General features: G+C 37.8%; 56 protein-coding genes (1 of these 56 running past the window's edge). 1 reads left to right on the forward strand and 55 read right to left on the reverse strand.

The window, feature by feature from the left end:
* The 51 genes from pnp to V7024_RS09665 all read right to left on the reverse strand — a co-directional run.
* On the reverse strand, positions 1-2157 hold a 2157-nt coding region (gene pnp, locus V7024_RS09415), incomplete at its 3' end, for a polyribonucleotide nucleotidyltransferase (protein ID WP_335518746.1).
* A gap of 160 nt (positions 2158-2317) precedes the next feature.
* Positions 2318-2587, reverse strand: a complete 270-nt coding sequence (gene rpsO, locus V7024_RS09420) for a 30S ribosomal protein S15 (RefSeq protein ID WP_020059143.1) — start codon at positions 2585-2587, stop codon at positions 2318-2320.
* A gap of 100 nt (positions 2588-2687) precedes the next feature.
* The gene (gene ribF, locus V7024_RS09425) at positions 2688-3659 is read right to left on the reverse strand and encodes a bifunctional riboflavin kinase/FAD synthetase (protein ID WP_335518749.1); all 972 of its coding nucleotides are present in this window, start codon (positions 3657-3659) and stop codon (positions 2688-2690) included.
* 43 nt (positions 3660-3702) lie between these two features.
* Positions 3703-4626: a tRNA pseudouridine(55) synthase TruB gene (gene truB / locus V7024_RS09430; protein WP_335518753.1), complete on the reverse strand. Its 924-nt coding sequence runs from the start codon at positions 4624-4626 to the stop codon at positions 3703-3705.
* Between the two features lie 77 nt (positions 4627-4703).
* Positions 4704-5060: a 30S ribosome-binding factor RbfA gene (gene rbfA, locus V7024_RS09435; protein WP_098916200.1), complete on the reverse strand. Its 357-nt coding sequence runs from the start codon at positions 5058-5060 to the stop codon at positions 4704-4706.
* 15 nt (positions 5061-5075) lie between these two features.
* Positions 5076-5357: a DUF503 domain-containing protein gene (locus V7024_RS09440; protein ID WP_335518760.1), complete on the reverse strand. Its 282-nt coding sequence runs from the start codon at positions 5355-5357 to the stop codon at positions 5076-5078.
* Positions 5354-7420, reverse strand: coding sequence for a translation initiation factor IF-2 (gene infB, locus V7024_RS09445; protein WP_335518763.1), 2067 nt, complete (start codon positions 7418-7420; stop codon positions 5354-5356). Before infB ends, V7024_RS09440 begins: the two co-directional genes overlap by 4 nt.
* A 4-nt stretch (positions 7421-7424) precedes the next feature.
* The gene (locus V7024_RS09450; protein ID WP_020059149.1) at positions 7425-7736 is read right to left on the reverse strand and encodes a YlxQ family RNA-binding protein; all 312 of its coding nucleotides are present in this window, start codon (positions 7734-7736) and stop codon (positions 7425-7427) included.
* Positions 7737-8009, reverse strand: coding sequence for an RNase P modulator RnpM (gene rnpM, locus V7024_RS09455; protein ID WP_020059150.1), 273 nt, complete (start codon positions 8007-8009; stop codon positions 7737-7739).
* Between the two features lie 11 nt (positions 8010-8020).
* The gene (gene nusA, locus V7024_RS09460) at positions 8021-9121 is read right to left on the reverse strand and encodes a transcription termination factor NusA (protein WP_335518767.1); all 1101 of its coding nucleotides are present in this window, start codon (positions 9119-9121) and stop codon (positions 8021-8023) included.
* A gap of 17 nt (positions 9122-9138) precedes the next feature.
* Positions 9139-9609, reverse strand: coding sequence for a ribosome maturation factor RimP (gene rimP / locus V7024_RS09465; protein ID WP_335518770.1), 471 nt, complete (start codon positions 9607-9609; stop codon positions 9139-9141).
* Between the two features lie 340 nt (positions 9610-9949).
* Positions 9950-14254 carry a PolC-type DNA polymerase III gene (locus V7024_RS09470; RefSeq protein ID WP_335518773.1) on the reverse strand — a complete coding sequence of 1435 codons (4305 nt, stop codon included), beginning with the start codon at positions 14252-14254 and terminating at the stop codon, positions 9950-9952.
* Positions 14255-14337: 83 nt separating this feature from the next.
* Positions 14338-16035 carry a proline--tRNA ligase gene (locus V7024_RS09475; RefSeq protein WP_335518776.1) on the reverse strand — a complete coding sequence of 566 codons (1698 nt, stop codon included), beginning with the start codon at positions 16033-16035 and terminating at the stop codon, positions 14338-14340.
* A 15-nt stretch (positions 16036-16050) separates the two neighbouring features.
* Positions 16051-17307, reverse strand: a complete 1257-nt coding sequence (gene rseP, locus V7024_RS09480) for an RIP metalloprotease RseP (RefSeq protein ID WP_335518781.1) — start codon at positions 17305-17307, stop codon at positions 16051-16053.
* Between the two features lie 18 nt (positions 17308-17325).
* Positions 17326-18468 carry a 1-deoxy-D-xylulose-5-phosphate reductoisomerase gene (dxr, locus tag V7024_RS09485; protein ID WP_335518784.1) on the reverse strand — a complete coding sequence of 381 codons (1143 nt, stop codon included), beginning with the start codon at positions 18466-18468 and terminating at the stop codon, positions 17326-17328.
* Between the two features lie 20 nt (positions 18469-18488).
* Positions 18489-19280 carry a phosphatidate cytidylyltransferase gene (locus V7024_RS09490; protein WP_016115954.1) on the reverse strand — a complete coding sequence of 264 codons (792 nt, stop codon included), beginning with the start codon at positions 19278-19280 and terminating at the stop codon, positions 18489-18491.
* 17 nt (positions 19281-19297) lie between these two features.
* Complete coding sequence (locus tag V7024_RS09495; protein WP_335518788.1) at positions 19298-20074, reverse strand: isoprenyl transferase; 777 nt, start codon at positions 20072-20074, stop codon at positions 19298-19300.
* A gap of 85 nt (positions 20075-20159) precedes the next feature.
* Positions 20160-20717 carry a ribosome recycling factor gene (gene frr / locus V7024_RS09500; RefSeq protein WP_335518791.1) on the reverse strand — a complete coding sequence of 186 codons (558 nt, stop codon included), beginning with the start codon at positions 20715-20717 and terminating at the stop codon, positions 20160-20162.
* 2 nt (positions 20718-20719) lie between these two features.
* Positions 20720-21442, reverse strand: a complete 723-nt coding sequence (gene pyrH / locus V7024_RS09505; protein ID WP_098916212.1) for a UMP kinase — start codon at positions 21440-21442, stop codon at positions 20720-20722.
* 65 nt (positions 21443-21507) lie between these two features.
* Entirely contained in the window at positions 21508-22395 is an 888-nt protein-coding gene (tsf, locus tag V7024_RS09510) for a translation elongation factor Ts (protein WP_335518794.1), read from the reverse strand.
* 80 nt (positions 22396-22475) lie between these two features.
* Entirely contained in the window at positions 22476-23177 is a 702-nt protein-coding gene (gene rpsB, locus V7024_RS09515) for a 30S ribosomal protein S2 (protein ID WP_335518797.1), read from the reverse strand.
* A 362-nt stretch (positions 23178-23539) separates the two neighbouring features.
* The gene (gene codY, locus V7024_RS09520; protein ID WP_020059163.1) at positions 23540-24319 is read right to left on the reverse strand and encodes a GTP-sensing pleiotropic transcriptional regulator CodY; all 780 of its coding nucleotides are present in this window, start codon (positions 24317-24319) and stop codon (positions 23540-23542) included.
* 76 nt (positions 24320-24395) lie between these two features.
* The gene (gene hslU, locus V7024_RS09525; protein ID WP_335518801.1) at positions 24396-25793 is read right to left on the reverse strand and encodes an HslU--HslV peptidase ATPase subunit; all 1398 of its coding nucleotides are present in this window, start codon (positions 25791-25793) and stop codon (positions 24396-24398) included.
* A 22-nt stretch (positions 25794-25815) separates the two neighbouring features.
* The gene (gene hslV, locus V7024_RS09530) at positions 25816-26358 is read right to left on the reverse strand and encodes an ATP-dependent protease subunit HslV (RefSeq protein WP_098916215.1); all 543 of its coding nucleotides are present in this window, start codon (positions 26356-26358) and stop codon (positions 25816-25818) included.
* Positions 26359-26556: 198 nt separating this feature from the next.
* A complete protein-coding gene (xerC, locus tag V7024_RS09535; protein ID WP_335518805.1) occupies positions 26557-27462 on the reverse strand; it encodes a tyrosine recombinase XerC in 906 nt (301 codons plus the stop codon).
* 65 nt (positions 27463-27527) lie between these two features.
* Positions 27528-28832 carry an FADH(2)-oxidizing methylenetetrahydrofolate--tRNA-(uracil(54)-C(5))-methyltransferase TrmFO gene (gene trmFO, locus V7024_RS09540; protein ID WP_335518808.1) on the reverse strand — a complete coding sequence of 435 codons (1305 nt, stop codon included), beginning with the start codon at positions 28830-28832 and terminating at the stop codon, positions 27528-27530.
* Positions 28833-28883: 51 nt separating this feature from the next.
* On the reverse strand, positions 28884-30962 hold the full coding sequence (gene topA / locus V7024_RS09545) for a type I DNA topoisomerase (protein ID WP_335518811.1): 2079 nt from the start codon (positions 30960-30962) through the stop codon (positions 28884-28886).
* Between the two features lie 381 nt (positions 30963-31343).
* On the reverse strand, positions 31344-32231 hold the full coding sequence (gene dprA, locus V7024_RS09550) for a DNA-processing protein DprA (protein ID WP_335518813.1): 888 nt from the start codon (positions 32229-32231) through the stop codon (positions 31344-31346).
* Between the two features lie 89 nt (positions 32232-32320).
* On the reverse strand, positions 32321-33223 hold the full coding sequence (gene sucD, locus V7024_RS09555; protein ID WP_335518817.1) for a succinate--CoA ligase subunit alpha: 903 nt from the start codon (positions 33221-33223) through the stop codon (positions 32321-32323).
* 20 nt (positions 33224-33243) lie between these two features.
* Positions 33244-34404, reverse strand: coding sequence for an ADP-forming succinate--CoA ligase subunit beta (gene sucC / locus V7024_RS09560; RefSeq protein ID WP_335518820.1), 1161 nt, complete (start codon positions 34402-34404; stop codon positions 33244-33246).
* 197 nt (positions 34405-34601) lie between these two features.
* Positions 34602-35375 (reverse strand): ribonuclease HII, encoded by a 774-nt coding sequence (locus V7024_RS09565; protein ID WP_335518823.1) that lies wholly within the window; start codon positions 35373-35375, stop codon positions 34602-34604.
* Positions 35376-35541: 166 nt separating this feature from the next.
* Entirely contained in the window at positions 35542-36405 is an 864-nt protein-coding gene (gene ylqF / locus V7024_RS09570) for a ribosome biogenesis GTPase YlqF (protein ID WP_335518826.1), read from the reverse strand.
* A gap of 22 nt (positions 36406-36427) precedes the next feature.
* Positions 36428-36979, reverse strand: coding sequence for a signal peptidase I (lepB, locus tag V7024_RS09575; RefSeq protein ID WP_306196087.1), 552 nt, complete (start codon positions 36977-36979; stop codon positions 36428-36430).
* Between the two features lie 99 nt (positions 36980-37078).
* The gene (gene rplS, locus V7024_RS09580) at positions 37079-37423 is read right to left on the reverse strand and encodes a 50S ribosomal protein L19 (protein ID WP_098309676.1); all 345 of its coding nucleotides are present in this window, start codon (positions 37421-37423) and stop codon (positions 37079-37081) included.
* A 141-nt stretch (positions 37424-37564) separates the two neighbouring features.
* Complete coding sequence (trmD, locus tag V7024_RS09585) at positions 37565-38299, reverse strand: tRNA (guanosine(37)-N1)-methyltransferase TrmD (protein ID WP_335518830.1); 735 nt, start codon at positions 38297-38299, stop codon at positions 37565-37567.
* Positions 38299-38814, reverse strand: coding sequence for a ribosome maturation factor RimM (gene rimM / locus V7024_RS09590; RefSeq protein ID WP_335518833.1), 516 nt, complete (start codon positions 38812-38814; stop codon positions 38299-38301). The genes trmD and rimM overlap by 1 nt, the downstream gene beginning before the upstream one ends.
* A gap of 120 nt (positions 38815-38934) precedes the next feature.
* Entirely contained in the window at positions 38935-39162 is a 228-nt protein-coding gene (locus V7024_RS09595; protein WP_335518837.1) for a KH domain-containing protein, read from the reverse strand.
* A gap of 14 nt (positions 39163-39176) precedes the next feature.
* Complete coding sequence (gene rpsP / locus V7024_RS09600; RefSeq protein WP_098916229.1) at positions 39177-39449, reverse strand: 30S ribosomal protein S16; 273 nt, start codon at positions 39447-39449, stop codon at positions 39177-39179.
* Positions 39450-39550: 101 nt separating this feature from the next.
* The gene (gene ffh, locus V7024_RS09605; protein ID WP_335518839.1) at positions 39551-40900 is read right to left on the reverse strand and encodes a signal recognition particle protein; all 1350 of its coding nucleotides are present in this window, start codon (positions 40898-40900) and stop codon (positions 39551-39553) included.
* A 12-nt stretch (positions 40901-40912) separates the two neighbouring features.
* Positions 40913-41245 carry a putative DNA-binding protein gene (locus V7024_RS09610; protein ID WP_251227791.1) on the reverse strand — a complete coding sequence of 111 codons (333 nt, stop codon included), beginning with the start codon at positions 41243-41245 and terminating at the stop codon, positions 40913-40915.
* 291 nt (positions 41246-41536) lie between these two features.
* Positions 41537-42526, reverse strand: a complete 990-nt coding sequence (gene ftsY, locus V7024_RS09615) for a signal recognition particle-docking protein FtsY (protein ID WP_335518846.1) — start codon at positions 42524-42526, stop codon at positions 41537-41539.
* A 15-nt stretch (positions 42527-42541) separates the two neighbouring features.
* Entirely contained in the window at positions 42542-46111 is a 3570-nt protein-coding gene (gene smc, locus V7024_RS09620; protein ID WP_335518849.1) for a chromosome segregation protein SMC, read from the reverse strand.
* 55 nt (positions 46112-46166) lie between these two features.
* Positions 46167-46904 carry a ribonuclease III gene (rnc, locus tag V7024_RS09625; RefSeq protein WP_020059184.1) on the reverse strand — a complete coding sequence of 246 codons (738 nt, stop codon included), beginning with the start codon at positions 46902-46904 and terminating at the stop codon, positions 46167-46169.
* 60 nt (positions 46905-46964) lie between these two features.
* On the reverse strand, positions 46965-47198 hold the full coding sequence (gene acpP / locus V7024_RS09630) for an acyl carrier protein (protein WP_020059185.1): 234 nt from the start codon (positions 47196-47198) through the stop codon (positions 46965-46967).
* Positions 47199-47330: 132 nt separating this feature from the next.
* Complete coding sequence (gene fabG, locus V7024_RS09635) at positions 47331-48074, reverse strand: 3-oxoacyl-[acyl-carrier-protein] reductase (protein ID WP_335518854.1); 744 nt, start codon at positions 48072-48074, stop codon at positions 47331-47333.
* Positions 48074-49018 carry an ACP S-malonyltransferase gene (fabD, locus tag V7024_RS09640; RefSeq protein ID WP_335518856.1) on the reverse strand — a complete coding sequence of 315 codons (945 nt, stop codon included), beginning with the start codon at positions 49016-49018 and terminating at the stop codon, positions 48074-48076. The genes fabG and fabD overlap by 1 nt, the downstream gene beginning before the upstream one ends.
* Positions 49019-49033: 15 nt before the next feature.
* Positions 49034-50026, reverse strand: a complete 993-nt coding sequence (gene plsX / locus V7024_RS09645; RefSeq protein ID WP_335518861.1) for a phosphate acyltransferase PlsX — start codon at positions 50024-50026, stop codon at positions 49034-49036.
* Entirely contained in the window at positions 50023-50613 is a 591-nt protein-coding gene (fapR, locus tag V7024_RS09650; RefSeq protein ID WP_272188169.1) for a transcription factor FapR, read from the reverse strand. Before fapR ends, plsX begins: the two co-directional genes overlap by 4 nt.
* A gap of 87 nt (positions 50614-50700) precedes the next feature.
* Positions 50701-52749 (reverse strand): ATP-dependent DNA helicase RecG, encoded by a 2049-nt coding sequence (gene recG, locus V7024_RS09655; RefSeq protein ID WP_335518868.1) that lies wholly within the window; start codon positions 52747-52749, stop codon positions 50701-50703.
* 523 nt (positions 52750-53272) lie between these two features.
* A complete protein-coding gene (locus tag V7024_RS09660; protein ID WP_335518870.1) occupies positions 53273-54949 on the reverse strand; it encodes a DAK2 domain-containing protein in 1677 nt (558 codons plus the stop codon).
* 22 nt (positions 54950-54971) lie between these two features.
* Complete coding sequence (locus V7024_RS09665; protein WP_000021111.1) at positions 54972-55334, reverse strand: Asp23/Gls24 family envelope stress response protein; 363 nt, start codon at positions 55332-55334, stop codon at positions 54972-54974.
* Positions 55335-55710: 376 nt separating this feature from the next.
* Between V7024_RS09665 and rpmB the strand changes: the two genes are divergently transcribed.
* Positions 55711-55899 carry a 50S ribosomal protein L28 gene (gene rpmB / locus V7024_RS09670; protein ID WP_000124776.1) on the forward strand — a complete coding sequence of 63 codons (189 nt, stop codon included), beginning with the start codon at positions 55711-55713 and terminating at the stop codon, positions 55897-55899.
* A gap of 71 nt (positions 55900-55970) precedes the next feature.
* On the opposite strand, the gene spoVM is transcribed toward rpmB, so the two are convergent.
* The 4 genes from spoVM to rsgA all read right to left on the reverse strand — a co-directional run.
* Positions 55971-56051 carry a stage V sporulation protein SpoVM gene (gene spoVM, locus V7024_RS09675; protein ID WP_020059192.1) on the reverse strand — a complete coding sequence of 27 codons (81 nt, stop codon included), beginning with the start codon at positions 56049-56051 and terminating at the stop codon, positions 55971-55973.
* 64 nt (positions 56052-56115) lie between these two features.
* Positions 56116-56757: a thiamine diphosphokinase gene (locus tag V7024_RS09680; protein WP_335518874.1), complete on the reverse strand. Its 642-nt coding sequence runs from the start codon at positions 56755-56757 to the stop codon at positions 56116-56118.
* Positions 56758-56846: 89 nt separating this feature from the next.
* Entirely contained in the window at positions 56847-57491 is a 645-nt protein-coding gene (gene rpe / locus V7024_RS09685; protein ID WP_335518877.1) for a ribulose-phosphate 3-epimerase, read from the reverse strand.
* A 2-nt stretch (positions 57492-57493) separates the two neighbouring features.
* A protein-coding gene (gene rsgA / locus V7024_RS09690; RefSeq protein WP_335518879.1) for a ribosome small subunit-dependent GTPase A crosses the window boundary here: on the reverse strand, positions 57494-57671 show its end. The gene runs 704 nt beyond the window's last position; only the last 178 of its 882 coding nucleotides appear in the window; the start codon falls outside the window, past its right edge; the stop codon is at positions 57494-57496.

Consider the following 57671-nt stretch of genomic DNA (forward strand, 5'->3'; position numbering starts at 1 on the left):
TCTTGCTCTTGCTCTTGCTCTTGCAGCTTCTATTTCTTGCTCTTGCTCTGCAGCTTCTTTTTCTTGCTCTTCTTTAAGCAATACTTTTCGAGATAAGTTTACACGACCTTGTTTATCGATTTCGATAACTTTTACTGAAATCTCATCACCGATTTTCACAACATCTTCTACTTTCCCTACACGTTCAAGTGCTAATTCAGAAATATGAACAAGACCGTCTTTACCACTGAATAATTCAACGAAAGCACCAAACTTTTCAATTCGTTTTACTTTTCCTAAGTAAATTTCACCTATTTGAACTTCACGAACGATATCTTCGATAATTTTCTTCGCTTTTTCATTCATTTCTTGATTAATAGATGAAATAAAGACTGTGCCATCTTGTTCAATATCAATTTTTACGCCTGTTTCTTCAATAATCTTGTTAATTTGCTTTCCACTTGGTCCAATAACATCACGGATTTTATCCGGATTAATTGTCATTGTCACAATCTTAGGAGCATATTGAGATAACTCCGTACGTGGCTCAGCAATAACAGATAACATATGATCTAAAATGTGCATACGTCCAACTTTTGCTTGTTGCAATGCTTCTTCTAAAATTTCACGTGATAACCCTTCAATTTTAATATCCATTTGAAGTGCCGTTACACCTTTAGCTGTACCTGCTACTTTAAAATCCATATCACCTAAGTGATCTTCCATACCTTGGATATCCGTTAAAATTGTGTAATGGTCACCAGACTTCACAAGTCCCATTGCAATACCAGCAACTGGAGCTTTAAGCGGAACACCTGCATCCATCATCGCTAAAGTGCTACCACAAATACTTGCTTGTGAAGTAGAACCATTTGATTCTAATACTTCTGATACAAGACGTACTGTATACGGGAAGTCCTTTTCAGATGGAATAACTGGCTCAAGGGCACGTTCACCTAATGCACCATGACCGATTTCACGACGACCTGGGCCGCGCATTGGTCTCGTTTCCCCGACACTAAAGGACGGGAAGTTATAATGATGCATGAAGCGTTTTGATTCTTCTACACCAAGACCATCTAAAATTTGTACATCGCCTAATGCTCCTAATGTACAAATACTTAATGCTTGTGTTTGTCCACGTGTAAACAAACCAGAACCATGCGTACGAGATAAAATTCCTACTTCTGATGCTAGAGGACGAATTTCATTACCTTTACGTCCATCTGGGCGAATTTTTTCAACTGTAATAAGACGACGTACTTCTTCTTTTACAATTTTATATAGAATTTCATTTACTTGTCCTAATGTTTCAGCATCAGCTTCTTGCGCCTCATAATGCTGGGTAATACGCTTTTTCACTGCATTAATTGCATCTTCACGTGCATGTTTTTCGTGTACTTGAATTGCTGCATGCATATCTTGCTCTGCCATCTCACGTACAGTTTGATCAAGCTCAGCGTTCACTTCATATAACTGAACTTCCGTTTTTTCTTTTCCAACTGCTTGTACAATTTCTTCTTGGAAAGCAATTAGACGTTTAATTTCTTCATGACCAAACATAATTGCTTCTAACATTGTTTCTTCAGGCACTTGGTCTGCTCCTGCTTCTACCATGTTAATAGCATCTTTTGTTCCAGCAACAACAAGGTGAATATCACTTTGCTCTTGTTGTTCAACTGTTGGATTAATAATAAATTCGCCGTCAATACGACCAACCGTCGCACCAGCAATCGGCCCTTCAAATGGAATATCTGAAATCGATAACGCCAATGAAGAACCAAGCATAGCTGCCATTTCTGAAGAACAATCTTGATCCACACTCATTACAATGCTGACTACTTGTACTTCATTACGGAAACCATCAGCAAAAAGAGGACGAATCGGACGATCAATTAAACGGCTCGCTAAAATTGCTTTCTCACTTGGACGACCTTCACGTTTAATAAAGCCGCCTGGAATTTTCCCTACTGCATATAAACGTTCTTCATAGTTTACTGTTAATGGGAAGAAATCTACATTTTTTGCCTCTTTTGATGCAGTTGCTGTAGATAGAACTGCTGTGTCGCCATATCTTACTAATACTGCTCCATTTGCTTGTTTTGCAAGCTGACTTGTTTCAATCGTTAGCTGGCGACCAGCCCAATCTATCGAGAAGACTTGCTTTTCTTGACTCATTTAAGTACCCCTCTCAATTTAAAATATTCAATTCTTCTATGTAAATGGATAATATATCACAATATTCTTCCTCTAGTATTACCGAAAATTCAGTAAGCTATCAAGAGTAGAAGATATATTTTTACCTAACAAAAAAGCGGGAATATTCCCGCTTCTTTGACTATCGACGTAATCCAAGCTTTGTGATTAGTTCACGGTAGCGAGTGATGTCATTGTTACGAAGGTAAGTAAGTAAGTTACGACGTTTACCAACCATCTTTAAAAGACCGCGACGTGAATGATGATCTTTCTTGTGAGTACGTAAGTGCTCATTTAGAGTGTTAATTTGCTCCGTTAGGACAGCAACTTGAACTTCTGGAGAACCAGTATCAGTCTCATGAGTTCTAAATTGTGCAATGATTTCGTTTTTACGCTCTTGTGTTAAAGCCATCCTATTTCACCTCCTAAATAGTAAATCCCCAGTTACCTAGCAAACGTCGGTGAGTCGTAATGCCAAGCAATGGTTATTGTAAAGTACATAAGATAGAATACTACTTTTCATTAGAAAAAGCAAGTATATTATTTGCACGGCTAAAATAATCTTCTGCCGTTCTCTTATCTTTTGCAATTTGTGCAACTAACTCATCTATTCCGTTAAACTTTTTTTCTTCACGAATGCGTATGTGCCACTCTACAACAACAGCCTCATCATATATATCACGCTGAAATTCAAAAAGATGCACTTCAATAGAAAGCTGCTTTTCATTTTCCTTAAAAGTAGGTTTATATCCAATATTACATACACCTTCATGCCACTCATCATTCACGTTCATTCTAACGGCATATACACCAACAGGCGGCAAAAGATATTCATCATTTAAAGCCACATTTGCTGTTGGAAAGCCAATTTGGCGACCTCGCTTATCTCCATGAACAACTGTACCTTCAACTGTATATGGTCTGCCTAAAATAGCTGGAATTCGTTCCATTTCTCCGTTACGGATATGTTTTCGTAATAATGTGGAACTTACTTTTTCTTCTTGAAATTCTACTTTTTCAATCACGGTTTGTGTAAACTCCCCTCTTGCATGAAATGGTAAAGTTTCCATCGTCCCTTTTCCTAAACGTCCGTACGAATAATCAAAACCAGCTACAACATGTTTTGCATTCAGCCCAATAATATAATCATCTACAAATTGTTGTGGCAGTAAATTTGCAAATGCTTCGTCAAATTTCACAACATATAAAATATCAATTCCTAAACTTGCAATCACTTTTTCTTTACTTCGTAAAGGCGTAATATACTCTACATGCGCTTCCTTTTTCCCTAATACAACAGACGGATGCGGATGAAAAGTCATCACAGCACTTTTAATACCTCGTTCTTCTGCAACCTTTTTCGCAGTACGAATGACACGTTGATGACCTAAATGAATACCATCAAAATAGCCTAATGCCAGCACAGTAGGCTCTATTTCCGTTTTGTTTAATGCATGGGGATGAGTTAAATGAATGAGTTTCACGCTTGAATTCACCTTTTTCTGTAATAATCCTTCCAATTATTCATTATAGCTGTAATTCTTGATTATTCACAAGTACTTTCATCGGTTTCAACATTCCTGAATGTTTTGGGTGATGTTCATAAATCGCTAAGCAGCGTGCCTTTTCATCAAAAACTGTAATAAATGGCGCCGTCACTTGTTCCTTATTCGGTAAAAACATACCATTCTTCACTTTTTCTGCTTGTTCCCTACTTACAACCATTTTTGGAAACTTACATAATGCTTCATCAATCGAAATGAAGATTGATTCCACTGTTCCATTTTGCACGTTTTGTTCAATTTCTTCAAATGATATGCAATCTTCTAATTTAAACTCTCCTGATGCTGTTCTCACAAGATCGGACATATGCGCCGGAAATCCAAGCTTTTCCCCAATCATAACAGCTAATGTTCTTACGTATGTTCCTTTACTACAAGTCACTCGGAAACGGAAGGAAATTGTCTCTCCTTCAAATAATTCACGGTTATCAAGTAAAATGAATTCATGAATCGTAATTGTACGAACCGGACGCTCTACTTCTATTCCCGCCCTTGCATATTCATATAGTTTCTTTCCATTCACTTTTACAGCCGAATACATTGGTGGTACTTGTTCGATTGTTCCTGTTAAGCCAGCTAATACTGATTCTACCTCTTCACGGGTAATAACACGATTGACATCTTGCTTTGCAACAACTTCACCTGAAGCATCTTCTGTAGTCGTCGAAAATCCTAGCGTAACTTCACCTTCGTACGTTTTTGTTTCACTCGTTAAAAATTGCGCAATTTTCGTAGCACGCCCTACACAAATTGGTAATACCCCTGTCACATCCGGGTCTAAAGTTCCTGTATGCCCTATACGTTTCTCTCTTAATATTTTTCTTAATTTAAATACACAATCATGTGATGTCATCCCTTTTGGTTTATGTAATAGTACTACACCTTCCATATATTCACCTCATCGTTATACTTTTGTGTACTAGACTTATTTCAGATTGAAAAAATGGATAGACAAATGTCTATCCATTATTCTTCACGTTTACCTTCTTTATTAATTTCATGTAAAAGTGTATCAATTCGATGACCATATCCAATCGATTCATCAAATTCAAAGGAGATTTCAGGTGTTTTCCGAAGACGAATACGCTGTCCAATTTCGGAACGAATAAAACCTTTTGCCTTCGCTAAGCCTTTTAATGTATTTGCTTTCTGTTCTTCGTCTCCTAAAACAGAAATGTATACTTTGGCAATTTGTAAATCTCCACTTACTTGTACATCTGTTACTGTTACAAATCCAACACGTGGGTCTTTAATTTTACGACTAATAATGTCGCCTAATTCTTTTTTCATTTGTTCGCCCACACGGTTTGCACGTAGTTTCATAACTATTCACCTCATTCAATACCATTCCAATTGTGTTATCGTACGTTCAATTTCAGGAAATGAATCAATGTAGGCAAGTACACGATTCATTTCTTTTTCGCACACAACACGATTGGAGGATACGGAAACAATCGCAATTTCTGTACGTTGCCATACATCTTGATGTCCAACTTCTGAAACAGATACATTGTAACGCTGTTTTACACGAGTTAAAACACGCTGTAAAATTGCTCGTTTCTCTTTTAAAGAATGCACATCATAAACTATACATTCGAATGAGAGTGAAGCGATAATCATCGCTTCACTTCTTCCATAATGTACGCCTCAATGATGTCCCCTTCTTTAAGATCATTATATCTTTCAATTGTGATACCACACTCATAATTTTGTGCAACTTCTTTTACGTCATCTTTGAAACGTTTTAACGTATCAAGCTGTCCTTCGAAAATAACTACGCCATCACGAATGATACGTACGCCGCTATCACGTGTAATTTTACCGTCTGTTACGTAACATCCTGCAATTGTTCCAACTTTCGTTACTTTAAACGTTTGACGAACTTCTGCTTGACCAATTACTTTTTCTACGAATTCAGGATCTAGCATACCTTGCATTGCAGCTTCGATCTCTTCGATTACTTTATAAATAATGCGGTGCAAACGAATATCAACGTTTTCTAATTCAGCTGTCCGCTTCGCATTGACATCAGGACGTACGTTAAATCCAATTACAATTGCATTAGATGCAGAAGCTAAAATAATATCAGATTCTGTAATTGCACCTACGCCAGTATGGATAATTTTCACTTTTACGCCTTCAACATCAATTTTTCGAAGTGATGCTGCCATTGCTTCCACAGAACCTTGTACGTCTGCTTTCACAATCAAGTTAATTTCTTTTACATCGCCTTCTTTAATTTGTTGGAATAAATCTTCAAGGCTTAATTTAGATTTTTCACCACGCTGTGCAACCAATGCTTGTTGTGCACGTGATTCACCGATTTGACGTGCTTTCTTCTCATCAGCAAATGCCATAAAGCGATCTCCTGCTTGTGGTACTTCATTTAAACCTGTAATCTCAACAGGAGTAGACGGACCAGCAACTTTTACACGACGACCAATATCATTTACCATCGCACGAACACGGCCGAATGATGTACCAACAACGATTGGATCTCCTACTCGAAGTGTACCGTTTTGTACAAGTAATGTCGCAATTGTTCCTTTACCTTTATCAAGCTGCGCTTCAATTACTGTACCAGTTGCATAACGATTTGGATTTGCCTTATATTCTTCTACTTCACTTACAAGAAGAATCATTTCTAACAAGTTGTCAATTCCTTCACCTTTAATAGCAGCGATTGGTACGAAAATTGTATCACCGCCCCAAGCTTCTGGAACTAATTCGTACTCAGTTAGCTCTTGCATTACACGGTCTGGATTTGCTGATGGTTTATCCATTTTATTTACAGCAACAATAATTGGTACTCCAGCTGCTTTCGCATGGTTAATCGCTTCAACCGTTTGTGGCATAACACCGTCATCAGCTGCTACAACAAGGATTGTAATATCCGTAACTTGTGCACCACGTGCGCGCATTGTTGTAAACGCCGCGTGACCTGGTGTATCTAAGAATGTAATTTTCTTGTCATTTACTTCAACTTGGTATGCACCAATATGCTGCGTAATTCCGCCAGCTTCACCAGCAGTTACTTTCGAATTACGAATAGAGTCAAGTAACGTTGTTTTACCATGGTCAACGTGTCCCATAATTGTAACAACTGCTGGACGCTCTTTTAAGTTTTCTTCGTTATCTTGTTCGTCCATAAACGTTTCAAATTCTGTTTCACTTACAATTACTTCTTCTTCTACTTCAATACCGTAATCGCTCGCAATTAACGCAATTGTATCTTTCTCTAAATCTTGGTTAATTGTTGCCATGATTCCAAGCATAAAGAGCTTTTTAATAATTTCAGATGGCTCTTTACTTAATTTTTTCGCAAGTTCACCTACTGTAAGCGTGCCAGAGAAAGTGATTTTGTCTGGTGTTTCTACTACTTGCGTTTGTTGTCTTCCAGCAAAGTTTTCTTGACGTTTGTCTTGATTCCCTTTGCCTTTTTTCTTATTCTTATTGCTGTTCTTTTTGCTGCGAACAACTTTTTCTTCTACTTCAAACTCATCTGCAACAGAAGGTTTTTCTGCTCCATCATTATACTGATTATCTAACTTGTTTACTACTTCGTCATCTAACATCGCCATATGATTCGATACCTCAATATTCATTTCTTTTAGTTTTGTAATAATATCCTTACTTGAGATATTGTGTTTTTTTGCATATTCGTATACTCGAATTTTACTCATACCTTCACCCCCGGTAAGTTGTATCGAGCATGCTAAGCAGCTTCTTAGCAAAGCCGTCATCTAACACCGCTACAACGACTCGTTCTTCTCTCCCAATCGCATGCCCTAACTCTTGTCGATTTTCGACCTTTCTCATTGGTACGTTGTAGAACGTTGTTTTGTCCGTAATGCGCTTTGTTGTATTTGCTGACGCATCTTCAGAAAGCAATACGAGCTTTGCTTTACCGCCTCGAACTTCTTTTAAAACAAGCTCTTCACCCGATATAATCTTTCGAGCCCGATTAGCCAGCCCTAAAAACGATTTCCAATTGGACACTTACTTCGACTCCTTCTCAACAAGCTCAATTAGCTCTTCATAAAGAGAGTCATCAATTTTCGCTTTTAGGTGATGTTCCAAGACATTCTTCTTTTTCGCCTGAGAAATGCATTCTTTATCTTTTGACAAATATGCACCGCGTCCTGATTGTTTACCTGTTAAATCAATCGACACGACTCCCTCCTTGGAACGAACAATGCGAATGAGCTCGCGTTTTGATTTCATTTCTTGTGTTACCACACATTTTCGTAACGGAACTTTTCGATTGCTCACGTTCATCACCTCTATTCGATTTCATCTTCAGCAGAATCGAATGCGATCATCATATCTTCTTCTGTTAAAAGTCCTAGTTGTTTCGCATCAGACTCGCTTTTAATATCAATTTTCCAGTTTGTTAATTTCGCTGCAAGTCGTGCGTTTTGACCACGCTTACCAATTGCTAAGGAAAGTTGATGATCTGGAACAATTACAGTAGTTGCTTTGTCTTCTTCGTTCACAAGCACTTTTACAACTTGTGATGGACTCAATGAATTTGCTACATATTCAATTGGATCATTTGACCAGCGAACAATATCAATTTTTTCACCCTTTAGCTCATCTACGATGCGTTGTACACGTTGTCCTTTCGGTCCTACGCAAGAACCTACTGGATCTACATCTACATTTTCAGAGTAAACAGAGATTTTAGAACGATCTCCAGCTTCACGTGCTACAGAACGAATTTCTACAGTTCCATCGTAAATTTCTGGAACTTCAATTTCAAACAGACGCTTTAAAAGGCCTGGATGCGTACGTGACACATAAATTTGCGGACCTTTTGTAGTTTTCTCTACTTTTGTAATGAAAACACGGATGCGATCATGCGGTTTATACTGTTCGTTTGGCATTTGCTCACTTACCGGTAAAAGTGCTTCTACTTTCCCTAAACTTACATAAATAAAGCGAGCATCTTGACGTTGTACAATACCAACCATAATGTCTTCTTCACGGTCGCTAAACTCAGAATAAATCACGCCACGTTCCGCCTCACGTACACGCTGCGTCACAACTTGTTTTGCTGTTTGTGCTGCAATACGTCCGAAATCTTTTGGCGTTACTTCAATCTCTAATACGTCGCCTTCTTGGTAGTTTGGATTAATTTGTCTTGCTTTTTCAACAGAAATTTCAAGACGTGGGTCAAATACATTTTCCACTACATCCTTACGCGCTAATACTTGAATAGTCCCAACTTCAGGATTGAAGCTAACGCGAACATTTTGCGCTTGATTGAAATTTCGTTTATAAGCAGAAATTAAAGCTGCTTCAATAGCATCAATAATAATATCTTTGCTAATACCTTTTTCTTGTTCTAATACGAGCAAAGCATCTAACAACTCAGTGCTCATGAAGATCCCCCTTCTTACTAAAACGTAACTGCAAGTCGCGCATTGGCAACTTTATCCATTGGAATTTGGATTTCTTTTTTACGTGTTTTAATTGTTAATAGTAATGTAATTGTTGTTCCATCATATGCAAGTAGCTTTCCTTCAAACATTTTCTCACCATCGATTGGCTCGTATGTTTTAATTGCAACTTGTTTGTCTACTGCTTGGTGGAAATCTTTTTCTTTCTTTAATGGACGCTCCGCTCCTGGGGAGGATACATCTAAAAAGTAAAGATGAGGAATTGGATCCTCTTTATCTAAAGCTTCACTTAATCGCTCACTTACCGCACCGCATTCCTCAATATCTACTCCTGTATCAGAGTCAATGGATACGCGTAAAAACCAATCTTTTCCTTCTTTCACATACTCTACATCTACAAGCTCAAGGCCAAGCTCTTCGACAATTGGCTGCGCAAGTGCTTCAACAACTTCTGTAACTTTCTTATCCATAAACAGCCTCCTTTCTGCCGCCATGTAACAGTTGAAAGACTTCATCCTGCGTACTTTTAACCAATGCAGTTTGTATATTCTTTCTCGTTAGCTAACAAAAGCCCCTGCTAATAAGCAGGGAATATCTGTCTTAGTATTACCAAATTTAAGAAGTAAAACTTGTAACAAAATATGTATATACGACAGAAGCGTCTACGTAAATTTTAGACGCAGAAACATATATAGTAAAACGAAAGAGTGGGTTTCCCCACTCTTTTTTTCACAAAATATACATGACATGGTTATCTCGCTACCTAGTATAGCATAGCAACCATGGTTTTGCAAAGACTTTTCCTATCCATTAGAACAGTGATAACTGGTTTTGATCTGGTAGTTCTCCTAAACAACCCTGACTATCTAAATACTCAATAATTGTTTTGGAAATCTTACTGCGCTGTTGTAAATCCTCTTTCGATAAAAATTCGCCATTTTCACGTGCTGCTACAATATTTAATGCCGCATTTGTACCAAGACCAGGTATTGCATTAAATGGTGGAATCAATGTATTTCCATCAATAATAAAGTCAGTTGCACTAGAGCGATATAAATCAACCTTTTGGAATGAGTAACCACGTTCACACATTTCCAGTGTCATTTCTAATACTGTTAATAAGCTTTTCTCTTTCGGCGATGCATCTAATCCTTTTTGCGCAATTTCATCAATTTTAACGCGGATAGATGCTGAACCTTTAACCATCGCCTCTAAATCAAAATCATCGGCACGAACTGTGAAATATGCCGCGTAGAATAACAATGCAAAATGTACTTTGAAATACGCAATGCGCACAGCCATGAGCACATATGCTGCCGCATGGGCCTTCGGGAACATGTACTTAATCTTTTTACATGAATCAATATACCATCCCGGCACATTATTATTGCGCATTTCCTCTTCCCACTCTGGAGGTACACCTTTCCCTTTACGTACAGATTCCATAATTTTAAACGCTAAAGATGGTTCTAAACCTTGGTAAATTAAATACACCATAATGTCATCACGACAACCGATTACTTCACTCAGTGTACATGTGCCATCATAAATGAGTTCATTTGCATTTCCAAGCCATACATCTGTACCGTGAGATAGTCCAGAAATTTGGACAAGCTCTGAGAATGTCGTCGGCTTTGTTTCCTCTAACATTTGGCGAACGAATTTTGTACCAAATTCCGGGATACCAAGTGTACCTGTTTTACAGTTAATTTGTTCTTCTGTTACACCAAGTGATTCTGCACCTGAGAAAATTTTCATTACTTCTGGATCATCGGTTGGAATCGTCTTCGGATCAACTCCACTTAAATCTTGAAGCATACGAATCACTGTCGGATCATCGTGTCCAAGTATATCAAGTTTTAATAAGTTATCATGAATAGAATGGAAATCAAAATGTGTAGTTCTCCATTCTGCTTCTAAAGAATCTGCTGGATATTGAATCGGTGTAAAGTCAAAGACATCCATGTAATCCGGCACTACGATAATACCACCTGGATGTTGTCCTGTCGTTCTTTTAACACCAGTACACCCTGATACAAGACGATCTACCTCTGCTCCTCGTATCGTTAAATTATGGTCTGAAGCATAGCCTTTCACATAACCATACGCGGTCTTTTCTGCAACGGTACCTATTGTTCCAGCACGATATACATTCCCTTCACCAAACAGTACTTTCGTATAGTTATGGGCACGAGGCTGGTATTCTCCTGAGAAGTTCAAATCAATATCCGGAACCTTATCTCCTTTAAAACCAAGGAACGTTTCGAACGGAATATCATGACCGTCTTTTTTATATGCAGTTCCGCAATTTGGACAATCTTTATCAGGTAAATCAAATCCAGAACCGACTGAACCATCATTAAAGAACTGCGATTGCTTACAATTTGGACAAACATAATGCGGCGGCAATGGGTTTACCTCTGTAATCTCCATCATTGTCGCAACAAACGATGAACCAACCGATCCACGGGAACCAACAAGATAGCCGTCAACAAGAGATTTCTTTACTAACTTATGTGAAATCAAATAAATAACAGCAAATCCATGTCCAATAATACTTTTCAATTCTTTTTCTAGACGGGCTTCTACAATTTTTGGGAGTTCATCTCCGTAAATACTTCGAGCCATTTCGTAACTCATATCCCGCGTTTCATCATCTGCACCTTCAATTTTTGGAGTATAAAGGTCATCTTTTACAGGCTTTACATCACCAATCATCGATGCAACTTTTTGCGTATTTGTTACAACAATTTCTTTTGCTTTCTCTTCTCCTAAGAAGGAAAAACAGTCTAACATTTCATCTGTTGTTCGGAAATAAACAGGCGGCAATGAATGACGATTTAATGGATTCGCTCCGCCTTGCGAACTCACTAAAATTTTCCGATACATTGCATCTTCTGGATTTAAATAATGAACATTTCCTGTTGCAACAACAGGCTTATCTAACGTTTCACCTAACTTTACTAAGTTAGAAATAATTGTTTTTAATTGACCTTCATCACGAACAAGCTCAAGCTCTACCAAATGTCGTAACACTTCTGGAGGCATTACCTCAATGTAATCATAAAACTGAGCAATTTCCTCTACTTCTTCTGGTGCCTTTTGCATCATCGCTTCAAATACTTCACCTTTATCGCAAGCTGTACCGACTAAAATACCTTCGCGATACTTCTTTAATAAAGAACGTGGGATACGGGGTACACGGTAGAAATATTGAAGATGCGCGTAAGAAACAAGCTTATATAAGTTCTTCAGCCCTTCATCCGACGTTGCAAGCAGTGTCACATGACTTGGACGTCCACGCTTATACGCATCTCCTTGTCCCATACTATCATTTAACTGGTCGTGATATTCAAAGCCTTTTTCGATTACACTTTTTAGCATTTTCACAAGCAAATATCCAGTTGCTTCTGTATCATAAATCGCACGGTGATGTTGTGTTAATTCAATATCAAGCTTTTTACATAACGTATTTAAACGATGGTTTTTCATCTCTGAAAATAAGAAACGCGCCAACTCTAACGTATCGATAACTGGATTTTTCGTTTTTTCTAATCCGCTTTTCTTAAATCCAACATTTAAGAACCCCATATCAAAGCTTGCATTATGGGCTACAAGTGTATGATTCCCAATCCACTGTTCAAACTTTTTAAATACTTCTTCTACTTCCGGTGCATCCGTTAGCATATCATCTGTAATACCCGTTAATTCAATGATTGTTGCTGATAGCGGCTGATGCGGATTTGCAAAGGATTCAAAACGATCGATAATTTCTCCGCCTTTTATTTTCACAGCAGCGAGCTCAATAACCGTATCATATACTGCTGATAACCCTGTTGTCTCAACGTCGAATACAACATATGTTTCATCTGCGAGTAATCGGTGTTCCTCATTATAAGCAATTGGTACCCCGTCATTCACAAGATTCGCTTCTACACCATAAATCACTTTAATTCCCGCTTTTTTTCCAGCAGAATACGCTTCTGGAAAGGATTGTGCAACAGCATGGTCTGTTACAGCTATGGCTTCATGTCCCCATTTTGCCGCTTGACTCACAAGTGTAGATGCAGATGTTACAGCATCCATTTGACTCATCGGCGTATGCATATGCAGCTCTACCCTTTTTTCTCCTTCTGGCGCTTTATCTTTACGAGATGGTCCTGTTATTTCATTAATATCGTTTGCAATCATGACTAAATCTCGAACAAAAGTATCATTTTGAACGGATCCGCGTGCTTTCACCCACATTCCCTTTTTCAATGATTGTAAGAGTGGAATATCTTCTTTATCGCGTGAAAACATTTTAATCATAATGGAATCGGTGTAATCAGTTATCTTTAATGTCAATAACGTACGTCCGCTTCGCAGTTCTTTCGTTTCAACATGAAATACATAACCTTGTACTGTTTTTCTTCGTTCCTCGTCTTGAATTTCACGAAGTGCTGTAATTTCTTCATCAGGCTTAATCAAATATCCAAGAACAATCGGTCCTTCATGCACCATTTCATTTTGTTCTTCCGCCTGACGTTTCGCCATTTCTTCCATCGCTTGCATCACACGCTGACGATCTTCTTCTTGTGTTTGTTCACGAAACTTTTGAACTTCCTCATCATTTTGCTTCACATTTGTTTCAAGCTGAAAACGTGGAAACCCAAATAATTCATATTGATCTCCAATAGGTTTCGCAAGATTTTTCTTTACCGTCTGTGCTTCTAAATCGTTATTTACATCTAATAACAACTTTAAACCATTCGTGTGAGGCGGCTTCGCTTTTAAGTAAGCAAACATTGGAGAAAATGCAATTTTATTTGTACAAATTGGCCAATAAGCTTGGACATCTTCTTCAGTATAATTCTTATTTTCTGTCTCTAACATAAAAGCTGTTTTCGCAATATGTGAAAATGATCGCTGCAACTGCGCTTCCAATAATTCATATACTTGCGCTGGTAAAATACGCGGAACTTGTAAATAAAAACACCAACTCTTATTCCCCTTATCAACAAGTAATTTTTGAATACCACCACCTTGTAAATATTCATTTACAAGATTTTCAGGAATTTGCAATTGTTCAAGCAAAATTCGAAAACGTTCTTGTTGTTCGTTTGTTAACGACATATGCAGCCTCCTTTCATCGTATCAAGAAATCTTTTTGCTCTTCTCATAGCAAGAGAAGGTACCTCATTTTGAGGTACCTCTTCTTATTTTAAAATATTTGCAATGTATGTGTGAAGTTCGTCGACTTTCACTTCTGCAGCTTCATTTGTTGCACGTACTTTTACTTCAACAATACCTTCATCCGCTTTTTTACCAACTGTTACTCGAACTGGAAGACCGAATAAATCTGCATCAGCAAATTTTACACCGGCACGCTCTGTACGGTCATCTAATAACACTTCATATCCTTGCTCTTTTAATGAACTGTAGATATTTCCGCCCACTTCACGCTGTGCATCAGATTTCATATTTACTGGAATCACGTGTACATGGAATGGTGCAACTGCTTTTGGCCATACTAAACCATTCTCATCATTAAATTGCTCAGCAATTGCCGCAACTGTACGAGATACACCAATTCCGTAGCAGCCCATAATGATCGGCTGTGTTTTACCGTTTTCATCTAAGAATGTTGCATTCATTGATTCACTATAACGAGTACCCAGCTTAAATACATGTCCCACTTCAATACCACGAGCAAAACGAATTGTTCCCTCGCCGTCTGGAGAAAGGTCTCCTTCTTGGATAAAACGTAAATCTGTATATTGGCTTACTTTAAAGTCACGTTCTGGATTAACATTCACATAATGGAAACCTTCTTCATTTGCTCCGCAGCATCCATTTACGATAGCTTGCACTGCATGATCAGCAATGATTTCTACTTCTGTTACGCCAATTGGACCTAAAGAACCGACTTCACAGTCTAACAACTCTTTTATTTCTTCATGCGTTGCAAGTTCAACAACAGAAGCACCGTATAAGTTTTTCAACTTCACATCGTTTACTTCATGATCGCCGCGAACGAGCACAACGATAAACTTCTCGTCTACTTTAAAGACCATAGACTTAATACAATTTGTTGCTTCAATATTTAAGAATGCACATACTTCTTCAATTGCTTTTTGATCTGGCGTTGCTACTTTTTCAAGCGCTTTTTCTACTTCACCGCTCTTTTCATAAGAAGCAATAACAGGTGCCATCTCAATATTTGCAGCATAGTCAGATGTATCAGAATATGCGATTGTATCTTCCCCTACATCTGATAATACCATAAATTCATGTGTATCTTTTCCGCCCATCGCTCCAGAATCAGCGATAACAGCACGGAAATTTAAACCGCAACGTGTGAAAATATTAGAGTACGCTTGAAACAGACGGTTATATACTTCGTCTAAACTCTCTTGCGTTGCGTGGAAAGAATATGCATCCTTCATTAAAAATTCTCTTCCGCGCAACAAACCAAAACGAGGTCTTTGCTCATCACGGAATTTTGTTTGAATTTGATAAAGTGTCAAAGGTAATTTCTTATATGACTTAATTTCGTCGCGTACAAGATCAGTAATTACCTCTTCATGCGTTGCTCCTAAAGCAAATTCACGATTATTACGATCATTCATACGCATTAATTCTGAACCATATGAATACCAGCGTCCAGATTCTTGCCATAATTCAGCTGCTTGAAGAGCTGGCATTAACAATTCTACAGCACCAGCTTTCTCCATTTCTTCACGAACAATACGTTCTACTTTATGCAACACTTTCAGACCAAACGGTAAAAAGCTATATATGCCTGAAGCGTTTTGACGCATAAATCCTGCGCGTAATAGAAGCTGATGACTTTTAATTTCCGCATCAGCTGGTACTTCACGCAGTGTAGGACTAAATATCATACTTTGTTTCATTCTATAGCACCTCTTTTATAAGAAAAACTTCCGTATATCATTCCATGTTACCACTAACATCAGTAACATTAATAAAGCAAAACCAATAAAGTGAACCATTCCTTCTTTTTGACGGTCAATCGGCTTCCCGCGGAGCGCTTCAATTAAGAAGAAGAACAGACGCCCTCCATCAAGTGCAGGAACAGGTAATAAATTAAACAAACCAAGATTTATACTTAAAACAGCTGCTAAGCTCATAACACGAATCGTACCATATTCTACAACTTGGTCTGTTAAATTATAAATCCCTACTGGACCAGATAAATCGTTAATAGAAAAATGTCCTGTAACGAGCTGTATAAGTGAGACAAATATGAGCTTTGTCCATCTATATGTTTCTTCAAACCCCGATTTGATTGAACCTAAGACTGATTTCTCAACAGGTGATTGTACACCGAGTCTACCAACTGGAACGTCGCCCTCTTTTTCAGCAGCTGGAGTAACTTGAATTGCTACTTTTTTACTATCACGTGTTACATCCATTGTAATTTCTTTTCCTGGATTTTCACGGACAATACTCGTAATATCTTTCCAACTATTTGTCGGCTTCTTATTTATCGACGTAATGATATCATCTTCGTGTAAGCCTGCTTTCTCTGCCACACTACCAGATACGACTTTTCCAATCATCGGTTTATCTACTGGAATCCCCTGTACAAAACCAATAATTACAAAGATAACAAAAGCCAGCACAAAGTTCATAGCAGGACCAGCAACAATGGCAAGCGCTCGCTGTCCTAGTGTTTTTGAACCAAATTGCCGGTTAAACGGCGCAATTTGTGTCTCTTCTCCTGCGGAAACACAGCGAGCTTTCTCATGTACTCGAAATGTTTGTAACTCTTCCTCGTACTCTTCATATCCAGATATAATCAGCTTATGTTCCAAGTCAGCTTGTTCTACTTCAACGACACGAACATTTGGATATTTTTCACGATTATCCAAAACAATTTTCGTAACCTCTTCTTTTTCATTTAGAACAAGACCCACTTTTGTCCCAGGTTTTAGTTCAACTGTTTCTGGATCCTCTCCAGCCATTCGTACATAGCCGCCAAGCGGAAGTAAACGAATTGTATAAACTGTTTCATTTTTTTCAAACGAGTACAATTTTGGACCAAAACCGATGGCAAATTCACGACACAAAATGCCAGCACGTTTGGCAAAGTACAAATGTCCAAGTTCATGAAAAAATACAAGTGCACCGAAAATTAAAATAAAGGCAATCGCTGTATTCAATTCTCATAACCACCTTTGCTAAATTTGTTCCATCACAAACCGTCTTGTGGCAGCATCAATTTCCTGAATTTCTTCTAAGCTTGGACGCGCAATGACATTGTGATGGTGCATTGCTTTTTCAATGAGTTCTTCCACTGTTAAGAAACCAATTTTCTTTTGTAGAAAGGCTGCTACAGCTACTTCATTTGCTGCATTCATAACAGCTGGCATGCTCCCGCCCATCTTTCCAGCTTCATATGCAAAACGTAGGCAACGGAAACGATCTTGATTCATTTGTTCAAAATGCAGTGTTCCAATTTCCCATAAATTTAACTGTTTTGTATCCGAGAGAGGTAATCGATCTGGATATGTAAGTGCATATTGAATTGGTACACGCATATCTGGTGAGCCGAGCTGTGCCATTACACTACGATCTTCAAATTCAACCATAGAATGAATAATGCTTTCTTTATGTAAAACAACATCAATTTGCTCATAAGGTATGCCGAAAAGCCAATGCGCTTCAATTACTTCCAGCCCCTTATTCATCATTGTAGCAGAATCAATTGTAATTTTCGAACCCATTGACCAGTTTGGATGACGAAGCGCATCTTCCACAGTCACATGATGTAATTCATCTCTCGTTTTATCGCGGAAACTCCCGCCTGAAGCAGTAATAATTAAGCGAGAAATTCGCTTTTCATTTTCTCCATTCAAACATTGAAAAATAGCCGAATGCTCACTATCTACTGGAAGTAACGGCACATTATGTTTGCGTGCAGCTTCCAATACAATATGTCCCGCAGTTACTAATGTTTCTTTGTTTGCAATTCCAATTGTTTTTTTTGCCTCAATTGCACGGAGTGTTGGTAACAACCCTACACTACCTACAACAGCATTTATTACAACTTCTGCACTCGGGTGAAGAGCTACCTCTAATAGTCCTTCGTCACCATATACTACTTTTGTATTTCCAGAAACTGATTGTAACCTTACAACATCTTCCTCTCTTTGTACAGAAACAAGCTGAGGAGAAAATTCTTGAATAACTTTTACTGCGTAGTCAATATTTTTCCCTACAGAAAAAGCAACGAGACGGAATTGGTCTGGGTGCGAGCGTACTACATCTAAAGTTTGCGTCCCTATTGATCCGCTTGCCCCTAATAAACTAATGTTTTTCATGACTCCAACCCCTCGTTTTATTATGAAATGAAATGTAAGAAGTGTAAAATCGGTAATACGAACAACCAACTATCTGTTCGATCTAAGATTCCACCATGTCCAGGTAAAATTGTACCTGAATCTTTCACACCGTAATGGCGTTTAAAAGCAGATTGTACTAAATCACCAAGTTGTCCAAAAATGGAGATTGCAATTGTAACAATTATTAACATCCCAACGTTCCCTTGAACTTGGAAAAACATATTGTATACAAAAGCAACAATAATCCCACAAACAATACCGCCTAGTGAACCTTCTATCGTTTTATTCGGACTAATTTCTGGCCACAATTTTCTTTTTCCGATTGCTTTCCCTATGAAATATGCACCTGAATCAGTTGCCCAAATGACAAATAACGCATAAAACACAAAATGGATTCCCGCTATTCTCGTTTCATTTAAATATAAGAATCCCATTGCAACGTACGTTGTTGCCATAAGTAAAAAAGAAGCATTGTCAAAAGTAAATGTATTCTTTGAAAGGACTGTATATGATAAAAGTAATAAAACAATCACAAATGTGATTTCTAGTTTATCTAATCCAATCCAATTGAACACTCCTGATGCATTACTTGGAACTAAAATACTCCACAATAATAATGCGGCTAAAACTGTTGGTACCGAAATAAGTGTAAGCTTGTTCATACGAATTAATTCATATAATCCTATAGAAGCAAGTGCATACACTAAAACTGTAAAAGGCACGCCACCGTAAATTACGATGGGAATGAACAGCGCGGCAGCAATCACTCCAGTAATAATTCTCTGTTTCACTACCAAACCCTCTCTTTCTACACGCCTCCGAATCTGCGCCCTCTATGTTGAAAGTCTGTAATCGCATTTAGCAAATGTTCCTCGGTAAAATCTGGCCAATACACATCTGTAAACCAAAGCTCCGAATACGCAATTTGCCATAGCATGAAATTACTAATACGTAGCTCCCCACTTGTACGAATAAGCAAGTCTGGGTCAGGTAAAGAGCTTGTCATTAAGTATGAAGAAAGCATTTCTTCATTTACATCTTCTGAACGAACTTTCCCTTCTTCGCTATCTTTCATCATATGTTGCACAGCAGAAATGATTTCATCGCGACTTCCATAGTTTAACGCAAAATTGAGAATTAATCCCGTGTTCTCTTTTGTATCTTCCATGGCTTTTTCCATCGCTCTGCGCGTATGCGTAGGAAGACGATCTTTTTGTCCAATTACTCGAACTTGTACATTTTCTTCAACTAATTCTGGTAAAAATGCACCTAAAAATTCTTCTGGAAGCTTCATTAAATAATCGACTTCCTTTTTCGGTCTTTTCCAATTCTCAGTAGAAAAAGCATAAAGAGTCAGCACTTTCACATCAAGTTTACTAGCAAATTTCGTAATTTTTTTTACTACTTGCATTCCTTCATGATGTCCGGCAATGCGGGGCATTGCTCTTCTCTTTGCCCATCTTCCATTACCATCCATAATGATCGCAATGTGCTCTGGGATATGTCCCTTTTTCACTTTTTCAATGAGATGATCAAACGATGTGACCTTTTTACCTTTAAAAAAAGGAAACTTTTTAAACATCATTCATACCCTCCAACAAGCAGACGTATGCCAAAAAGTGTAAAAAGACCCCCTTAAGAAGAGGGTCATATTTGCGAAGGTATCGCTATTACACTTCCATGATTTCTTTTTCTTTGTTTTTTGCGATTTCGTCAACTTTTTCAATATATTTATCTGTTTCTTTTTGGATATCTTCTGTATATCCTCTTAAGTCGTCTTCTGTAATATCTCCAGCTTTTTCAAGCTTTTTAAGATCATCATTAGCATCACGACGTACGTTACGAACTGCTACTTTTGCTTCTTCAGCATATTTCTTAACAGTTTTTACTAGGTCTCTACGACGTTCTTCTGTTAATGCAGGGAATGCAATACGAATTACTGATCCATCGTTAGAAGGATTTAGACCTAAATCAGCTTTTAAAATTGCTTTTTCAATATCACCGATAGAAGTTTTATCATACGGCTGAATAACAAGCAAACGTGCTTCAGGAACTGTAATGTTCGCTAATTGCACCACAGGTGTTGGTGCACCATAATAATCAACTTGTACTTTATCTAATGCAGAAGCGCTTGCACGACCAGCACGAACTGAAGCTAATTCGCGAGAATAAGCAGCAACTGCTTTTTCCATTTTTTCATTTGTAGCTTTTAATACTTGTTGTCCCATTTTTATTTCCCCCTTACAATTGTTCCAATATTTTCGCCGAGAACGGCACGCTTAATATTTCCTTCTTCCATAATTGAGAATACAATTAGTGGAATGTCATTGTCCATACATAAAGAAGAAGCTGTAGAATCCATTACACCTAAACCTTCTTTTAAGACATCTAAATATGTAAGTGACTCATATTTTGTTGCTGTTTCATCAACAGTTGGATCTGCACTATATACGCCATCTACATTATTTTTTGCCATTAAAATAACATCTGCCTCAATCTCAGCTGCGCGTAATGCCGCTGTTGTATCAGTAGAGAAGTAAGGGTTACCTGTACCTGCTGCAAAAATTACAACACGCTTCTTCTCTAAGTGACGATTTGCTTTACGACGAATGTAAGGTTCTGCTACTTGGCGCATTTCAATAGAAGTTTGCACACGAGTTTGGACTCCTAAATTTTCCAAGCTATCTTGAAGAGCTAAGGAATTCATTACTGTTGCTAACATGCCCATGTAGTCTGCTGTTGCACGATCCATTCCCATCTCGCTCCCGATTTTTCCACGCCAAATGTTACCGCCACCAACAACGACTGCAACTTCTACATCAAGCTCAGCAATTTCTTTTACTTGCTGTGCAACAGATTTTATAACAGATGGGTTAATTCCAAACCCTTTATCCCCAGCTAAAGCTTCACCGCTTAGCTTTAATACAACACGATCATATTTTGGCTTACTCATAATGAACCTCCAGTACTTGCATCTTTATTTTAAAAAAGGGAACACAATGTGTCCCCCAATCTTTATTAGTTGTTACCTTTTACTTGGTTCATTACTTCTTCAGCAAAGTTGTCTTCGCGTTTTTCGATACCTTCACCAACAGCGTAGCGAACGAATCCTTTTAATGTTCCGCCTTTAGACTCAACGAACTGACGAACTTTCATATCAGGGTTTTTAACGAATGCTTGGTCAAGTAAGCAAATCTCTTCGAAGAATTTGCCAAGACGGCCTTCAACCATTTTCGCAACGATTTTTTCTGGCTTTCCTTCGTTTAAAGCTTGTTGTGTTAATACTTGACGCTCATGCTCAACTTCTTCAGCTGTTACAGCATCGCGGTCGATGTATTTAGGATTAACTGCTGCAATGTGCATTGCTACATCTTTAGCAGCTGCTTCATCTGTAGAACCTTCAAGAACTGTTAATACACCAATGCGTCCACCCATGTGTAGGTAAGCACCGAATGCATCTGCATCAGTTTTTGATACGATTTCGAAACGACGAAGTGTAAGTTTTTCACCAATTTTAGCGATTGCTTCGTTGATGTACTCTTCTACTGTTTTGCCGCTTGAAATTGTTTGAGCCATAGCTTCTTCAATGTTAGCAGGTTTATTAGCTAATAAGTGAGCAGCTAATTCTTTAATTAATGTTTGGAAACCTTCGTTTTTCGCAACGAAATCAGTTTCAGAGTTTAATTCTAAGATTAAAGCGTCATTACCGTTTGCTTCGATGTAAGTTAAACCTTCAGCAGCAATGCGATCTGCTTTTTTCGCAGCTTTCGCAATACCTTTCTCACGTAGGAAGTCAACTGCTTTCTCCATGTCACCGTTAGTTTCTGTTAGCGCTTTTTTGCAATCCATCATACCTGCGCCAGTTTTTTCACGAAGTTCTTTTACCATTTGTGCAGTAATTGCCATGCTTTTCATCCTCCTAAAATATGTATATACCTTAAAAAAGGTGATAAAAGGCCTATCCCCTTATCACCTTTCTAAATTTGTTACGCAGTAACAGTTTCTTCACCTTGTTTTGCTTCAAGGATCGCGTCTGCCATTTTAGATGTAAGAAGTTTTACAGCACGAATTGCATCATCGTTTGCTGGGATTACATGATCGATTTCATCTGGATCACAGTTTGTATCAACGATACCGATGATTGGAATGTTTAATTTGCGTGCTTCAGCAACTGCGATACGCTCTTTACGAGGGTCTACTACAAATAATGCATCTGGAAGACCTTTCATATCTTTAATGCCGCCTAAGAATTTTTCAAGACGCTCTAATTCTTTCTTAAGTTGTACAACTTCTTTCTTAGGAAGTACTTCGAAAGTACCATCTTCTTGCATTTTTTCGATGTCTTTAAGGCGTTTAATACGCTTTTGAATTGTTTGGAAGTTTGTTAACGTACCACCTAACCAACGTTGGTTAACGAAGTACATACCAGCGCGAGTTGCTTCTTCTTTAATAGCATCTTGTGCTTGTTTTTTTGTACCTACGAATAATACGTTACCGCCGTTAGCAGCGATGTCTCTCATTACTTTGAATGCTTCTTCAACTTTTTTCACAGTTTTTTGTAAGTCGATGATGTAGATACCGTTACGCTCTGTGAAAATGTAACGTTTCATTTTTGGGTTCCAACGACGAGTTTGATGTCCGAAGTGAACACCAGCTTCAAGCAATTGCTTCATAGAAATTACTGACATAATTTAGTTCCTCCTAAATGGTTTTTGATATCCTCCGTTCACTTCATCTTTAAGCGAAACTACAAACGTAGCACCAACACTTAAATCAATGAACGTGTGTACTTTGTACTGACACCACTGACAACTATATCACAACAAAATATCACAATCAAGTCGAAAATACATACATTGTCAAACTTTCTTTTTCGTTCCTCTATTTTTATTACTGAATGATATACGCACTCTTTACAGTATTACCATTTCTCATTATTTTTAAGCTGTTTCATGATACAGTGAAACTTGCAATAGCAAACTCTTATTTTCTGTTAATAACAAAAAAGAACCCTTCTGCAACATACAGAAGAGTTCTTCATTTATGAAAATTAGTTTGTTTTTAGTTTCGCAAGCTCATGTAAAAACTTGTCATTTAATACTTTGATGTATGTTCCTTTCATACCTAAAGAACGAGATTCAATTACACCAGCACTTTCTAACTTACGAAGTGCGTTTACAATTACAGAACGTGTAATACCTACACGATCAGCAATTTTACTTGCAACAAGTAAACCTTCTGTTCCATTTAACTCTTCGAAAATATGCTCAATTGCTTCTAGTTCACTGTATGATAATGAGCTAATTGCCATTTGTACAACCGCTTTACTACGTGCTTCTTCTTCAATTTCTTCCGCTTTTTCACGTAGAATTTCCATACCTACTACAGTAGAACTATATTCAGCAAGAATTAAATCATCATCTAAAAACTCTTGACCAAGACGTGCTAATACTAATGTACCTAGACGCTCACCACCACCAACGATTGGTACGATAGTTGTTAAACCTTGACCAAATAATTCTCTGTTTTCTACAGGGAACGCTGTATACTCACTGTTTACTTCTAAGTTTGGAGATGTTTCAGTTACATTGAATAAGTTCTTTGTATATTCTTCTGGGAACTGACGCTCAGCAAGCATTTGTTTCATGCGCTCGTTTTCGATTTGTTGGTGAATTGCATATCCTAATAATTTTCCGCGACGACTTACAATAAACACGTTCGCTTCAATTACTTCACACATCGTGTCAGCCATTTCTCTAAAGTTTACTGGTTTTCCTGCTGCGCTCTGTAATAACGCATTTAATTTTCTTGTTTTTGCTAATAATTCCATTTCTAAACTTCCTCCTACATATTATTCACATAGTTTTAATCACTTGGAAACTAGGGCAAGTCACCTGATGATACTATTACAAAATAAACTGGCTCACATCTTTATTTTTAGCAATCGTCGCTAATTTTTCCTCTACATACTGAGGTGTTATCGTTACCTTCTCTAACGTAATTTCAGATGCTTCAAACGATAAATCTTCAAGAAGTTTTTCCATAATGGTATGAAGCCTTCTTGCTCCAATATTATCTGTGTCTTGATTGACTTGATAGGCAATCTCGGCAATCTTACGAATAGCTTCGTCAGAAAATTCAATTTCTATACCTTCAGTTTCCAATAATGCTATATATTGTTTTACTAAAGCATTATCTGGTTCTACAAGAATTTTCACAAAATCGTCCGCTGACAATTTCGTCAACTCTACGCGAATTGGGAATCTTCCTTGCAGTTCCGGAATTAAATCTGACGGCTTTGACATATGAAAAGCGCCCGCTGCAATGAATAAAACATAATCCGTTCTTATCGGTCCATATTTTGTCACAACAGTCGATCCTTCCACAATCGGTAAGATGTCTCGCTGCACGCCTTCACGTGATACATCAACACTATTCGATTGTTTACCAGCAATTTTGTCAATCTCATCAATAAAAATAATCCCAAGCTGTTCAGCACGATAAACGGCTTCTTGTGTAACTTCATCCATATCAATTAAGCGCTGTGCCTCTTCATTTGTCAAGACTTTTCTCGCTTCTTTTACAGAAAGTTTACGTTTTTTTGTTTTTTTCGGCATAAAACTTCCAAGCGCATCTTGAAAATTCATGCCCATCTGTTCCATTCCTGTACCTTGGAGCATATCGAACATAGATGATTGCTGTTCTGTCACTTCAATCGTAATCAATTCATCTTCGAGTAAACCAGTAGCAAGCTGCTTTTCTACTTCTTTTCGTTTTTGCTCCACTTCTCTCTCATCCTGCTTTTCCGTTGTTGGAGCGGTGTTTTGATTTTGATATCCGCCAAACAACATTTCTAACGGATTTTTAAATCCTGATTCTTTTTGTTTATGCGGTACTAAAATTTCAACAATTCGTTGATTAGCTTGCTCTTCCGCTTTGTCTTTAACATGAATCATTTTTTCTTCTTTTACAATTCGAACGGAAGTCTCTACAAGATCACGAACCATAGATTCAACATCACGACCAACATAGCCTACTTCTGTAAATTTTGTTGCCTCTACTTTAATAAAAGGAGCACCAACAAGCTTTGCAATACGACGCGCCACTTCTGTTTTTCCGACCCCTGTCGGTCCAATCATTAAAATATTTTTCGGTGCAATTTCATCGCGAAGTCCTTCTGCCAATTTACTGCGGCGATAACGATTTCTAAGTGCCACTGCAACTGCTTTTTTCGCATCTTTTTGACCAATAATATATTGATCTAATTTTTCTACAATTTGTCGCGGAGTAAAATGTAAATGCATTTAAAATGCCTCCCTTACAGTTCTACAGTTCTTCCACAATAATATTTTCATTTGTATATACACAAATATTGCTAGCGATTTCTAAACTCGCCTTCGCAATTTCTCTTGCTGTGAAATGGGAACCTGCATGTTGTTTTAAAGCGCGTCCTGCTGCAAGCGCGTAATGCCCACCAGAACCAATTGCTAAAATGCCATCATCAGGTTCAATCACTTCACCCGTTCCTGAAACAAGCAACAACGTATTTTTATCCATAACAATTAACATTGCCTCTAGTTGGCGAAGCATCTTATCCCCTCGCCACTGCTTTGCCATTTCTACTGCAGCTCGCTGTAAATTACCATTGTATTCCTCAAGCTTTCCTTCAAACATCTCAAATAGTGTAAAAGCATCAGCTACAGAACCTGCAAAACCAGCTAACACTTTTCCATGAAATAATTTTCGAACTTTACGAGCTGTATGCTTCATAACAACAGCATTTCCAAGCGTAACTTGCCCGTCACCAGCCATTGCACATTCTCCATTATGGTGAATCGCAAATATCGTTGTAGCATGGAAGTTTCCCATAGAAAAAACTCCTTTATTTGTTTTTATCCTGCCGCTAACAGGCATTTAGACTCCAACCTTAAAATTCTGATAAATCAAAAAAGGGACTCGAGAGTTAACTACCCGCAAGAGCTCGATCGGTACAACTAACTATTAGTGATAAGGAAGAAGAATCTCCTCCACTGATAGTAGTTTCACTTTATAACTTTTAAAAGCAATTTATGCGCGAGGATGGTGCATCATGTAAACCGAGCGTAATCTTTCTTTTGAGACGTGCGTATAAATTTGTGTCGCCGATAAATTTTCATGTCCTAATAATTCTTGTATAGCCCTTAAATCCGCCCCTTCATTTAACATATGGGTTGCAAATGTATGTCTTAACATATGCGGACTTATATGCATTGTAAGGGATGTTTTTTTTATTAGTTCATTTAAAATATATCGAACCCCTCGATCAGTTAGCGGTGTGCCTTTCGCATTTAAAAACACCATTTGAGAGTGTTCTTGCGATTTTTTCTCCAATTGTTTTCTCCCATTTTCTATGTAAGTTAGCAAAGCATCTTGTGCATAACTACCGAAGGGAACATAGCGTTGTTTCTTTCCTTTTCCCGTCACCAAAATCGTACCTGTTGAAAAGTCAATATCCGTAAGCTGAAGCTTCACGAATTCGCTTACACGAATACCCGTCGCATACATAAGTTCCAATAAAGCTTGATCTCGTTGCCCTAGTGGTTTAGAAGTATCCGAAACTTCAAACAACTTTTCTAACTCTTCATTGTACAAAAATTTTGGAATTGACCATTCTTTTTTCGGGAGAGCGGCAAGTGCAAATGGATTATCTTCCCGATATCCTTCACGCATCAGGAAGCGATACAGACTTCGCAAACTCGAGATTTTTCGCGCTACAGACTTCCTTGCTAACTTTTCATTATGCAAAGTCGTTAAATATAAACGAACATCAGCATACGTAACATCCTCAAAAGTCAAAATACCTTCTCGCTTCATAAGGCGTACAAAATGTTCTACATCGTTTTGATAACTTGCAATTGTATATTTTGAATAATTTCTTTCAATTTGTAAATATCCGACGAATAATTGTAACATTTTATTCACATCTTCATTCATTCTTTTCACCTCAATAAAGGCTACTAAATCGTATCACAATTTAGTAGCCTTTGCAAGAAATTTGACTAAATATTTACAAAATTTTGAATTGTTTCTAATGCGCGATTCGCATATGCTTCATTACGCTCTTGCTTCTTTTTAATTTTCTTTTCTAGCGGTGCAAATAGCCCGAAATTTGCGTTCATCGGTTGGAAGTTTTTCGCATTCGTCGTTGTAATGTAATTCGCCATACTTCCCATTGCTGTTACTGCTGGTAAAACAACTGGTTCTTCCCCTTTCACAAGCCGAGCTACATTTATACCTGCTAATAAGCCCGAAGCAGCTGATTCTACATATCCCTCTACTCCAGTCATTTGTCCTGCAAAGAATAAATCATCACGATTTTTATATTGGTACGTTGGACGAAGTAATTTCGGTGAATTAATAAATGTATTACGATGCATCACACCATAACGTACGATTTCTGCATTTTCTAGTCCAGGAATCAATTGTAACACTTCTTTTTGCGGCCCCCACTTTAAGTGTGTTTGGAAACCAACAATATTGTATAACGTTCCGGCTGCATCATCTTGACGTAATTGCACAACGGCATACGGTGTTTTCCCTGTTTTTGGATCTTCTAATCCGACTGGTTTCATCGGTCCAAATAGTAATGTTTGTCTACCACGACTTGCCATTACTTCTACCGGCATACACCCTTCAAAGAAAATTTCCTTCTCGAATTCTTTTAATGGCACTGTTTCTGCAGCAATTAACGCATCATAAAAACGGTTAAATTCTTCCTCTGTCATCGGACAGTTTAAATATGCTGCTTCCCCTTTGTCATAACGGGATTTTAAGTATACTTTCTCCATATCAATGCTATCTTTTTCTACGATTGGCGCTGCTGCATCATAGAAGTAAAAATAATCCTCACCTGTTAGCTCTTTCAGTTGCGCTGCTAGACTTGATGAAGTAAGAGGGCCCGTTGCAATTACAGTAGGACCTTCTGGAATTTCTGTACTTTCTTCATTCATTACCGTCACGTTCGGGTGATTTTTCACATATTCCGTTACTTTAGCCGCAAATTCATGACGGTCAACAGCTAGCGCGCCACCTGCTGGCACAGAACATTCGTCTGCCGCGCGAATAATAACAGAATCCATACGACGCATCTCTTCTTTAATTACACCAACCGCGTTTGTTAATGTATTTGCGCGAAGCGAGTTACTGCATACAAGCTCAGCAAATTTATCTGTATGATGAGCTGGTGTTTGTTTTACTGGTCGCATTTCATATAACCTTACTTGAACCCCGCGCTTTGCGATTTGATAAGCCGCTTCACTTCCCGCAAGACCTGCGCCAATTACGTTTACTACTTGTGTTGTCATGTATCTCACCTTTCTTTTTGCATTTCCCGAAAAAAATGTGAGCTGGTAGGCTCACATTTGTTGTTCTTCTTCATAATCACAAGAAATACACTGTACTTGAACGCCTTTTTTCAACTTCTTCTCAACAAGCATACCTTCACACTTTGGACATTTTCGACCAATTGGTTTATCCCAAGAAACAAAGTCACACTCTGGATATGTACCACAGCCGTAAAAAAGACGTTTCTTTTTGTTGCTTCGTCGTTCAATAATTTGTCCTTCGTTACATTTTGGACATGTAACACCGATTTCTTTTACAATCGGTTTTGTATTTCGGCAATCTGGAAAATTAGAACAAGCCATAAACTTTCCGAATTTACCCATTTTAAAGACCATTGGATTACCACACTGTTCACAGTCTTCCCCAGCAGGTTCATCTTTAATTTCTACTTCACGCATTTCTTTCTCCGCTTTCTCTAAACGCGGTTCAAACCCTTTGTAGAAATCATCGACAATTTGTACCCAATTCGCTTTTCCCTCTTCTACTTCATCAAGATTTTGCTCCATATTAGCTGTAAACTCGATGTTAATAACTTCTGGGAAAAACTCTAGAATAAGTTCAATTACAATTTCGCCAAGCTCCGTTGGTACAAATCGCTTATTATCTAACCCTACATATCCACGTTTTTGAATCGTCTCTAGCGTCGGTACATATGTAGACGGTCTACCAATTCCAAGTTCCTCTAACGTTTTTACTAAACGTGCCTCTGTATAACGCGGTGGCGGCTGTGTAAAGTGTTGTTTCGGTTCGACATCTTTAGAAAAGACTGTCTCTCCTATGTCTAGATGCGGTAACATTTTATCCTTCTCTTCTGTCCCGTCATCTTTTGATTCCACGTACACCTTCATAAATCCCGGGAACTTCACGACAGATCCATGCGCACGAAATTGCACAGAATTGTTTATCAGTGTAGCTGTAACGGTATCCATTATAGCAGATGCCATTTGACTTGAAACAAATCGCTCCCAAATCAGTTTATATAAACGATATTGGTCACGGCTCAAATAACTTTTTAGTTCATCTGGCTTACGTAAAACAGATGACGGGCGAATTGCTTCATGCGCATCTTGCGCGTTTGTTTTTTTCGATTCTTTCTTTTTTTGTGCTCCTATGTAGTCTGCACCATATGCTTCTTCAATATAAGAACGAGCTTCTTGCTGTGCCGTTTGTGAAATTCTCGTTGAATCCGTTCTCATATATGTAATTAATCCAACTGTTCCTTGCTTTCCAATATCAATACCTTCATAAAGCTGCTGTGCAAGCATCATCGTTTTCTTCGCTCGCATATTTAACTTTCTTGCAGCTTCTTGTTGCAGAGAAGATGTCGTAAATGGTAATGCCGAATTACGTTTTCGCTCTTTCTTCGTTACATTTTCAACTGAAAAAGCATTTTCTTGCATTTTTTCAATGATTTCATTTACTTGTTGTTCATTTGTTAATTCTACTTTTTGCCCGTTTATTCCATAAAAGGCTGCTTCAAATGTCTCTTTTCCTTTTACAAATTCAGTTTTAATTGTCCAGAATTCTTCTGGTATAAACGCTTTAATTTCCTTTTCGCGTTCTATAATTAAGCGAACTGCAACAGACTGCACACGACCTGCACTTAATCCTTTTTTTACTTTCTTCCATAATAAAGGACTAATATTATAACCAACAAGCCTATCAAGTACACGTCTTGCTTGTTGCGCATCCACTAAATCCATATTAATCGCACGAGGATGTTTAAAGGATTCTTTAATGGCATCTTTGGTAATTTCATTGAATACAACACGGCAATCTGATTCTACATCTACATTTAACGTATTTGCTAAATGCCAAGCAATCGCTTCTCCTTCGCGATCTGGATCGGCTGCGAGATAGACTTTTTTTGCTTTTTTTGCCGCTGTTTTTAAATCTTTTAAAACAGGCCCTTTACCACGAATGGTAATATACTTCGGGGTGAAATTATTTTTTACCTCTATCCCCATTTGGCTTTTAGGTAAATCGCGAACATGGCCCATAGACGCGACTACTTTGTATTTTTTTCCTAAATATTTTTCAATGGTCTTCGCCTTAGAAGGCGACTCCACGATTACAAGGTAATCAGACATGCTAGTGCCTCCTTAAGAGGTGGATTCAAGTTTTCATCTTTATTCACACAAAAGTTCCTTCCTCAAAGTTTCTAAAACCTTTTTGGACGGATTATTGACTAATATTATTGATTTATCTCATTTTTGTCAATCAACAATGAATATAACATACAGTGACTATCTACTATTTGTCAATAATTGTTTAATAAAAAACATGAAATATACTATATAAATTCAAATTTAAAAAAGACATAAAACCCATTCTTTTTTGGCGGGTGAGAGCATCTGGCCATGCATAGAAGCGGTCAGGGCCTTTTTCTGCCACACGCGAAGTGCAAACAAAGGGAGAAAGCGAGTGCATACTCTTTTTTTCTGCATAGCAGTAATCTATATGTCGAAAAATCAAAATGGATTCATATTATAATTTGAAAGTTCTTCTATCACATCTTCGGCACATTGAACTAATTTTGCTCCTTGTTGGATGAGCTGATTCGTTCCAACCGCACTCTCAATATAATTAGGTCCCGGCATAGCAAATACTTCTCTATTTTGTTCTAAGGCGCAATCTGCTGTTATAAGAGAACCACTGCGCGCTTTCGCCTCTACTACGAGAACCCCTTGACAAAGTCCGCTTATAATACGGTTTCGTCTCGGAAAATACCATTTTTGCGGTGCATAATGCGGAGGATACTCCGTTACAAGCAAAATTTTGTTTTTCCATTTTTCACAAAACCATTGATTTTTCTTTGGATACATATATTGTAGACCATGTCCTAATACTGCAATTGTCGCAAAAGACTGCTCTACTGCAATTTCATGCGCAATTGTATCAATTCCATTTGCAAGACCACTCACGATTAGCCAGTCATTGTTCATAAGCGGTTGTAAAATAGATTGTATGCTTCCTTTTCCGTATAAAGACGGATTTCGTGTTCCAACAACAGCTAATTTTTTTGACCATTGCAATAATTCTTTCTTCCCTTTTCCATATAAAACATATGGCGGATCTGGGATTTCTCGCAATAAACTCGGATAATCATCATCCCATATCGTCAAGTAAAAAACGTGTTCATCTTGTAATTGTTGAGTGTAGAAAGAAGGCGATGTTTTTTGAAGATAAGAAACAAGTGCAGAGGCTTTTTGTATAGATAACCCAAGGAATTTTTCAATTTGAGGAACTTGAAAGGAATAAATATTCGTTAACTGAGGATCAATAGCTAATAAGCGCCTCAGTACTTTCCACTGATCTGCCAAGAAGTAGTGAAGATGTAATAATCTTTCACGTTTCATATTCATTCTCCTTACCCATAATTAAGATTATGTTAACTACGAAAGGGATAAAAAACACCTACTTTTACAGAAGGTGTCTTTTAAAATAATTAATAATTTTTACAAGTTTCAAATAAGCCTTTTTCTTTTAAAACAGAAATTAAAGTTTCGCCCATAACAGCTGGTGTTTCAGCAACTTTAATACCGCATGCTTCCATTGTTTTAATCTTTTCAGCAGCTGTACCTTTACCACCAGAAATAATCGCACCAGCATGGCCCATACGTTTTCCTGGAGGTGCTGTTTGACCACCAATAAAGCCGACAACAGGTTTCGTCATGTTCGCTTTTACCCATTCAGCAGCTTCTTCTTCTGCCGTTCCACCAATTTCACCAATCATAATAACAGCATGTGTCTCTTCATCTTCATTGAATGCTTTTAAAGCATCGATGAAGTTTGTGCCATTTACAGGGTCACCACCGATACCAACTGCAGTTGATTGGCCGATTCCTTCTTGTGTTAATTGATGAACTGCTTCATAAGTTAACGTACCTGAACGAGATACGATCCCAACATGACCTTTTTTATGAATGTATCCTGGCATAATACCAATCTTACACTCATCTGGCGTAATAACACCTGGACAGTTTGGTCCAAGAAGACGTGTCTTTTTGCCATGCAAATATTTCTTAACACTTACCATATCTAATACAGGAATACCTTCTGTGATACATACTACTAAATCAAGTTCTGCATCAACAGCTTCCATAATTGCATCCGCAGCAAAAGCAGGTGGAACGTATACAACAGAAGCGTTTGCACCTGTCGCTTTTACAGCGTCTTCTACTGTGTTAAATACTGGTACACCTTCGATTTCAGTACCACCTTTACCAGGTGTTACACCGCCGACAATTTTCGTACCGTATTCAATCATTTGTTTTGTATGGAATAAACCTTGAGAACCTGTAATACCTTGTACAATAACTTTTGTATCTTTATTAACTAATACGCTCATTTTTTCTCCCCCGCTTTCTATTAGCCTACTAGTGAAACAATTTTTTGTGCACCGTCTGCCATAGATTCTGCTGCAACAATATTTAAGCCAGATTCATTTAAAATTTTCTTTCCTAGCTCTACATTTGTACCTTCTAAACGAACAACAAGCGGTAATTCAAGACCTACTTGTTTTGTCGCTTCGATAACACCTTCTGCAATTACATCACATTTCATAATGCCGCCAAAAATGTTAACGAAAATACCTTTTACATTTTTGTCAGAAAGAATGATTTTGAAAGCTTCTGTAACTTTTTCAGCTGTAGCACCGCCACCAACATCTAAGAAGTTAGCTGGGTCACCGTTATAATGTTTAATAATATCCATCGTTGCCATTGCAAGTCCTGCACCATTTACCATACAACCGATGTTTCCATCTAATGAAATATAGTTCAGGTCATATTTAGAAGCTTCAACTTCTTTCGGATCTTCTTCATCAAGATCACGAAGCTCTAAAATATCTTTATGGCGATATAAAGCATTAGAATCGAAGTTTAATTTTGCATCTAACGCCATAACTTTTCCATCACCTGTTGTAACAAGCGGGTTAATTTCTGCGATAGAACAGTCTTTTTCAATAAACGCACGGTATAAGCCCATCATAAACTTTACAGCTTGTCCAACAAGCTCGTTTGGAATATTGATATTAAACGCAATACGACGCGCCTGGAAGCCTTGTAGGCCTACAGCAGGATCAATATATTCTTTAAAGATTTTTTCTGGTGTTCTCTCTGCTACTTCCTCAATTTCTGTTCCGCCTTCTTCAGACGCCATTAACACAACTTGAGAAGTCGCACGATCTAATACAAGACCAATATAATACTCTTTTTTAATATCGCATCCTTCTTCGATAAGTAAGCGCTTTACTTCTTTACCTTCAGGACCTGTTTGATGGGTTACAAGTGTTTTCCCTAGAATTTCTTCTGCATATGTACGAACTTCATCTAAGTTCTTTGCTACTTTTACACCGCCAGCTTTGCCGCGTCCGCCAGCATGAATTTGCGCTTTTACTACACATACGCTTGTTCCTAATTCTTTCGCTGCTTCTACAGCTTCTTCTACTGTAAAGGCAACCTTCCCGTTCGGAACGCTTACCCCATAGTTTCTAAGGACTTCTTTACCTTGATACTCGTGGATATTCATGGTCCCATCCTCCCCTATCTTCCTGTTTTACTCGAAAAGTTTTTTAATGTTTTTAAACACTACATTAGTCATTGTATAAAATGATTGCGATGCTGTCTACAATAAAGTGTCAGAAAACTGAAATCGCTTTATTCTTTTTTGAAAATAATAATGTTAATATACAAAAATAAAAAAATAAGCTGCAAATTCACAACTTATTATTCAATCATATCTTTAATTGGAGCAAACGTTTTTCGGTGCTCATCTAACACACCATAACCTTCAATCGCTTGTAAATGTTGTTTCGTTCCATAACCCATATGTTGCTCAAATCCATACTGTGGATACCGTTTTCCAAGTTCCTTCATCATGCGATCTCTCGTGACTTTCGCAATGATAGATGCAGCTGAAATCGAAATACTTTTCGCATCTCCCTTAATAATAGACGTTTGCGGTGTAGAAGTCGGAAGTTCCATTGCATCAATTAGCAAATGCTCTGGTTTGCATGATAAATTACTTACAGCCTCTAACATCGCTTGTTTCGTCGCTTGATAAATATTTATCTCATCAATAACGTGAGACGGAATAATTCCAATCCCAATTGCGAGCGCCCGCTCTTTAATTCCTTCATAAAACTGCTCACGCTTCGCCTCACTCAGTTTTTTCGAATCATTCAAACCAGGCATATAGAAATCTTCTGGGAGCACAACAGCAGCCGCAACAACAGGTCCTGCTAATGGCCCTCTTCCGACTTCATCAATACCAGCAATAGATTCAATTCCCTTTTGACGAAGGGCATTCTCATATGTTGACATCTCAGCAAATTTTTGTCTTTCTTTTTCTTTATCCTCTTTCTGTTTTTTCCATTTCAAAATAAGTCTCTGCACACCTTTTCGTTCGTCTGCTAATAACATACGAAAACGCTCGTCGTCTTCCTTTTCAATTTCTTGCAATAAAGTTTCGATTTCTTGAATTGTTTGTTTTTTAGACATATGTAGTTCCTCCTACAAGTAAGAAAAGGCGCGCAATAGCGTGCCTTTTCTCCCCCAGTTAATATTAACGAGCCTTATCTTTGCATTCGAAAAAATAAAAGACGCTAGGCTAAAATAACTACCCGTATAATTCATAAAATGAAGTGAACGAAATAGAAGGGGCACTCTATGCTTCTTCCACGATTTCTTCTGGTATTTCAAATGTCATTTTTCCAAGTTTGCCACCGCGAAGCTCACGAAGAACAAGTTCTGATGTTTTATCATAATCAACAAGTCCCCCGCCCATTAAACAGCCTCTATTTTTTCCAATCGCATCAAATAGTTCTACAATATCTTCTGGAATTTCATTTAACTTATAACGATCTTTCAAACGTTCTGGATACTGTTTCTCCATAAAGCGAAGGGCATACACAGCCACATCTTGCAAATTTAAAATAGAATCTTTAATTGCTCCAGTCGTTGCAAGACGAAGTCCAACCATTTCATCCTCAAATTTTGGCCATAAAATACCAGGCGTATCTAATAGTTCCATTTCTTTCCCTACTTTAATCCATTGCTGCGCCGTTGTTACACCTGGACGATCGCCCGTTTTCGCAATATTTTTCTTCACTAATTTATTAATTAATGTCGATTTTCCAACGTTCGGAATACCAACAATTAAAGCACGAATTGCTCTTGGTTTAATACCTTTTGCAATCATTTTATCAAACTTTTCTTTAACAAGCTCTTTACAAGCTGCTGTAATTTCTTTCATACCTTGTCCAGCTTGCGCGTTGATAGAGATTGCTTTATGGCCTTGTTCTCCAAAATAAGCAATCCATTCTTTTGTTACACGATCATCTGCCATATCGGCTTTATTTAAAACAACAAGTCTTGGCTTGTGCGTAATAATTTCATCAATCATTGGATTTCGTGATGATAATGGCAACCTTGCATCAACAAGTTCAATTACCACATCGATTAATTTTAATTTCTCTGTTACTTGGCGCCTTGCTTTAGCCATATGACCAGGAAACCATTGAATTACCATACTTCCACCTTCTTTTCTACATTCATTTTACAATACGTGCATCTTCGAATGGCCAATACAATATATTAGCTTTTCCAATTACTTGGTCTATTGAAATTGTTCCAATTGTACGACTATCCTTACTAAAACGGCGATTATCTCCTAATACAAATAATTCTCCCTTTGGAACTGTTGTCTTCCCTGTAATTTCTTCAAGCTTAAAATCATACGTTAATGGACCATCAGCAAGCTGCTTTTTCTGCTTATCTAAATACGGCTCCTCATACGGTTTTCCGTTAATATAGAGTGTGTCGTTTCGATATTCTATCTGATCACCAGGCAAACCAATGATACGTTTAATGTAATCCTTATCTTCGGTTGCTTGAAACACAATGATATCAAAGCGTTTTGGTTCTCCAATGTGATAACCTATTTTATTGACAATCATACGATCACGATCATGAAGAGTCGGTGACATAGATACACCGTCTACAAGAATCGGCGCAAAGAAAAATTGTCTAATAATCCAAGCTAAGACAACAGCAATCAAAATAGCTTTTGTCCATTCCCAAAGCGTACTTTTTTGTTTCGTCATGCGATTCCCCTCCACGGTTATGTAAGCTGTTTGTATGTAAGTAAAAACACAGCTAGATTGGAAAAAGGGAGCTTGCAAATACAAGCTCCCATACATGTCTTATCGAATTTCTTTAATACGTGCTTTTTTACCGCGAAGGTTACGTAAGTAGTATAACTTAGCACGACGTACTTTACCACGGCGAAGTACTTCGATTTTCGCGATTCTTGGCGTGTGAACTGGGAATGTACGTTCAACACCTACACCGTAAGAAATCTTACGAACTGTGAATGTTTCGCTAATTCCGCCACCACGACGTTTAATTACAACACCTTCAAAAATCTGAATTCTCTCACGAGTACCCTCTACTACTTTTACGTGTACACGTAAAGTATCACCAGGACGGAATGAAGGTAAATCAGTTTTTAATTGATTTTTTGTAATATCTGCGATTAATTGTTGCATATTCAATTCTCTCCTTCCAAACAGATGCTCATACAAAGTCATTTCATAAATTGCAGCGGAACACCGTTGTTAACGGCTACCCTCTATAAGTAGCACAAGTGTTATAATAGCATATTGTTCAGTTTGTTGCAATAGCATTTTTTACTTCTCTTCTTTAAATTCTACTAACCATTTTTCCTCTTGTTTAGTTAAATTACATTCCTCTAATAAATCAGGGCGACGCATAAAGGTACGGCGCAATGATTCTTTATGACGCCATTCTTCAATATATTTATGATTTCCAGACAGAAGTATATCCGGTACTTTCATTCCACGAAAATCCGCTGGTCTTGTATAATGTGGATGTTCTAGTAAGCCTGTACTAAATGAATCTTCTATTTGTGATTGTTGATTTCCTAAAACATCAGGTAATAAGCGAACAACGCTATCTGTAATAACCATAGATGCCAATTCTCCACCCGTTAATACATAATCACCTATTGAAATTTCATCGGTTACAAGATGCTCACGAACACGCTCATCATACCCTTCATAATGGCCACAAATGAAAATGATATGTTCTTCTTCAGCTAATTCTTCAGCTTTTCTTTGGGTAAAACGCTCTCCTTGCGGACACATTAACACAACGCGTGGTTTACGCTCCGTTTCCTTCGTTAACTCTTCTACAGCATCAAAAATAGGTTGTGGTGTTAATACCATTCCAGCTCCCCCGCCATACGGGTAATCATCCACACTATTATGCTTATTAGTTGAATAATCACGAAAATTAACAACTCTTAGCTGTACTGCTTCTTTTTCTTGTGCTTTTTTTAATATAGAAGAACCAAATACACCTGAAAACATTTCTGGAAACAATGTTAAAATATCAATTTTCATTACAGTAATCCTTCCATCACGTGAATGGTCACAAGCTGTTCATTGATGTTTACTTGTAAGACAACTTCCTCAATATACGGGATTAAAATATCTTGGCCTTTTGGCTGTTTAATGACCCAAACGTCGTTTGCGCCAGGAGAAAGAACTTCTTTAATTGTACCAATTGTCTCTCCGTCTTCTGTTACAACCGTACAACCAATAATTTCGTGATAATAATACTCTCCTTCAGCCAATTCTCCAAGCTGGTCCTCTGGGACTTTTAATAAAGAACCTTTCCATTGTTCTACTTCATTTACATTGTTATAGCCTTCGAATGTCAATAAATCAAAAGACTTATGACTACGATGAGAAGTAATCTTTACAGCTAATGGCTCAGTAGCTTTCTCTTGCCATATGTATAATGTGTTTCCTACTTTATAACGCTCTTCTGGAAAATCTGTACGCGAAACGACACGCACTTCTCCTCTAACACCGTGAGTATTTACAATTTTCCCTACATTAAACCATTTCGTCATAAACAGCACGTCACCCCTGTTCGATATATGTCGTTAGCATCTCCATTCTCTTTGCTGAAGATGCGATTTATCTTAAAATGTTAAAAAAGGGTGAGGAACAGATCCTCGCCCTTTTCGTACTTATTGAATTTCCAGCGTGACTTTTTCATTTTGATGATGTCCCGCTGCATATAAGATCGTTCGAATTGCCTTTGCAACCCGCCCTTGTTTCCCAATGACTTTACCCACATCCTCAGGATGTACGGTTAATCGATACTTCATCTCTCCGTTGTACAGTTCCTTTGTAACCTTTACATCTTCAGGATGATCCACAAGGGGTTTAACAATTGTTTCGATTAACCCTGACATAGCCATTGCTTCAATTACTTACCTTGTTTAGCTAAATGGAATTTCTCCATGATGCCTTGCTTAGAGAAAAGGTTACGAACTGTATCAGATGGTTTCGCACCGTTTCCTAACCATTTTAATGCTGCTTCTTCGTTGATTTTAATTTCAGCTGGCTCAGCAACTGGATTGTAAGTTCCGATTTCCTCGATGAAACGTCCGTCACGAGGAGAACGAGAATCTGCAACAACTACACGATAGAAAGGAGATTTTTTAGCTCCCATACGTTTTAAACGAATTTTAACTGCCATTTATAAAGCACCTCCGAATATATTTCACACAGATAATAATATTAGCAAAAAGAGTGACCCTTTGTAAAGTAAAATTTCTTAACAGAGCCATCTTTTTTTCCTTACATAAATGGAAACTTCAAACCACCTAGTCCTTTTTTCTTACCTTTTTGCATACCAGACATCGTTTTCATCATCTTTTTCATATCTTCAAATTGCTTCAAAAGACGATTGATCTCTTGTACAGTTGTACCACTACCTTTAGCAATACGTTTCTTACGACTAGCGTTAATCATTTCCGGTTGTTCACGCTCTATTTTTGTCATTGAGCGAATAATCGCTTCAATGTGTCCAATTTGCTTTTCATCAACTTGGACATTTTTTAATCCTTTAATTTTCCCAGCACCAGGAAGCATATTCAGTAGCTCATCAAGTGGTCCTAATTGACGCACTTGTCCTAGTTGCTCTAGAAAATCATCCAACGTAAAGGAAAGTGTGCGCATTTTTTGCTCAAGTTCTCTTGCTTTTTCTTCATCAACTGTCGCCTGCGCCTTTTCAATTAACGTCAGAACATCACCCATACCTAAAATACGCGATGCCATACGTTCTGGATGAAATGCCTCTAGTGCATCTAATTTCTCACCCATACCAGCAAATTTAATTGGTGTGTTTGTAACAGCTTTAATAGATAGCGCTGCACCTCCGCGCGTATCACCATCTAATTTCGTTAATACCACACCTGTTAAACCAAGCTGTTCATGGAAACTTTGTGCAACGTTAACCGCATCTTGTCCTGTCATTGCATCAACAACAAGGAATATTTCATCCGGTTTCGCTACTTCCTTCACTTGTGCTAATTCATCCATAAGCTCTTCATCAATATGCAGACGACCTGCTGTATCAATAAGAACATAATCATGGTGATCTTCTTTTGCTTCTGCAATTGCTTGTTTTGCGATTTCAACAGGACTTACTTTGTCTCCTAAAGAGAAAACTGGCATATCCAATTGTTTACCGAGTGTTTCAAGCTGCTTAATTGCCGCTGGACGATAAATATCAGCTGCAACAAGCATCGGTTTCCGATTATGCTTTTTACGAAGTAAATTCGCAAGCTTACCTGTTGTAGTCGTTTTCCCCGCACCTTGCAAACCTACCATCATAATAACAGTTGGCGGACGGTTAGAGACAGCAATTTTACTCTGTTCTCCGCCCATTAATTCTGTAAGTTCTTCCTGTACTACTTTAATAACTTGCTGTCCAGGCGTTAAACTTTTCATTACATCTTGTCCGACAGCACGTTCAGACACACGCTTTACAAAATCTTTTACTACTTTAAAGTTAACGTCTGCTTCTAAAAGTGCAAGACGAACTTCTCTCATCATTTCTTTCACATCGGCTTCGGATACTTTCCCTTTGCCGCGAATTTTTTGCATTGTCTGTTGAAGTCGGTCGGCTAATCCTTCAAATGCCATATTGCCGCCCTCCTAATCTAAATTTTCGATAGCTTCAACAACTTGTTTTACTTGTTCATCTACATGCTCTTCTTCGCTGATTAGCTGCTTTAACTTTGCAACAAGTTGCTGCCTTTCTTGAAACTTTTGAAGTAACACTAACTTTTCTTCATATTCTTCAAGCATCGCTTCTGTCCGTTTAATGTTATCATACACTGCTTGGCGACTTACTTCAAATTCTTCTGCAATTTCACCAAGCGATAGATCATCAAGATAGTAAAGTGACATATAACTTCTTTGTTTTGGCGTTAACAACGATTGATAAAAATCAAACAAATAATTCATTCTCGTTGTTTTTTCGAGCATGTTGAATCACCCTTTGTTAAGTGAATTACCTTTACATGAATTAGTTTACATGGAGAGCAAAGGTGTGTCAAGTTTTTTTCTTAACATCTTAATTTATATTCAAAAGAAGAAGCGGTAAACACCGCTCCTTCTTTTTCTACATATGTTTTAAGCTCTTGCACGTAGCAGGAAAGAGCCCTGATCGCTTCTATGAGGCGGATGCTCCCGCTCACTTCAAACGAAAAGGATTTTTGTGTTAGTTTTTAATTTGTATTTCTATAGATAAAAACTAGCACGAATCAAACCTTCACTTTATTCTGCTTCTGTTTCTACAAGGTCCCCAAATAATCCATATACATATTGTTCTGGGTCAAATGCTTGCAAGTCATCCATTTGTTCTCCCAGACCAACAAATTTCACCGGTACATCCATCTCATTACGAATTGCTAATACAATTCCACCTTTAGCAGTTCCGTCCAATTTCGTTAAGACAATTCCCGTTACATTTGTCGCCTCGCGGAATGTCTTCGCTTGGCTTAAACCATTTTGCCCTGTTGTTGCATCAATGACAAGTAATACTTCATGAGGAGCTCCAGGAACTTCACGTTCGATTACACGTTTTACTTTCTCTAACTCTTTCATTAAGTTGACTTTATTTTGCAAACGACCTGCCGTATCACATAACAAAACATCCACTTTTCGCGATTTTGCAGCCTGAATTGCATCGTACATAACAGCCGCCGGGTCAGAACCTGATCCTTGTTTAATTACATCTACATCAACACGCTCTCCCCACACTTCTAGCTGCTCGATCGCCCCAGCACGGAATGTGTCGCCAGCTGCCAATAATACAGATTTGCCGTCCGATTTAAATTTATGTGCCATTTTTCCAATCGTCGTTGTTTTTCCAACTCCGTTTACTCCGACAAATAAAATAACTGTCAATGCGTTATCTTGCACATTTAATTCATTATTAAAATTACCGTTACCTTTATAAATCTCAACTAATTTTTCAGAGATAACAGCTTGTACTTCTTTTGGGTCTTGAATATTACGACGCTTCACTTCATCTCTTAATTGGTCAATTAACTCCATTACTACGGACACACCCACATCCGCACCAATTAAAATTTCCTCTAACTCTTCGAAGAATTCTTCGTCAACTTTCCGATAACGATATACTAAATCATTTACTTTTTCTGCAAAAGAATTTCTTGTTTTTTCTAAACCATGTTTAAACTTCTCTGTTACCGTATCTGTTTGCTTTGAAATTTTTTCTTTTAATTTTTTTAAAAAACTCATTCTTTTCCATCCTTTCTATTTGCTCGTAACAAGCTCTTCCCCATCATCTAAACGAACGGAAACAAGCTTGGACACACCAGACTCTTGCATCGTTACACCATATAATACATCAGATTCTTCCATCGTACCCTTTCGGTGCGTAATAACAATAAACTGCGTTTCATTACTAAATCTTTTCAAATACTGTGCAAACCGAGCAACGTTCGCCTCATCTAATGCTGCTTCAACTTCATCTAGCACACAAAACGGTACAGGACGAACTTTTAAAATACCAAATAGCAACGCAATAGCCGTCAATGCTCGTTCTCCTCCAGAAAGAAGACCTAAATTTTGCAACTTTTTCCCTGGTGGTTGTGCAACAATATCAATCCCTGTATTTAATAAATCTTTCGGGTTTGTCATAACCAAGTCTGCACGCCCACCGCCAAATAACTCACTAAATACTAGCTGGAATTCTGTACGAATTGCTTGGAATGTATAAGAAAAACGCTTTTTCATTTCTTCATCCATCTCGTCAATTACTTGATGCAGCGTTGATTTTGCCTCTTGCAAATCATCCCGTTGCTCTAATAAGAACGTATGACGCTCAGATACGCGCTCAAATTCATCAATAGCACCTATATTTACTGTACCGAGTTCTTCAATGGATAGTTTAATTAATTTCACTTTTTTACGAGCTTCCTCGCTAGACATTGTCATCGTATACTTTTGTTTCGCAGCTTCAAAAGAAATGGTATACGTTTCCCGTAAGTGTTGCAAGCGATTTTCTAACTCCACGTCTAAACGATTTATTTTCACTTCTTGATCTTTTAATACATCAAGTAAGTATTTATGCCTGCGTTTCGCTTCTTTTACCTCTAACTCTAGATGTTCTAATCGCCCTTGTAAACCAAGACGTTGTTCACGGCGTGAGCTAATTAATTCCACAGTTTGATTTCTATCGTGTGTTTTCTTTTCAATCATACTTGTAATTTGCTCTTCACCGCTAGAATTCGATGTCATTTCTTGTTTTAAGAATGCTAAATCTTCTTTTGTCTTTATAAGATTCTTTTTCGTTTCATCTCGTTCTTTTGTAAGGCGTTCTACTGTTTCTTTTTGGTTTGATAATCGTTGATGCTTTTCAGCCGCTTGTACTTTTAGCTCTGTAATCTCTTTCTGAACTTTTTCCTTCGAAGAATGCTGCTCATTCTTTTGTTGTGTTAACTCTGTAATCGTCATATCGAGTTCCGTAATTTTTCCTTGCAGCTCAGTAAGCGTTTCTTCTAGCTCAGTTTTTCGCCCTTGTATCTTCGCTTGATCTTGCAAATATCCTTCTAGTTCTAAATCATAAATAGATAAGCGCTCATTAATGCGATGTTCTTCAAGCTCTAACTGATTCATCTCTTCTTTGTATTTTTGTTCGTCTACGCGCTTTTCATCAATATTTTGTCGTAGTTCTTTCAACTTCACTTCTTTTTCTTGTATTTCTTGTTTTAGCGCTTTAACAAAGTTCTCTAGCTTCTCAGTCTTTTCTTCCATATCTGTCAACTTTTCATTCCACTCTTCCAATTCCCGTTGACGTCCTAATAAAGAAGAATTTGTTTGCTTCACAGCACCGCCTGTCATAGAACCACCAGGATTCACAAGATCCCCTTCTAATGTAACAATACGATAACGATACTGCAGCTGCTTCGCTAATTCATTTGCACCTTTTAAATCATGGGCAACTAATACTGTACCTAATAAATTTGTAATTACATTTTCATATTTATTATCGTACTGTACAAGCTCTGAAGCTATCCCTATAAATGACGAATGCTGACTTATCATGCGAAGTTGCTCTGTATTAAGCGCTCGACCCTTTATAACACTTTGCGGTAAAAAGGTCGCACGGCCATGGCGGTTTTGCTTTAAAAATGTAATAGCTCGGCGTGCATGTTCTTCCGTTTGTACAACCACATGTTGCATTGCTGCCCCAAGTGCGATTTCCATCGCTACCTCATATTTTTTCGGTACAGTAAGAAGCTCTGCAACCGCACCTTCAATACCATGCAACTGACTATCACGCGCTTTTAACACTTCACGGACACCTTGGTAAAATCCGGAATAATCTTCTTGCATTTCTTCAAGCATTTCTTTACGAGAACGAGCTTGCTGAAGATATTGATATGCTTGATACAGCTTTGTCTCATTTTCACTATATTGATCTTTACATTTCCCAAGTGCAGTTTCCGTTTGCTGCATGCTTGACAACAGATTTGTAATTTGTTCTTTTATATGTTCATATTTTTCAACGAAAGTTGATTTTTTCTGCGCAATGCCTATGCGCATCTGCACATATTTTTCATTTTCTTCGTCAATACGCTGATTTTTGAAATCTCGCTGTTTAAATTGTTCCTCTAACATTGAAAGTTCATTTCGATAGCTTGCCTGTTGATTTAAAAGTTCAATATAATCCCCTTTTAAATGTTCAATTTTCTCATCTAAATTTTGTTCATATGTAGACAACAATCGTTCGCTATCATGCAGTTTCTGTTCTAACTCTTTCACATGACTTGCTAATTCCATCAATTCTTCTGTTCCTTGCATGGCACTTCCTTCATATACAGAAACTTTTTCTGTTAATTCATGAATGGATGCTTCTAACTGCGCGCAATGTGTTGTTGCATTGTTCTTTCTTTCTTTCAGCAGCTCACGTTGCCCTTCTAACTTTTCAAGTTCTTTACTAGAAAGAAGAAGAACTTCTTGTAAAGATTGAATGGACTCATCAATAGCTTGTACATTTCCGCGTATTTCTTCTAAATCCGCTTCATCTTTTTGAAGATGCGTCGATACCTTCACTTCTTCATCTTTGTTATGTTTAAATTGCTCACGAAGCGCTTCCCATTTTTCATGTAATTCTTCAATTTCATACACAATTAATGCCGTTTCAACTTTTTCTAGTTCATCTTTTTTCTCAAGATAATCTTTTGCAATAGAAGCTTGTCTTTCAAGAGGTTCAATTTGCGTACTTAATTCATGAATAATATCTTCTACACGATTTAAATTATCTTGCGTCTCCGCTAATTTCCCTTCCGCTTTCTTCTTGCGAATTTTATATTTCAACACACCAGCCGCTTCTTCAAAAACACTACGACGATCTTCTGCTTTGCTGCTTAAAATTTCTTCCACTTTACCCTGACTGATAATAGAAAACGCTTCACGTCCCATACCTGAGTCCATGAATAAATCAACGATATCTTTTAAACGACAAGACTGTTTATTAATAAGAAAATCACTATCTCCAGAACGATATACTCGTCTCGTTACACTTACTTCGTTATATTCAATTGGTAGACGTTGATCCTCATTATTTAATGTTAATGTGACTTCTGCAATATTTAATGCTTTACGTGTATCACTGCCTGAAAAAATAATGTCTTCCATTTTCGCACCGCGAAGCGATTTTACAGATTGTTCACCCAGCACCCAACGAATTGCATCTGTAATATTACTTTTCCCGCTTCCATTCGGCCCTACTACAGACGTTACACCTGGTACAAAGTCAATCGACACACGTTCTGCGAAAGATTTAAATCCTACTATTTCTAATCGTTTTAAAAACACGAAAGGCCTTCCCCCTTTATGCACAAGGAATCCCCCTAAAGTTAAGGGGGATTCGCTATAAGTTCTCTTTTAATTTTTCTAACGCTTCTTGGGCAGCATGCTGTTCTGCCTCTTTCTTAGACTTCCCACTTCCAAGACCTAATGATTCGCCATTTAGTGTAACGCGCGATACAAATTCTCGGTTATGAGCCGGTCCTTTTTCTTGCAGAATTTGATATTCTATATTCCCGCTACCATCACGCTGAATTAACTCTTGTAGTTGACTTTTAAAATCCATCACATGAGAAAAAGCACCTTCATTAATTTTTGGATAAACAACTGTTTTTAAAAATCCCCATACCTTTTCCAAACCTTGGTCGAGGTAAAGTGCGCCAACAAACGCTTCAAAGACATCCGCTAATAATGCTGGACGTTCACGCCCTCCTGTCATTTCCTCTCCCTTTCCTAAAAGGACAAGATTTCCAAATGATAGCTCATTTGCAAAGCGAACGAGAGAAGGTTCACATACAATAGCAGCGCGAAGTTTTGTTAATTCGCCCTCACTCATTGTCGGATATTTTTGAAACAAGTATTGCGAAACTGTCAGTTCTAATACCGCATCTCCAAGAAATTCAAGACGCTCGTTATCTTCATGTGGCTTTTTTCGATGCTCATTCACATACGATGAATGCGTAAATGCTTGAATCAACAACTTTTCATTTGTAAATGTAATACCTATTTTCTCTTGAAACTTTTTAAAAGCCTCTCGATATTTAGTTTCATGCTTCTTATCTCTATACTTTCTGTACGGCATAGGTCCCTCCAGGTATATATGCTGAGAAAGCCCCGTATATAAACGGGACTTTATCAAGCATTATAGATGACTCTCTATGTAAGTCACAGCATCGCCAACAGTAGCAATCTTTTCTGCTTCCTCATCAGAAATTTCCATTTCAAACTCATCTTCTAACTGCATTACAAGTTCTACTACATCTAAGGAATCAGCACCTAAATCTTCTTTAAAGTTCGCAGCTGGTGTTACCTCTGTTTCGTCTACTCCTAGACGATCTACGATGATTTTCGTTACACGCTCTAAAACGTCTGCCATATTCATTCACCTCCTTTAAAAAGTATAGACAAACAATTACTGTTTTAAATTCATCCGCTCTCCTCAAGACATCATATTTAATATTGTACAGAAAAACGAGATGAAATCAACCTATTTCTATAGTTTCTTCCCTTACATCACCATGCCGCCGTCAACATGAAGTGTTTGTCCAGTAATATAACGACTCGCATCTGATGCTAAAAAGGCAACTGCATTTGAAATATCTTCAGCTTCTCCAAATTTTGCAATTGGAATTAACTTTAGCATTTCGCTCTTTACATCTTCCGCCAATACATCTGTCATATCTGTTACGATAAATCCAGGAGCAATCGCATTCACTGTAATATTACGACTTGCTAGCTCTTTTGCTGAAGTTTTTGTTAATCCAATTACACCAGCTTTTGCTGCAACGTAGTTTGCTTGTCCTGGATTTCCAGTAACACCGACAACGGAAGCGATATTAATAATGCGTCCATGACGTTGACGCATCATATAACGAGATACAGCCTTTGTACATAAAAAGACACCTTTTAAGTTTGTATTAATAACCGTATCCCATTCTTCCTCTTTCATACGTATTAACAAATTATCTTTCGTAATACCAGCGTTATTTACAAGAATGTCAATTTGACCAAATGTATCAACAGTTTGTTTTACCATGTCAGCTACTTCTTCGCTACTTGCAACATTTGCTTTTACTGCAATTGCTTCTGAACCTAAATTTTTAATCTCATCAACAACTTCATTTGCTTTCAATTCGTTTCCTGCGTAGTTTACAACTACTTTTGCACCTTGTTTTGCCAAATCTATTGCAATTGCACGGCCAATTCCGCGAGATGCTCCCGTTACTAACGCAACTTTGTCTTTTAATAACATTAGCCTTCTCCTCTCAGTTTCGAAATGGTATCTTTCATTGTCTCCTCATCGTATATCGCATATACTTTCGCAGACGGAGCGATTGATTTCATAAGACCAGCTAAAACTTTCCCAGGCCCAATTTCAATAAATGTATCTACACCAAGCTCTACCATACGTTCAATGGATGGGTACCATAATACGGGGGAATAGAGTTGCTCAATTAATTTTTCTTGAATGTCTTCTTTACGCGTAATACAATCTGCTGTTACATTTGCAACTACCGGAATTTTTGCATCTTCAATCTTAATTTCATTTAGCACGCCTCGAAACCTCTCAGCCGCTGGTTTCATAAGTGATGAATGAAATGGACCGCTAACACGTAGTGGAACTGCACGCTTTGCACCGTTTTCTTTCGCTCTTTCTGAAGCCAATTCTACACCTTGCTTTGTACCAGAAATTACGATTTGCTTTGTGCTATTCATATTCGCAACTTGAACAGGATAACCTTCATGTGTCACTTCCTCAGTTACCTGCTTTAACATATCAGGATCTGCTCCCAAAATAGCTGCCATGGCACCTTCACCATTTGGCACAGCCTCTTCCATGTATTCGCCACGTTTTCTAACAGCATATACACCATCTTCAAATGATAGAGCACCTGCTGCTACTAGCGCACTATATTCACCTAAACTATGTCCTGCAACATAATCAGGTGTAATATCGTACTGCTCCAATACCTTTAAAATCGCAATACTTGTCGTTACCAATGCCGGTTGTGCATTGGTCGTTAACGTCAATGCTTCTTGAGGTCCTTCAAAAATAAGCGATGAAAGAGAATCCTTTAAAATTTCATCAGCTTGACGAAATACTTTTGTAGCCTCTTCATAACTTTCTGCTAATTGACTTCCCATTCCAACTGCTTGTGAACCTTGTCCTGGAAAAAGAAATGCCAGTTTTCCCATTTCAAACCCTCCTCATTATTGAAGCGCTTCTTCCTCCATTACACTCTGAATAGTAGGAATAACTTCCTTTGCTACCATTTCCCGAGTTTGACGAATCGCACTAAAAATTGATTGATCATTTGAAGAACCATGTGCTTTGATGACAGGAGCTTTCAATCCAAATAAAGCTGCTCCTCCATACTCTGAATAATCCATTTTATCTTTTAATACCATTAATTTTGGTTTTAATACCGCTGCCGCTAGTTTGCTTGTAAATGAACTCATTAATTGCTCTTTCAGCATTGAGAATAAAGATATTGCAGTCCCCTCTAACGTTTTAAGAGCAATATTTCCTGTAAATCCGTCACAAACAACCACGTCAGCTACACCTTGCAATAAGTCTCGTGATTCTACGTTTCCAACAAAGTTAAGCGGCGCATCTTTTAGCATTGCAAAGACTTGTTTAGAAAGCTCGTTTCCTTTTCCGTCCTCAGTTCCAACATTCAAAAGACCTACGCGAGGATTAGAAATCCCTCTTACTTTCTCCGCATATACAGACCCCATTACAGCATATTGGTACAAATGAATTGCTTTCGCATCGACATTTGCGCCAACATCTAGCATAACAAAGCCTTTTCCATCTACTGTTGGCATCGTCGGAGAAAGAGCAGGGCGCTCTATCCCTTCTATACGTCCTACTACAAACAATCCAGCTGCCATAAGAGCCCCTGTATTCCCAGCTGAAATACAAGCATCGGCTGCACCTTCTTTTACTTGCTGCGCAGCAAGTACCATGGAAGCTTGTTTTTTCCGGCGCACTGCTCGTACCGGCTCATCTGTCCCTTCAATTACTTCATCTGTGTGCAGCACTGTAATACGCTCTTCGCTTGTTAAATATTTGCGAATTTCATCTTCTTTTCCAACTAAAGTAATATGTAAATCTGAATATTGCTTAATTGCTTTCATTGCTCCAAGTACGACAGATTTCGGCGCATGATCGCCGCCCATCGCATCTATTGCGATTCTCATAAGTTGTTACCTTCCTCACTATAGTTACTAGATCGATACATTTCAAAAGTGCCAGCAAAAACAAGTTCATCTCCAACAAAACTTTGCACTTTGACAACCGTCCGTCCTTTATCATTCTCTACATCTTCAACACGCGCTTTTGCAACAACACGCTCTCCCAATTTTACAGGACGAATATATCGAATGGTAGACTTCGCAGTTAAAGCTAATTCTTCATCAATAACCGCAACAGCTAATGAGTTTGCTTGCGCAAATAAATGATGCCCTCGAGCAATTTGATTACGTTTAAAGACATGTTCTACTTTCACTTCAAAAATAGAAATCGCATGTCTATCTAATTCTATATCAATAATTTCTCCTACCACTTCATCAAGTGGTAAAGATTTTACATCTTCTTCATGTTGTTTCGTTGCCACATGTTTTATTCGTTCTCGTAATTCTGGAATCGAAAGTTCCATTCGATCGAGACGAATTGTTTGAATACTCACTTGAAATTGTTCAGCTAATTCTTCATCCGTAATAAACGGATTTGCTTCTATTGTTTGTTGTAACAGCTCTTGTCTTTCTTTTTTCCTTCTCTTTTTCATTCCGCACCATCCATTTTTATGACTAGGTACTAACAGTAGTATATAAGCATTAAATACAGAATGCAACATTTTTTTACTTCTTGCGCTTTAATCCAGCTTTTCTCCTTGAAAAACACCTGATTTTTCTAAATACCTCCGCAGCATTTCATACTGTTCGCTTTGCCAAAAAGCAGTCGAATCAACAAGTAGCGCAGCGTCTTGCCTTGCTGTTTCTAACGCTCGATAATCATGTACCATATCAGCTAATTTAAATACAGGTAAACCACTTTGCTTACTCCCAAAGAAATCCCCAGGACCACGCAATTCTAAATCTTTTTCCGATAGGACAAATCCATCATTTGTCTCTGTCATAATACGCATGCGTTCTTTTCCTGTTTCCGATTTCGGATCAGCAATTAAAATACAATAAGATTGTTCACTTCCACGTCCCACACGACCACGAAGTTGGTGAAGTTGTGATAACCCAAAACGTTCTGCATCATAAATAACCATCGTTGTTGCATTCGGTACGTTCACACCAACTTCTACAACCGTTGTCGAAATAAGAATTTGTACTTTATTTTCACTAAACTGATGCATTACTTCATCTTTCTCCTGAGAAGAAAGGCGGCCATGCATCAGACCAACTTGAAATTCCCCTTGATAATGATGAGTCAACATACTATGCAAATCAATTGCATTTTGCACATCCAGTTTCTCTGATTCTTCAATTAATGGACAAATGACATACGCTTGTCGTCCTTTTTTTACTTCTTTCTCTACAAATCCAAGAACACGTTCAAACATATCATGTTTCGCCCAGTATGTTTCAATGACTTTACGACCAGCCGGCATCTCATCAATAATGGATACATCCATTTCACCAAACGCAGTAATTGCTAATGTACGAGGAATTGGTGTTGCTGTCATAAATAAAACATCTGGATTTTCACCTTTTTCCCTTAACACACGACGCTGCGCTACACCGAAGCGATGTTGTTCATCCGTAATTACAAGCCCAAGCCTGTGAAATATGACTTCATTTTGAATTAAAGCATGCGTTCCAACGAGAATATCGATTTCTCCTTGTTCTAGTCTAGCTAGTATCTCGCGGCGACGCGCTCCCTTTACAGAGCTTGTTAATAATTCAATGTTCATATTAAAATGAGAAAATATAGATACTAAAGATTGATAGTGCTGCTCTGCTAAAATTTCTGTCGGTACCATTAATGCCCCTTGATATCCAGCTAATTTGGCAGCATACAAAGCAATTGCAGCCACTACCGTTTTCCCAGAACCTACATCACCTTGTAGTAAACGATTCATTCGATACGGGGACTGCAAATCTTTCATAATTTCTGTAACAACACGCTGCTGCGCATTCGTTAACGGAAAAGGAAGAGCTCCAATAAACTCTTCTAATTGTTTAAGAGATATATCTTTTTTTGTTCCCTTCGAACTTTCTCGCTCCATTTTGCGAAGTGCTTGCATCTTCAATTGGAACAAGAAAAACTCTTCATATACGAAGCGGCGACGCGCCTGTTTCATATCTTCTTGTCCACTAGGAAAATGCAAGGCATATAGTGCTTCATAACGAGATAATAACTTATAACGCGATAACAACCCTTCTGGTAACACTTCTTTCACAAAAGAACCATACTCTTTAAACGCCCCTGCAATAAAGCGACGCATTTGTTTTACCGTCAATTTTCCTTTAATTGAATATACTGGTTCTACTTCTTGTTGACGAACAACCGGCCCAAAGTGAAGTTCAGATACTGAAATCGTTTGACGATGTTGATCCCATTTCCCAGATATTGTTACCGTTTCATCAATATTTAATTTCTGCTTATAGTAGGGTCTGTTAAAGCAAACAGCTGTAATTAAATAACGCCCAACGAGAACACGTACAGTAAGACGAGATTTCTTTTTTCCATAATATTGCAGTAGAGGTTCACTATGTACTTTCCCTTCCACAGTTACTCGTTCTTCATGTTTAACTTCAGCCAAATCTTTCATCGCATAGTCTTCATAACGATACGGAAAATGCTCTAGTAAATCAGAAACCGCAAAAATCCCCATCTCATTTAGTAATACAGCTGTTTCTTCTCCAATCCCTTTCACATCCGTAATTGGAATTTGCACCACTTCATTCAAGATCTTCACGCCCCGTCAAATCTTATTCCTAACCTTTTATATATAACACACATCTTCTGTACTTGTAGGTTATATCTCAACAATGGATTACGTATTTCTGTTTTCACGTTGAATACACAATCACTACCTCTCCTATTCTACCATAGCATCAAGAAAGCAGAGTAGCCATTTCACCTTTCCCTAATCTTACATACATTCATTTTAATTTTTCGACATATAAGTCCTACTATGCAAAATACAAAATGATCTGTACCCGCTCGCTTTCTCTTTTTGTTTTAAACCTTTCATGCGGTCAAAACCCTCTGATCGTTTCTATGCATGGGTAGCTCCCCCAATTGCTTCAACGAACCATAAGCTAGGGATAAAGAAAACTCTACTGACAAAAGTTTTACTTTATTCCCCAAAAGAAAGAGAGCCTCACTGCATCTGCTAGCAAGGCCCTCTCATCATTTATATTTGTTCATCTCATAATAGAGTAATCACATTTTAAACAGAAATAAAACTTCATAATAAAGTTTTCACTTTATTCTACAGAAAAAATGAAAGAATATAAAGGTTGATTTCCATTATGAACTTCCACTTCTACATCTTCAAATTTTTCTTCTACAAATGTTACTAATGCATCTACTTCTGCTTCTGATGCATCTTCACCCTGTAAAATTGTTAAAATTTCTGCATCTTCATCAAGCATATTTTCTAACAGCTTTTTCGCAGCTGTAATTTTCTCTACATCTGTTGATACAATTTTCCCATCTGCAATGCACATGAAGTCATCTTTATTAATTGTTACACCATCAATTTCTGTATCACGAACCGCATACGTGATTTGGCCTGTTTTCACATGAGCAAGTGCTTCGTTCATTTGCGCTTCGTTTTCTTCAAGAGTTCCTGCTGGATTGAATGCAAGCATCGCTGCCATACCTTGTGGAACTGTTTTCGAACGAACAACAATTACTTCTTGGTCCATTACAGAAGCTGCTTGCTCTGCAGCCATTACAATATTACCATTGTTCGGTAATATGATAACTTTTTCTGCATTCGCCTCTTCAATTGCTTTTACAATATCTTCTGTACTTGGATTCATCGTTTGACCGCCTTCAATGACTACCGTTGCACCGATGCTTTCAAACAATTCTTTAATACCAGAACCCATTGCCACTGTTACAATTCCATAAGTCTGTTTTTCTGCAGGGTGTTGTACTTCTACATGCATCGCCGCAGGCTCATCTAATAAAGCAGTATGTTGTTCACGCATATTCTCTACTTTAATTTTGATTAAGCTTCCATAACGTTGTCCATAGTTCATCGCATCTCCAGGATGCTCAGCATGAATATGAACTTTTACGATTTCATCATCAGATACAACAAGCAATGAATCGCCATACACACTAATCTCTTCACGGAATTTTTGCTCAGAGAAATTATGTTCTTTCATTTTCTCTTCGTCTAACTTAACCATAAACTCTGTGCAGTAACCGTATTTAATATCCTCTGTACTCAATTGGCTTTGTACACTGCGGTGATGTTCTGCACGTACCATGTCGTTCATAGATGGTTGTGTTGGTTCATTCGAGGAGATCGTTTCACCTTTTAAGTCCGCTAGAAATCCTTCATAAACGACAACAAGACCTTTCCCACCGCTATCTACAACACCAACTTGCTTTAATACAGGTAATAAATCAGGTGTACGATTTAATGATGCATTCGCTTCTTTCACAACTTCTTCCATAAATGAAACAAAGTCGCGCTGTTTTTTCGCAACTGTGACTGCATGTTTACTCGTTTCCCTTGCAACAGTTAAAATTGTTCCTTCAATCGGCTTCATAACCGCTTTATACGCGGTTTCTACGCCCGCTTCTAACGCATCAGCAAAATCAATTGTTGTTAATTCTTCTTTTTGCTCAATAGATTTTGAAAAACCACGGAACAACTGAGATAAAATAACACCTGAGTTACCACGCGCTCCCATTAATAATCCTTTGGCTAAACTTACTCCGACTTTACCAGCATGTTGTGAAGGATTTCCTTTCACCTCACGCGCTCCTGAAGTCATCGATAAGTTCATATTTGTACCCGTATCGCCATCTGGAACTGGAAAAACGTTTAAAGCATCAACAAGTTGAACGTTGTTTGTTAAATTATTTGCTCCTTGTATAATCATTTGTGACAAACGTTTTCCATCAATTTTTTGAATTGACACAGTTCTTCCTCCTTAATGCACATTACAAGTTTATTACTTTAACTCCTTGTACGTAGATGTTTACAGAATCTACTGCTAGTCCTACCGTTTGATCAAGTGTATATTTCACTTTCGTTTGGACGTTATGTGCTACCTCTGAAATTTTTGTACCATAGCTCACGATAATATACATATCAATATGTACTTCATCTTCGTCTTTACGAACAATAACGCCTCTAGTGAAGTTTTCTTTTCGTAAAATTTCTGTCAAGCCATCTTTTAATTGGTTTTTAGAAGCCATACCGACGATGCCGTAACAGTCTACTGCAGCGCCTCCAGCAATTGTTGCAATTACATCTGTACTAATATCAATTTGACCGTACTTTGTCTTAATTTCAATTGACATCTCGTTTCCCCCTTCTGAAATGGTGAAAGTGAGCTAGACTACTTTATTTACTATCATATAATCTTTTTAAAGAAAATTCCATCGTTCTTTCTTTTCGCTCTCACATTTATATAATTAAACAGCACTTTTTTATGGTGAGCAAAATAGTCCATTGTTATTATACAACATATACCACTACAATATGTCAAGTGATTTTTCTTGATTTCAGCTTTTGATTTCTTACGTATAGTGTCAAGTAATTTTTCTTGATTTCTTTTTTATACACTGTTGCATTCTCTTTTTAGTTGTGTTAAATTATAGTAGTGTTTTTAGTATCGCATAAAAGACTAACATTGAAAATTACGTAGGTTACGGTAGTTAAGGGAGGGAAATATAGATGGCTCGTGTTTGTGCTATTACTGGAAGAAAAGCTCGTTCTGGTAACTCTCGTTCTCACGCAATGAACGCTACAAAACGTAAATGGGGCGCTAACCTTCAAAAAGTTCGCGTACGCATTGACGGTAAAGTTCAACGTGTTTACGTTTCTGCTAGAGCATTAAAATCTGGCAAAATCGAACGTGTTTAATAATAAAAAAGAGAGCCTGTTGGCTCTTTTTTTATTATGCTCATGAAAAAAGCACCGGTAATAGGTGCTTTTTATCCTTTTTTAAAGGTATTCAATACCGCGCGAACAATTCCACCAAGAAATTTCGGTAACTTAATTGTATAAAATCTCATGGTTTCCCTCCTACCCCCCATTACTCCACTTGTTTACTATAGACGCAGCAACAGAAGTATTTCTTCAATCAGTGCTTCTTATCACCATTAATATGCCAGAGGTAAATGAAAAAGTACCTTTTTCCGCAACGAGTTCATTACTAATACAAAGTGTCGATCCCCATTTTATCGTTTTATCAGTAAGAGGATATTTAAAGCCACGAAGTGTAATTCCCGTTACTATTTCTGTCACCGGAACAAAAGATATGTAAGGAAATGATGAATTTTCTTCAATTGTATATGTACCGGATTCCTTAACTGAAATTTCATTTTTATAATCTACAATGCTTATATTGGTATTGGATTGTAAACCTTTTATTAACATTTGAATGTTTGCTAAACTATGATCCAATCTTCCACCTGTTGCACCAAAAATACGAATTTGTTCTGATTGTTGCTTTAAAGCCCAGTTAATCGCAATCTCTAAATCAGTTTGATCCTTTTCTTTAGGAACAATATGCAAATCATGTTTTTGCTTTTGCATCCATACTAGTTCCTCTTTTGTAACAGAATCATAATCACCAAACGCTACTTCTGGCATGATTCCAAACTGTAACAAATGGTATACTCCGCGATCAACAGCTGCCCATATAACCTTTTCACTCTCATATTTAGAAAAATCTGCCCAGCACTCTACTGGACCCCCAGCTAAAATATGAATAATCACGTTCTCTCTCCTCCTATAGAAAAAAGGCAATCTGCTAATAGCTAGATTACCTTTTCTTTTAAATAAATTTCCTATCTACCGCTTTATTCTTATCCACGAATCGCAGCAATTGCTGCTCCGCGATCTTTTTCATTATATACTGCAGATCCAGCAACAAGAACATTTGCTCCTGCTTCTACACATAGTTTTGCTGTTTCTGTATTCACGCCGCCATCAATTTCAATCTCTACTTGTAAATTACGTTCACGAATCATATCGGCAACTTGTCTAACTTTCGGCAATACAGAATGAATGAATTTTTGTCCGCCAAACCCCGGGTTTACAGTCATAAGTAGCACCATATCGATATCTTCTAATACGTGTTCAATCATGGAAACTGGTGTATGTGGATTTAAAACTACACCTGCTTTAATGCCTTGTGATTTAATTAATTGAATCGTACGATGTAAGTGCGGGCAAGCTTCTACATGTACCGTAATAATGTCCGCTCCTGCTTTCGCAAAAGTCTCAATATACTGATCCGGATTTTCAATCATAAGATGAACATCTAATGGTAAAGAAGTAATTGGGCGAATAGCTTCCACAATTAATGGTCCAATTGTAATGTTTGGAACAAAATGTCCGTCCATTACATCGACATGTATGTAATCTGCTCCGCCTTTTTCTACATCTTTAATTTCTTCTCCCAATCTTGAAAAATCTGCTGATAAAATCGATGGTGCAATTTTAATCATAATTAATACCTCGGCTTTCTCTCTCTAATTTCTTCAATAAATTGCACATAGTGCTCATAACGATAGCTTGTAATATTCCCTTCTTCTACCGCTTCTTTCACCGCACACTTCGGTTCAGAAAGATGTGTACAACCTCTAAATTTACAGTATTGACTCTGTTCTTTCAACTCTGGAAAACAA

This window comes from Bacillus sp. JJ864, from assembly GCF_036963045.1.
In the GTDB taxonomy this organism is placed as follows: Bacteria; Bacillota; Bacilli; order Bacillales; family Bacillaceae_G; genus Bacillus_A; species Bacillus_A pseudomycoides_C.

Bases quoted from the DNA above. Each gene is read 5' to 3' on its own strand.
- rpsO (WP_020059143.1), bottom strand. From the start codon at position 2,587: ATGGCTTTAACACAAGAGCGTAAAAACGAAATCATTGCACAATTTAGA.
- truB (WP_335518753.1), bottom strand. From the start codon at position 4,626: ATGGAAGGTGTAGTACTATTACATAAACCAAAAGGGATGACATCACAT.
- rbfA (WP_098916200.1), bottom strand. From the start codon at position 5,060: ATGAAACTACGTGCAAACCGTGTGGGCGAACAAATGAAAAAAGAATTA.
- V7024_RS09440 (WP_335518760.1), bottom strand. From the start codon at position 5,357: ATGATTATCGCTTCACTCTCATTCGAATGTATAGTTTATGATGTGCAT.
- infB (WP_335518763.1), bottom strand. From the start codon at position 7,420: ATGAGTAAAATTCGAGTATACGAATATGCAAAAAAACACAATATCTCA.
- nusA (WP_335518767.1), bottom strand. From the start codon at position 9,121: ATGAGCACTGAGTTGTTAGATGCTTTGCTCGTATTAGAACAAGAAAAA.
- rimP (WP_335518770.1), bottom strand. From the start codon at position 9,609: ATGGATAAGAAAGTTACAGAAGTTGTTGAAGCACTTGCGCAGCCAATT.
- V7024_RS09470 (WP_335518773.1), bottom strand. From the start codon at position 14,254: ATGTCGTTAACAAACGAACAACAAGAACGTTTTCGAATTTTGCTTGAA.
- V7024_RS09475 (WP_335518776.1), bottom strand. From the start codon at position 16,035: ATGAAACAAAGTATGATATTTAGTCCTACACTGCGTGAAGTACCAGCT.
- dxr (WP_335518784.1), bottom strand. From the start codon at position 18,468: ATGAAAAACATTAGTTTATTAGGGGCAAGCGGATCAATAGGGACGCAA.
- V7024_RS09495 (WP_335518788.1), bottom strand. From the start codon at position 20,074: ATGATGTTTAAAAAGTTTCCTTTTTTTAAAGGTAAAAAGGTCACATCG.
- frr (WP_335518791.1), bottom strand. From the start codon at position 20,717: ATGGGACAACAAGTATTAAAAGCTACAAATGAAAAAATGGAAAAAGCA.
- pyrH (WP_098916212.1), bottom strand. From the start codon at position 21,442: ATGAGTAAGCCAAAATATGATCGTGTTGTATTAAAGCTAAGCGGTGAA.
- tsf (WP_335518794.1), bottom strand. From the start codon at position 22,395: ATGGCAATTACTGCACAAATGGTAAAAGAACTTCGTGAAAAAACTGGC.
- rpsB (WP_335518797.1), bottom strand. From the start codon at position 23,177: ATGTCAGTAATTTCTATGAAGCAATTGCTTGAAGCTGGTGTTCACTTC.
- codY (WP_020059163.1), bottom strand. From the start codon at position 24,319: ATGGAATTATTAGCAAAAACAAGAAAATTAAATGCGTTATTACAGAGC.
- hslU (WP_335518801.1), bottom strand. From the start codon at position 25,793: ATGCATTTACATTTTACTCCGCGACAAATTGTAGAAAAATTAGATCAA.
- hslV (WP_098916215.1), bottom strand. From the start codon at position 26,358: ATGGGAAACTTCCATGCTACAACGATATTTGCGATTCACCATAATGGA.
- xerC (WP_335518805.1), bottom strand. From the start codon at position 27,462: ATGAATGAAGATGTGAATAAAATGTTACAATTATTCGTCGGATATTTA.
- trmFO (WP_335518808.1), bottom strand. From the start codon at position 28,832: ATGACAACACAAGTAGTAAACGTAATTGGCGCAGGTCTTGCGGGAAGT.
- topA (WP_335518811.1), bottom strand. From the start codon at position 30,962: ATGTCTGATTACCTTGTAATCGTGGAGTCGCCTTCTAAGGCGAAGACC.
- dprA (WP_335518813.1), bottom strand. From the start codon at position 32,231: ATGAAACGTGAAAGATTATTACATCTTCACTACTTCTTGGCAGATCAG.
- sucD (WP_335518817.1), bottom strand. From the start codon at position 33,223: ATGAGCGTATTAGTTAATAAAGATACAAAAGTTATTGTACAAGGTATT.
- sucC (WP_335518820.1), bottom strand. From the start codon at position 34,404: ATGAATATCCACGAGTATCAAGGTAAAGAAGTCCTTAGAAACTATGGG.
- V7024_RS09565 (WP_335518823.1), bottom strand. From the start codon at position 35,375: ATGTCTAAAAAACAAACAATTCAAGAAATCGAAACTTTATTGCAAGAA.
- ylqF (WP_335518826.1), bottom strand. From the start codon at position 36,405: ATGGTAATTCAATGGTTTCCTGGTCATATGGCTAAAGCAAGGCGCCAA.
- lepB (WP_306196087.1), bottom strand. From the start codon at position 36,979: ATGACGAAACAAAAAAGTACGCTTTGGGAATGGACAAAAGCTATTTTG.
- rplS (WP_098309676.1), bottom strand. From the start codon at position 37,423: ATGCAACAATTAATCGCAGATATTACAAAAAATCAATTAAAAACTGAT.
- trmD (WP_335518830.1), bottom strand. From the start codon at position 38,299: ATGAAAATTGATATTTTAACATTGTTTCCAGAAATGTTTTCAGGTGTA.
- rimM (WP_335518833.1), bottom strand. From the start codon at position 38,814: ATGACGAAATGGTTTAATGTAGGGAAAATTGTAAATACTCACGGTGTT.
- V7024_RS09595 (WP_335518837.1), bottom strand. From the start codon at position 39,162: ATGTCAGGGTTAATCGAAACAATTGTTAAACCCCTTGTGGATCATCCT.
- rpsP (WP_098916229.1), bottom strand. From the start codon at position 39,449: ATGGCAGTTAAAATTCGTTTAAAACGTATGGGAGCTAAAAAATCTCCT.
- ffh (WP_335518839.1), bottom strand. From the start codon at position 40,900: ATGGCATTTGAAGGATTAGCCGACCGACTTCAACAGACAATGCAAAAA.
- V7024_RS09610 (WP_251227791.1), bottom strand. From the start codon at position 41,245: ATGCTCGAAAAAACAACGAGAATGAATTATTTGTTTGATTTTTATCAA.
- ftsY (WP_335518846.1), bottom strand. From the start codon at position 42,526: ATGAGTTTTTTAAAAAAATTAAAAGAAAAAATTTCAAAGCAAACAGAT.
- rnc (WP_020059184.1), bottom strand. From the start codon at position 46,904: ATGCCGTACAGAAAGTATAGAGATAAGAAGCATGAAACTAAATATCGA.
- acpP (WP_020059185.1), bottom strand. From the start codon at position 47,198: ATGGCAGACGTTTTAGAGCGTGTAACGAAAATCATCGTAGATCGTCTA.
- fabG (WP_335518854.1), bottom strand. From the start codon at position 48,074: ATGTTATTAAAAGACAAAGTTGCGTTAGTAACGGGAGCATCTCGCGGA.
- fabD (WP_335518856.1), bottom strand. From the start codon at position 49,018: ATGGGAAAACTGGCATTTCTTTTTCCAGGACAAGGTTCACAAGCAGTT.
- plsX (WP_335518861.1), bottom strand. From the start codon at position 50,026: ATGAGAATCGCAATAGATGCGATGGGCGGCGATCATGCGCCGAAATCT.
- fapR (WP_272188169.1), bottom strand. From the start codon at position 50,613: ATGAAAAAGAGAAGGAAAAAAGAAAGACAAGAGCTGTTACAACAAACA.
- V7024_RS09665 (WP_000021111.1), bottom strand. From the start codon at position 55,334: ATGTCAATTGAAATTAAGACAAAGTACGGTCAAATTGATATTAGTACA.
- rpmB (WP_000124776.1), top strand. From the start codon at position 55,711: ATGGCTCGTGTTTGTGCTATTACTGGAAGAAAAGCTCGTTCTGGTAAC.
- spoVM (WP_020059192.1), bottom strand. From the start codon at position 56,051: ATGAGATTTTATACAATTAAGTTACCGAAATTTCTTGGTGGAATTGTT.
- rpe (WP_335518877.1), bottom strand. From the start codon at position 57,491: ATGATTAAAATTGCACCATCGATTTTATCAGCAGATTTTTCAAGATTG.